52 protein-coding genes and 1 pseudogene (1 of these 53 running past the window's edge) are annotated in these 57,671 nt (G+C 34.9%); 38 read left to right on the top strand and 15 right to left on the bottom strand.

Annotation, left to right across the window (positions count from 1 at the left end; genetic code table 11):
- Window positions 1–152 carry the 3' end of an OsmC family protein gene (locus VFM92_RS01370; protein ID WP_325120398.1) on the top strand. 253 nt of this gene lie to the left of the window's left edge, so only the last 152 of its 405 coding nucleotides appear in the window; the start codon falls outside the window, past its left edge; it ends in the stop codon at window positions 150–152.
- Here VFM92_RS01370 and ytxJ read toward each other — a convergent pair whose 3' ends face one another.
- The 3 genes from ytxJ to VFM92_RS01355 all read right to left on the bottom strand — a co-directional run bounded on the left by ytxJ (window position 153) and on the right by VFM92_RS01355 (window position 4,002).
- Entirely contained in the window at window positions 153–494 is a 342-nt protein-coding gene (gene ytxJ / locus VFM92_RS01365; protein ID WP_325120397.1) for a bacillithiol system redox-active protein YtxJ, read from the bottom strand.
- Between the two features lie 16 nt (window positions 495–510).
- Entirely contained in the window at window positions 511–1,947 is a 1,437-nt protein-coding gene (locus VFM92_RS01360) for a hypothetical protein (protein ID WP_325120396.1), read from the bottom strand.
- A gap of 75 nt (window positions 1,948–2,022) precedes the next feature.
- On the bottom strand, window positions 2,023–4,002 hold the full coding sequence (locus tag VFM92_RS01355; protein WP_325120395.1) for a dehydrogenase E1 component subunit alpha/beta: 1,980 nt from the start codon (window positions 4,000–4,002) through the stop codon (window positions 2,023–2,025).
- Window positions 4,003–4,172: 170 nt separating this feature from the next.
- On the opposite strand from VFM92_RS01355, the gene VFM92_RS01350 reads away from it, so the two are divergent.
- Genes VFM92_RS01350 through mnmD form a run of 3 tightly spaced genes read left to right on the top strand, consistent with a single transcriptional unit; the run spans window position 4,173 to window position 6,594 of the window.
- Entirely contained in the window at window positions 4,173–5,411 is a 1,239-nt protein-coding gene (locus VFM92_RS01350; protein WP_325120394.1) for a pitrilysin family protein, read from the top strand.
- Window positions 5,408–5,908, top strand: coding sequence for a 2-C-methyl-D-erythritol 2,4-cyclodiphosphate synthase (gene ispF, locus VFM92_RS01345; protein ID WP_325120393.1), 501 nt, complete (start codon window positions 5,408–5,410; stop codon window positions 5,906–5,908). Before VFM92_RS01350 ends, ispF begins: the two co-directional genes overlap by 4 nt.
- A 5-nt stretch (window positions 5,909–5,913) precedes the next feature.
- The gene (gene mnmD / locus VFM92_RS01340; protein ID WP_325120392.1) at window positions 5,914–6,594 is read left to right on the top strand and encodes a tRNA (5-methylaminomethyl-2-thiouridine)(34)-methyltransferase MnmD; all 681 of its coding nucleotides are present in this window, start codon (window positions 5,914–5,916) and stop codon (window positions 6,592–6,594) included.
- 123 nt (window positions 6,595–6,717) lie between these two features.
- Here mnmD and VFM92_RS01335 read toward each other — a convergent pair whose 3' ends face one another.
- Window positions 6,718–7,128, bottom strand: a complete 411-nt coding sequence (locus tag VFM92_RS01335; protein WP_325120391.1) for a GxxExxY protein — start codon at window positions 7,126–7,128, stop codon at window positions 6,718–6,720.
- A 364-nt stretch (window positions 7,129–7,492) separates the two neighbouring features.
- Here VFM92_RS01335 and VFM92_RS01330 point away from each other — a divergent pair, with 364 nt between their 5' ends.
- The 4 genes from VFM92_RS01330 to VFM92_RS01315 all read left to right on the top strand — a co-directional run bounded on the left by VFM92_RS01330 (window position 7,493) and on the right by VFM92_RS01315 (window position 11,518).
- Window positions 7,493–8,650 carry a formimidoylglutamase gene (locus tag VFM92_RS01330; protein ID WP_325120390.1) on the top strand — a complete coding sequence of 386 codons (1,158 nt, stop codon included), beginning with the start codon at window positions 7,493–7,495 and terminating at the stop codon, window positions 8,648–8,650.
- A gap of 22 nt (window positions 8,651–8,672) precedes the next feature.
- The gene (locus tag VFM92_RS01325) at window positions 8,673–9,407 is read left to right on the top strand and encodes a DUF6503 family protein (RefSeq protein ID WP_325120389.1); all 735 of its coding nucleotides are present in this window, start codon (window positions 8,673–8,675) and stop codon (window positions 9,405–9,407) included.
- Window positions 9,404–9,847 carry a hypothetical protein gene (locus VFM92_RS01320; protein ID WP_325120388.1) on the top strand — a complete coding sequence of 148 codons (444 nt, stop codon included), beginning with the start codon at window positions 9,404–9,406 and terminating at the stop codon, window positions 9,845–9,847. The genes VFM92_RS01325 and VFM92_RS01320 overlap by 4 nt, the downstream gene beginning before the upstream one ends.
- 168 nt (window positions 9,848–10,015) lie before the next feature.
- Window positions 10,016–11,518 (top strand): sodium-dependent transporter, encoded by a 1,503-nt coding sequence (locus VFM92_RS01315; protein ID WP_325120387.1) that lies wholly within the window; start codon window positions 10,016–10,018, stop codon window positions 11,516–11,518.
- A 163-nt stretch (window positions 11,519–11,681) separates the two neighbouring features.
- Here VFM92_RS01315 and VFM92_RS01310 read toward each other — a convergent pair whose 3' ends face one another.
- The gene (locus VFM92_RS01310) at window positions 11,682–12,227 is read right to left on the bottom strand and encodes a DUF1543 domain-containing protein (protein WP_325120386.1); all 546 of its coding nucleotides are present in this window, start codon (window positions 12,225–12,227) and stop codon (window positions 11,682–11,684) included.
- A gap of 82 nt (window positions 12,228–12,309) precedes the next feature.
- Between VFM92_RS01310 and tpx the strand changes: the two genes are divergently transcribed.
- Window positions 12,310–12,810, top strand: coding sequence for a thiol peroxidase (gene tpx / locus VFM92_RS01305; RefSeq protein ID WP_325120385.1), 501 nt, complete (start codon window positions 12,310–12,312; stop codon window positions 12,808–12,810).
- A 79-nt stretch (window positions 12,811–12,889) separates the two neighbouring features.
- Here the strand turns inward: tpx and VFM92_RS01300 are convergent, their stop codons facing one another.
- Window positions 12,890–13,828 (bottom strand): hypothetical protein, encoded by a 939-nt coding sequence (locus tag VFM92_RS01300; protein ID WP_325120384.1) that lies wholly within the window; start codon window positions 13,826–13,828, stop codon window positions 12,890–12,892.
- A gap of 402 nt (window positions 13,829–14,230) precedes the next feature.
- On the opposite strand from VFM92_RS01300, the gene VFM92_RS01295 reads away from it, so the two are divergent.
- Window positions 14,231–14,995, top strand: a complete 765-nt coding sequence (locus VFM92_RS01295) for a hypothetical protein (RefSeq protein WP_325120383.1) — start codon at window positions 14,231–14,233, stop codon at window positions 14,993–14,995.
- A 56-nt stretch (window positions 14,996–15,051) separates the two neighbouring features.
- Here the strand turns inward: VFM92_RS01295 and VFM92_RS01290 are convergent, their stop codons facing one another.
- Complete coding sequence (locus VFM92_RS01290; RefSeq protein WP_325120382.1) at window positions 15,052–16,491, bottom strand: aldehyde dehydrogenase; 1,440 nt, start codon at window positions 16,489–16,491, stop codon at window positions 15,052–15,054.
- Between the two features lies 1 nt (window position 16,492).
- Window positions 16,493–17,275: an SDR family oxidoreductase gene (locus tag VFM92_RS01285; protein WP_325120381.1), complete on the bottom strand. Its 783-nt coding sequence runs from the start codon at window positions 17,273–17,275 to the stop codon at window positions 16,493–16,495.
- Between the two features lie 145 nt (window positions 17,276–17,420).
- Between VFM92_RS01285 and VFM92_RS01280 the strand changes: the two genes are divergently transcribed.
- The 7 genes from VFM92_RS01280 (at window position 17,421) to VFM92_RS01250 (ending at window position 23,586) form a co-directional block, all read left to right on the top strand.
- Window positions 17,421–17,951 carry a 3-hydroxyanthranilate 3,4-dioxygenase gene (locus VFM92_RS01280; protein WP_325120380.1) on the top strand — a complete coding sequence of 177 codons (531 nt, stop codon included), beginning with the start codon at window positions 17,421–17,423 and terminating at the stop codon, window positions 17,949–17,951.
- Window positions 17,952–19,001 (top strand): amidohydrolase family protein, encoded by a 1,050-nt coding sequence (locus tag VFM92_RS01275; RefSeq protein WP_325120379.1) that lies wholly within the window; start codon window positions 17,952–17,954, stop codon window positions 18,999–19,001. It abuts the gene before it with no gap.
- Complete coding sequence (locus tag VFM92_RS01270) at window positions 18,988–19,473, top strand: methylated-DNA--[protein]-cysteine S-methyltransferase (protein WP_325120378.1); 486 nt, start codon at window positions 18,988–18,990, stop codon at window positions 19,471–19,473. The genes VFM92_RS01275 and VFM92_RS01270 overlap by 14 nt, the downstream gene beginning before the upstream one ends.
- A gap of 18 nt (window positions 19,474–19,491) precedes the next feature.
- A complete protein-coding gene (gene kynU, locus VFM92_RS01265; RefSeq protein ID WP_325120377.1) occupies window positions 19,492–20,808 on the top strand; it encodes a kynureninase in 1,317 nt (438 codons plus the stop codon).
- Window position 20,809: 1 nt separating this feature from the next.
- The gene (locus VFM92_RS01260) at window positions 20,810–22,147 is read left to right on the top strand and encodes an NAD(P)/FAD-dependent oxidoreductase (protein WP_325120376.1); all 1,338 of its coding nucleotides are present in this window, start codon (window positions 20,810–20,812) and stop codon (window positions 22,145–22,147) included.
- 65 nt (window positions 22,148–22,212) lie between these two features.
- Window positions 22,213–22,878 (top strand): FAD-binding oxidoreductase, encoded by a 666-nt coding sequence (locus VFM92_RS01255; RefSeq protein ID WP_325120375.1) that lies wholly within the window; start codon window positions 22,213–22,215, stop codon window positions 22,876–22,878.
- 39 nt (window positions 22,879–22,917) lie between these two features.
- On the top strand, window positions 22,918–23,586 hold the full coding sequence (locus tag VFM92_RS01250; RefSeq protein ID WP_325120374.1) for an SDR family NAD(P)-dependent oxidoreductase: 669 nt from the start codon (window positions 22,918–22,920) through the stop codon (window positions 23,584–23,586).
- A gap of 50 nt (window positions 23,587–23,636) precedes the next feature.
- Here the strand turns inward: VFM92_RS01250 and VFM92_RS01245 are convergent, their stop codons facing one another.
- The gene (locus VFM92_RS01245) at window positions 23,637–23,855 is read right to left on the bottom strand and encodes a hypothetical protein (protein ID WP_325120373.1); all 219 of its coding nucleotides are present in this window, start codon (window positions 23,853–23,855) and stop codon (window positions 23,637–23,639) included.
- A 151-nt stretch (window positions 23,856–24,006) separates the two neighbouring features.
- On the opposite strand from VFM92_RS01245, the gene VFM92_RS01240 reads away from it, so the two are divergent.
- Window positions 24,007–24,720: a Crp/Fnr family transcriptional regulator gene (locus VFM92_RS01240; RefSeq protein WP_325120372.1), complete on the top strand. Its 714-nt coding sequence runs from the start codon at window positions 24,007–24,009 to the stop codon at window positions 24,718–24,720.
- A gap of 78 nt (window positions 24,721–24,798) precedes the next feature.
- Window positions 24,799–25,881: a 23S rRNA (adenine(2503)-C(2))-methyltransferase RlmN gene (gene rlmN / locus VFM92_RS01235; RefSeq protein WP_325120371.1), complete on the top strand. Its 1,083-nt coding sequence runs from the start codon at window positions 24,799–24,801 to the stop codon at window positions 25,879–25,881.
- On the opposite strand, the gene VFM92_RS01230 is transcribed toward rlmN, so the two are convergent.
- Window positions 25,878–26,861 carry a hypothetical protein gene (locus tag VFM92_RS01230; protein WP_325120370.1) on the bottom strand — a complete coding sequence of 328 codons (984 nt, stop codon included), beginning with the start codon at window positions 26,859–26,861 and terminating at the stop codon, window positions 25,878–25,880. The genes rlmN and VFM92_RS01230 overlap by 4 nt on opposite strands.
- A 174-nt stretch (window positions 26,862–27,035) precedes the next feature.
- Between VFM92_RS01230 and VFM92_RS01225 the strand changes: the two genes are divergently transcribed.
- The 10 genes from VFM92_RS01225 to VFM92_RS01180 all read left to right on the top strand — a co-directional run bounded on the left by VFM92_RS01225 (window position 27,036) and on the right by VFM92_RS01180 (window position 36,946).
- Window positions 27,036–27,512 (top strand): hypothetical protein, encoded by a 477-nt coding sequence (locus VFM92_RS01225; RefSeq protein ID WP_325120369.1) that lies wholly within the window; start codon window positions 27,036–27,038, stop codon window positions 27,510–27,512.
- Between the two features lie 9 nt (window positions 27,513–27,521).
- On the top strand, window positions 27,522–27,725 hold the full coding sequence (locus VFM92_RS01220; RefSeq protein WP_325120454.1) for an energy transducer TonB: 204 nt from the start codon (window positions 27,522–27,524) through the stop codon (window positions 27,723–27,725).
- Window positions 27,726–27,933: 208 nt separating this feature from the next.
- Window positions 27,934–28,470 (top strand): hypothetical protein, encoded by a 537-nt coding sequence (locus VFM92_RS01215; RefSeq protein WP_325120368.1) that lies wholly within the window; start codon window positions 27,934–27,936, stop codon window positions 28,468–28,470.
- A gap of 100 nt (window positions 28,471–28,570) precedes the next feature.
- On the top strand, window positions 28,571–30,976 hold the full coding sequence (locus VFM92_RS01210; protein ID WP_325120367.1) for a TonB-dependent receptor: 2,406 nt from the start codon (window positions 28,571–28,573) through the stop codon (window positions 30,974–30,976).
- 123 nt (window positions 30,977–31,099) lie between these two features.
- Window positions 31,100–32,683 carry a peptide chain release factor 3 gene (locus VFM92_RS01205; protein WP_325120366.1) on the top strand — a complete coding sequence of 528 codons (1,584 nt, stop codon included), beginning with the start codon at window positions 31,100–31,102 and terminating at the stop codon, window positions 32,681–32,683.
- Between the two features lie 271 nt (window positions 32,684–32,954).
- Window positions 32,955–33,620 carry an RNA pseudouridine synthase gene (locus tag VFM92_RS01200; protein ID WP_325120365.1) on the top strand — a complete coding sequence of 222 codons (666 nt, stop codon included), beginning with the start codon at window positions 32,955–32,957 and terminating at the stop codon, window positions 33,618–33,620.
- An 86-nt stretch (window positions 33,621–33,706) separates the two neighbouring features.
- Complete coding sequence (locus VFM92_RS01195) at window positions 33,707–34,174, top strand: nuclear transport factor 2 family protein (protein WP_325120364.1); 468 nt, start codon at window positions 33,707–33,709, stop codon at window positions 34,172–34,174.
- Window positions 34,175–34,213: 39 nt separating this feature from the next.
- Entirely contained in the window at window positions 34,214–34,762 is a 549-nt protein-coding gene (locus VFM92_RS01190) for a DUF4199 domain-containing protein (protein ID WP_325120363.1), read from the top strand.
- Between the two features lie 214 nt (window positions 34,763–34,976).
- Window positions 34,977–36,467 (top strand): transglycosylase SLT domain-containing protein, encoded by a 1,491-nt coding sequence (locus VFM92_RS01185; RefSeq protein WP_325120362.1) that lies wholly within the window; start codon window positions 34,977–34,979, stop codon window positions 36,465–36,467.
- 23 nt (window positions 36,468–36,490) lie between these two features.
- Window positions 36,491–36,946, top strand: coding sequence for a hypothetical protein (locus VFM92_RS01180; RefSeq protein ID WP_325120361.1), 456 nt, complete (start codon window positions 36,491–36,493; stop codon window positions 36,944–36,946).
- Between the two features lie 158 nt (window positions 36,947–37,104).
- Here VFM92_RS01180 and VFM92_RS16890 read toward each other — a convergent pair whose 3' ends face one another.
- Both VFM92_RS16890 and VFM92_RS01175 read right to left on the bottom strand, forming a co-directional pair.
- The gene (locus VFM92_RS16890) at window positions 37,105–37,218 is read right to left on the bottom strand and encodes a hypothetical protein (protein ID WP_414675556.1); all 114 of its coding nucleotides are present in this window, start codon (window positions 37,216–37,218) and stop codon (window positions 37,105–37,107) included.
- Window positions 37,219–37,570: 352 nt separating this feature from the next.
- On the bottom strand, window positions 37,571–38,305 hold the full coding sequence (locus VFM92_RS01175) for a phosphatase PAP2 family protein (protein WP_325120360.1): 735 nt from the start codon (window positions 38,303–38,305) through the stop codon (window positions 37,571–37,573).
- Window positions 38,306–38,722: 417 nt separating this feature from the next.
- Between VFM92_RS01175 and VFM92_RS01170 the strand changes: the two genes are divergently transcribed.
- The 3 genes and pseudogenes from VFM92_RS01170 (at window position 38,723) to VFM92_RS01160 (ending at window position 42,402) form a co-directional block, all read left to right on the top strand.
- Window positions 38,723–40,570, top strand: a complete 1,848-nt coding sequence (locus tag VFM92_RS01170; RefSeq protein ID WP_325120359.1) for a cystathionine beta-synthase — start codon at window positions 38,723–38,725, stop codon at window positions 40,568–40,570.
- A 72-nt stretch (window positions 40,571–40,642) separates the two neighbouring features.
- Window positions 40,643–41,182, top strand: a pseudogene (locus tag VFM92_RS01165) (GNAT family N-acetyltransferase).
- An 11-nt stretch (window positions 41,183–41,193) separates the two neighbouring features.
- A complete protein-coding gene (locus VFM92_RS01160; RefSeq protein ID WP_325120358.1) occupies window positions 41,194–42,402 on the top strand; it encodes a DUF4932 domain-containing protein in 1,209 nt (402 codons plus the stop codon).
- Window positions 42,403–42,804: 402 nt separating this feature from the next.
- On the opposite strand, the gene VFM92_RS01155 is transcribed toward VFM92_RS01160, so the two are convergent.
- Window positions 42,805–43,971, bottom strand: coding sequence for an AIR synthase related protein (locus VFM92_RS01155; protein ID WP_325120357.1), 1,167 nt, complete (start codon window positions 43,969–43,971; stop codon window positions 42,805–42,807).
- Between the two features lie 427 nt (window positions 43,972–44,398).
- On the opposite strand from VFM92_RS01155, the gene VFM92_RS01150 reads away from it, so the two are divergent.
- Both VFM92_RS01150 and VFM92_RS01140 read left to right on the top strand, forming a co-directional pair.
- The gene (locus tag VFM92_RS01150; RefSeq protein ID WP_325120356.1) at window positions 44,399–45,436 is read left to right on the top strand and encodes a hypothetical protein; all 1,038 of its coding nucleotides are present in this window, start codon (window positions 44,399–44,401) and stop codon (window positions 45,434–45,436) included.
- A gap of 210 nt (window positions 45,437–45,646) precedes the next feature.
- Window positions 45,647–47,019 (top strand): IS3 family transposase gene (locus tag VFM92_RS01140; protein WP_414675555.1). Its coding sequence is split into 2 segments (ribosomal slippage): window positions 45,647–46,133 and window positions 46,133–47,019, totalling 1,374 coding nucleotides; the frame shifts between segments, so codons are not numbered across the junction.
- Between the two features lie 109 nt (window positions 47,020–47,128).
- On the opposite strand, the gene VFM92_RS01135 is transcribed toward VFM92_RS01140, so the two are convergent.
- Entirely contained in the window at window positions 47,129–48,541 is a 1,413-nt protein-coding gene (locus VFM92_RS01135) for an aldehyde dehydrogenase family protein (protein ID WP_325120355.1), read from the bottom strand.
- A gap of 248 nt (window positions 48,542–48,789) precedes the next feature.
- On the opposite strand from VFM92_RS01135, the gene VFM92_RS01130 reads away from it, so the two are divergent.
- Together VFM92_RS01130 and VFM92_RS01125 are read left to right on the top strand one after the other, a co-directional pair.
- A complete protein-coding gene (locus VFM92_RS01130) occupies window positions 48,790–50,700 on the top strand; it encodes a CocE/NonD family hydrolase (RefSeq protein WP_325120354.1) in 1,911 nt (636 codons plus the stop codon).
- A gap of 207 nt (window positions 50,701–50,907) precedes the next feature.
- A complete protein-coding gene (locus tag VFM92_RS01125; RefSeq protein WP_325120353.1) occupies window positions 50,908–51,783 on the top strand; it encodes a cation diffusion facilitator family transporter in 876 nt (291 codons plus the stop codon).
- A gap of 204 nt (window positions 51,784–51,987) precedes the next feature.
- Here VFM92_RS01125 and VFM92_RS01120 read toward each other — a convergent pair whose 3' ends face one another.
- Window positions 51,988–54,276, bottom strand: a complete 2,289-nt coding sequence (locus VFM92_RS01120) for a M1 family metallopeptidase (protein WP_325120352.1) — start codon at window positions 54,274–54,276, stop codon at window positions 51,988–51,990.
- 167 nt (window positions 54,277–54,443) lie between these two features.
- Here VFM92_RS01120 and VFM92_RS01115 point away from each other — a divergent pair, with 167 nt between their 5' ends.
- Together VFM92_RS01115 and VFM92_RS01110 are read left to right on the top strand one after the other, a co-directional pair.
- Window positions 54,444–56,714, top strand: a complete 2,271-nt coding sequence (locus VFM92_RS01115) for a TonB-dependent receptor (RefSeq protein WP_325120351.1) — start codon at window positions 54,444–54,446, stop codon at window positions 56,712–56,714.
- Between the two features lie 17 nt (window positions 56,715–56,731).
- A complete protein-coding gene (locus VFM92_RS01110) occupies window positions 56,732–57,298 on the top strand; it encodes a hypothetical protein (protein WP_325120350.1) in 567 nt (188 codons plus the stop codon).
- Window positions 57,299–57,671 lie beyond the last annotated feature (373 nt).

The raw sequence follows: 57,671 nt of genomic DNA, 5'->3' as shown, positions 1-57,671 counted from the left end.
GCAGGATTAGTAAAATTACAATCGATGTTAAGTGGAAAAATGATTTATCAAATGTTGATATTCAAAAATTAAAGAATATCGCACTTAACTGTCCCGTTGCTAAAAGTTTACATCCTGATATTGAACAAGTAATAAATTTCAATTTACTGTAATTATAAACCTATTTCAGTCTTTAAATTTTGATAATTTATTCCCATATGGGAATCATCATAAACGCATTCTCCATTTTTTATTAATAATACTTGAGGAGATTGATGCGTAACGCCAAATTTTTCCGCTATAGCATTTGAAATGTTTCGATATGAAATTAAATCGAGGTAATAAGGTTTAACCTCACTCATTTCGCCTTCGTTCCAACTTCTTTCGAGCCTATTTAAGGCCATAGCACTAATTGAACAGCTTGTGCTATGCTTAAATATTATGACAGACTGCTCTTTAGATTCTGTTGAAATTTTATCTAAAGTATCTATGTTATCTAATTTATTCCACTTCATAAGTTCTAGTAATTTTTTATTGTTCTCCTGATTCCGCTTTTTCTTTTTTCCATTCATTAGGATGAACAGAATTATCCCAAATTTGACCTTCGTTTTTGTCTCGCTTTTCTTTAGGTTTTTTGCGTGTCACATAATTTGGCTGTGTATTATCTGTCCAAATATTTGTAAAAAACGAGGCCACGGACTGAAAAGTTCTTGCCAGAAAAGGGACTTTAGTGTTTTCTGCAGCCAATATTTTTGTGCCAGGATGAGATTCGCTACTTATATAGAAGTGTCTTTTATAATCACCTTCTAAATTTGAGATATCCTTACTGTTTTGCTTCATTTCATCAGTTGGATTTTTCTTTTCAAGAACTGTTAATAATCTATCATCATGTAAGTCTTGTTTGCTAGGCTTGAATATGGTGGAAGTCATTAATTTACTGTTATCGAAAGGTTTTCGCTCAGGATTAGCAGGAGTTGCCGTCATAAGTTTGCTATTATCATAAGGCTTTCTCTCACGGTTGGCTGGCTGTGCAATCATCAATTTGTCCTTATCAAAAGGTTTTCTTACATAATTAGCCGGTCGAGCATTCATTAACTTATCATCATCATATGGCTTTATGTTTTTATCCTTGATGTTTATTGTCATTAATTTATCATCATCATAAGGTTTACGTTCCCTATTGGCTGGCTCGGATATCAGCAGCTTATCATTATTGTAAGGATTTGGTTTTTTATCAGCAGCATCAATTATTAGTAACTTATCACCATCGGTTTTATTCGACTTGTAATCAGGTCTCTCTGAAATTCTTAGCTTATCATTGTTCATTTTGGCATAATCATCTTTTTGCTTGTTAAACATGATCTTACTATCACTCATTTTCGGCTCCAAATCAGGCTTAGAAGCAGTTTCTAGCTTATCATTATCGAATGCTTTTCTGTCTTTATCTTTTCTCTCACTGAAAAGTTTTTTACCCCCAACCTTGCTTCCCTCACCCTTTTTTGGATTTGATTTCTTCAGTAATACAGGACCTTTGTCTGCTATTCGACTGTCATATGGAATTAAAGGAGTTTGTAATTCCGATGGATTAGTAATAGCCTCTCTATCAGCTGATTTGTAATTTGGTTTATTGTCGTAAGTTTTTCTTTTGGGTCTTTTATCTGGATTATAATCGTAAGTTTCATAATCGCTTTTTCTTGCCTTGAACCACATCACTTTATCCCAATCCCACTTAAAAGGGTTAATTACGATTACTTTATTCGTTCCTTTATTAGGATTGCCCTTTGCTCTTCTTCTTTTAGAAGTCCTGATTTTTTTATTGTCCATTTTGGATGGACTGTTTTTTTCAGAAACTTCTAGCTTTTTACCTCCAGTTTCTTGTCCATAGGAAGTTGCTGGCATAAAGATGAAGCTCGCTAAAAAAATAGCAATCGCTAATCCAAAGAATTGATATGGTGATTTCTTTATCAAATTTTAATTTCTAAACTTTCAATTTACTGCCAATTTTCCAGAATAAGAATTTTCTATATGTTCTAAGTCTGATTTTCAGTATTCAGCTAGTTTTTTAAGCTTTACTTTAATTCTTTCCTTCGGTAAAAAGTTTTGTTCTAAATCTGCATTAAACGGAACGGGAGTGTCCAAACTTCCTTCTCTTAATATAGGTGCATCCAAAGCTTCAAAACAATTTTCACTAATCCATGCTGCTATTTCACCGCTAATGCTTCCTGTCAGGCAGTCTTCATTGCAAATCAAGACTTTTCCAGTTTTCAAAACACTCTTTTCAACGGTTTCCTTATCCCAAGGCAATAAAGTTCTTAAATCAATCAACTCAACAGATAAATCAGATAAATCATTCATTGCTTCCTTTGCCCAATGCACGCCCATACCGTAAGTAACAATTGTGATGTCTGAACCTTCATTGAGGATTTTAGCTTTCCCTATCTCAACAGTATAATAATCATCTGGAATTTCATCTGTTAAGGAACGGTAAAGTGCTTTATGCTCAAAATACATCACCGGATTTGGGTCTTCTATGGCTGCCGTAAGTAATCCTTTTGCTTCATAAGGATTCGAAGGGAAAACTATTTTCAAACCAGGCGTGTGGAAAAACCAGGCTTCATTAGATTGAGAGTGAAATGGCCCAGCTGCTACCCCTGCGCCAGTTGGCATTCGGACTACCACATCAGCATTTTGCCCCCAGCGATAATGAGATTTCGCCAGATTATTTACGATTTGATTAAATCCACAAGTCACAAAATCAGCAAACTGCATTTCGATTACTGATTTTTGCTTTTTGATGCTCATTCCTAAGCCAATTCCAATGATGGCTGATTCACAAAGCGGTGTATTTCTGATTCTATCTTTCCCGAATTGGTCGACAAATCCTTCCGTGATTTTAAAAACACCTCCATAATCAGCAACATCCTGTCCCATGATTACTAACTCAGGATATTTCTCAAATGACTGTTTTAAACCATCAGAAATGGCATCCACATATCTTTTGCTGCTTTTCTTTTCAGATTTTGGAGCAATAGGTTTTGAGTTGTTAGGCAAAAACAAATCAGCAACTTGCTGTTCTGTACTCACTTCAGGATAAATATCTTCACCCGCAAGTTTTAAGCCTTTATTAATGTTTGATTTTATAGTAGCTCTTAATTCATCTATCTCATCTTGAGAAATGATTTTTTCTTTTAATAAATATTGCTCGTAATTATCTACAGGGTCTTTTTTAGCCCACTTATCAAACAACTCCTGCGGAACATATTTTGTCCCTGAAGCTTCCTCATGCCCCCTCATTCTGAAAGTCATGGCCTCAATTAAGATAGGCTTAGGATTTTTACGGATTTTTTTAGCCGCAGTATCTACCGCGTGGTAAACTTCCAAAATATTATTACCATCTACTTTTATGGCTTCCATTCCATAACCAGGGCCTTTGTCAATGAAGTTTTTGAATTTAAACTGCTCATTACTAGGTGTAGAAAGTCCGTAACCATTATTTTCAATCATAAAAATTACTGGCAAATCCCAAACAGCAGCCACATTTAATGCTTCATGAAAATCTCCTTCCGAACTTCCTCCATCCCCACTAAAAACTAGGGTGGCTTTGTTCGCCCCACTTAATTTATCGGCTAAGGCAATGCCATCAGCCACTCCTAATTGCGGGCCGAGGTGTGATATCATTCCAACAATATGAAATTCATTAGTTCCAAAGTGAAAAGAGCGGTCTCTTCCTTTTGTAAAGCCCTGCATTTTCCCTTGAAATTGCGAGAATAATCTATTCAATGGAATTTCCCTTGTTGTGAAAACACCGAGATTTCTATGCATCGGCAATATATATTCATCTTTTTCCAGAGCTGCTGCAGAACCAACAGAGATTGCCTCTTGTCCGATTCCTGAAAACCATTTGCTGATTTTGTTTTGTCGAAGTAAAATCAACATTTTTTCTTCTATGAGTCGGGGCAACAAAATTTGCTTGTAAAGGTTAATCAGCTTATTGTTGGATAATTTTTTTCTATCGAATTGCATGAAAAAATACCTTGTAGAAAGGCTTTAAAGGTTTAAGTTTAGTTTTTAAATTACTAATTATATCTTTGGGTTTCCTTAAAAAGTTGGAAACTTTTATCCAACAAATTTAAAGTAATGGTCTAATCTGCAAAAGCCATTATATTTTTTATTTTTGATTCACACAATAGCTTATGATAAAGTTCAATTCTTTTACGCTTGATAATGGTCTGAATGTATATGTTCACGAAGACAAAAATACACCTTTAGCCGTTGTTAACCTACTATATGATGTGGGCTCAAGAGATGAGAAACCCGATAAAACAGGTTTCGCTCATTTGTTTGAGCATTTGATGTTTGGAGGGTCAAAAAATATCCCAAATTATGACGAGCCGCTTCAAAAAGTTGGCGGGGAGAATAACGCCTTTACAAGTACTGATGTCACTAATTATTATGTCACACTTCCAGCGCAAAATATTGAAACAGCTTTTTGGTTGGAATCTGACCGAATGTTATCGCTTTCTTTTGACCCAAAAGTATTGGAAGTTCAAAGAAGTGTAGTGATAGAAGAATTTAAGCAGCGTTATCTAAACCAACCTTACGGGGATTTATGGTTGAAAATGAGGCCGCTGACTTATGAAAAACATCCTTATCTATGGGCGACCATTGGAAAAGAAATTTCACACATCGAGAATGCAACGATGGATGATGTAAAGGATTTTTTCTTTACACACTATAGACCTAATAATGCTTATTTAGTAGTGGCAGGAAATGTAGAAACAGAGCAAATAAAGGATTTAGCTGAAAAATGGTTTGGTGAAATCCCATCAGGTGAAAAGCGGGAGAGAAAACTGCCTGTTGAGCCAAAGCAAGAAAAGGCTAAGTTTTTGGAAATTGAAGCGGATGTACCAGTTGATGCCTTGTATAAAGCCTACCATATGCCAGCTAAAACGGATGAGAAATATTACGCAACGGACTTGATGAGTGATATTTTAGGAAGAGGTAAATCCAGTAGATTATATAAGAAATTAGTGAAGGAAACTGGTTTTTTTTCTAGCCTAGCTGCATACGTTACAGGTTCAGTTGACCCTGGATTATTGGTTATAAGTGGTCAGGTTTCATCAGGTATTAGTTTAGAAAATGCGGATAAAGCTGTTCAGCAAATCATTAAAGAATTACAAGCGGAAGAAGTAGCCAATATAGAATTAGAAAAGGTTAAGAATCAGGCCATTTCTACTACAGTTTATGGTGAAGTTGATATTTTGAATCGTGCAATGTCCATCGCTTTCGGTGCTGCAATGGGAAATCCTAATTTGGTAAATGAAGAAATAGATTTAATCAAAGCAGTTAGTAGAAAAGATATTCATGAAGCTTCAAATGAAATTTTAAGAGACCAAAATTGTTCCACCATTTATTATAAAGCAAAGAAATGAATTTCAGAATAGGATATGGTTATGATGTGCATCGCCTGGCAGAAGGTGAAGAATTCTGGTTAGGCGGAATAAAACTGGATTATCATAAAGGCGGAGTAGGACATTCTGATGCCGATGTTTTAATCCATGTGATTTGTGATGCTTTATTGGGTGCTGCTAATTTGAGAGATATTGGTTTTCATTTTTCCGACCAAGACCCACAATATAAAGGAATAGACAGTAAAATCCTCTTGGAAAGAACAGTGGCTTTAATTCGCAAAAAAGGATATGAAATTGGAAATTTAGATGTGACAGTAGGTTTGCAAAAACCAAAAATCAACCCTTTGATTCCTGAGATGGTAACAGTTTTATCTAAGGTGATGAAGATAAGCGAGGATGATTTATCTTTAAAAGCAACCACCACAGAGAAATTAGGATTTGTGGGTAGGGAAGAAGGTATAGATGCGCATGCTGTTGCATTGATTTATAAGGTGGAGCATCGTAATGATTTAGATTAACAATCATGGATAGTATCAAAATTATAACTACTGAAGACGGTTCTCATTCACTTTATCATGAAGGATTAAAGGAAACTTATCACTCTTTTCATGGTGCTTTGCAGGAGTCAGTTCATGTTTTTATTGAAAAAGGTTTACGATTTTGGAGAACCAAATCAGGTTTGCCCAAGCAAGTCAATATTTTTGAAGTAGGTTTTGGAACAGGATTGAACGCCCTTTTAGCCGCTCAGTTTGCCATGGAAAATGAAGTGAAAATCAATTTCACCACTTTAGAGCCTTTTCCATTAGATATGGAAATTATTGATCAATTAAATTATGCCCAATTAATAGGTCAGGAAGATTTAAAAAGTGTTTTTGAGCAAATACACACTAGCGAATGGAATGAAATTGTTGAAATCAATTCTTATTTCTCTATTCATAAAATTCAAAACAAACTGGAGGATTTCCAATCTGAAGATAGATTTGATGTGCTATTTTTTGATGCCTTTGCTCCAAACAAGCAAGCAGAATTGTGGACATCAGATTTATTGCAGAAATGTTTCTCTTTATTGAGAGAAGGAGGGGTTTTTACAACCTACAGCGCTAAAGGGCAATTAAAAAGAGACTTAAAATCTGTAGGCTTTGAAGTAGAAACTTTACCTGGCCCTCCAGGAAAGAAAGAAATGGTGAGGGGAGTGGTGAATTAGAGGATTCTTCTAAAATTTTTGAGCTTTACCTAACTACGGAACTTTATTCTATAATGTCTTCGACATTAATTTTTAACCACAAAGTAACAAAAGAAAACAAAAGGAAAATAATCAAGATTATTTTTAAATCAAATTGGCAAAGTGCTCATTTACAAAGGTTTTTTGTCCTTCGCTGTACAGATTATATACATTAAAATTATAAAGAATACCTTTTGGTATTTTTAATAGCTTCATATAGCTCAATAATTGAGCCTCATGTACTGGTAATAGGTCTTTAACGGCTTTCAATTCAATGCATATGGAATTTTCAACTATTAAATCACATCTTAAATTTGTAATTAAGTCCAATCCCTTAAATTTAATTGGAGTCATTTTTTCGGTTTGAAACTCAATATTTCGGTTATTAAGTTCATGTGCTAAACATTGTTGATATACACTTTCTAGTAAACCAGGACCTAATTCTTTATGAACTTCAATTGCAGCGCCATTTATTTTATAGGTTAGTTCATTAAGATAGGTTTTACTTATATTCATTTGCATTTGGGTTTGGTTGAATTTTTTCTGTGAAACAATCTTAAGATTTTTAATGCTTTTTAGCAATACTTATATTTGATAATCAATATCATTATCTACTCTCCAATCGAACAATATACTTCATTCTTAGAGAATGAATTGCCGAAGGCAATTCAACTTTTGTTTTCTTTTGCCTCTTTGTGGTTAAAATAAAATCACGAAGTGATTAATTAAATGTAGGCTTGTTTCACATTACTCTAATTTGAGTTTTAATCTTTTCAAGAGTCTCTAAGAAAGAAATGGTTGAGTGCTTAGCCGAAACAGATTTTTAAATCATTTCTCTCAAAACTCATGTCCATCTAATTATTGTTATTAAATTCATGCCATGGATTTAAGACTTTTCTTTAGCCCCGTTCCCGAGGAGATTTATTCCGATATTAAAAAGCAAGGGACTTTTTATAAGAATATTAAAGTTTATCAAGAGAAATTCCCTGATTATAAAAGTGCTGATATCGCTTTGATTGGTATTTCGGATAAAGGAATTAATGAAGAAAATGCAGGTACGGTGGGCGGTGCGAATGCCCTAAGAAAAAAACTCTACAGATTATCAAAAGGTTCTGGCGCTTATAATATTGTGGATTTAGGAAATATTTCTGAAGCTATTGACACGGAGCAAACTTTCGGAAGAGTTCAAGAAGTTTGCCATGCTTGTATCGAAAATAATGTGTTGCCTATCTTAATTGGTGGTTCTCAAGATATGGGCTTTGCTCAATATTTGGCTTATGAAGAAATGGAAAAGCTCATCAGCGTTTTAAACGTGGATGCTTTTTTGGATATGGAGGATAAAGAGGCTCCAGCCAATCAACAGCATATACAAAAAATGCTAATGCACCAACCCAATTATTTATTTAATTATAGCCATTTAGCCTATCAAACCTATCTAGTAAATCCACAGGCAATCACCACACTTGAAAAATTATATTTTGAAGCGCATCGAATAGGAGCTTTACGTCATGATATAAAAGAAATGGAGCCTGTTATCCGTCAAGCAGATATGATGAGTTTTGATTTGTCTGCTATAAAATCTTCTGATTTCCCAGCCACTGTTCAAGCTCAGCCTTTCGGATTGACAGGTGAGGAGGCCTGCCAATTATGTTGGTATGCAGGGATTAATGAAAAATTGAGTGCTATCGGGTTTTATGAATTTGATGTCACTAAAGATGATGAATCCAGTAAATCCGCAGCGGTTTTGTCGACCATGATTTGGTATTTTATCGAAGGATTTTATCATAGAAAAGAGTCAAGGGATTTCCGTTCCAATGATTATATGAAATATGTGGTATCCATGCCCATGGAGCCAGAAATATTGACTTTTTATAAAAGTAATTTCATTGATAAATGGTGGATGGAAGTTCCAAATCCATCGGGAAATAACCGCTTTAATCGGAATTCTATTGTTCCATGCAGTTATTCAGATTATCAACAAGCATTAAAAGGGGAGTTACCTGAAAGGTGGATAGTGATGCATTCTAAACTATTTTAAGATTAAGGCGTATTTTTGTTCTATGAGAAATATTTTAGGATCAATAATTTTAATAATAACTATGGTTGCTTGTAGTCCTGCTGAGCAATCGGCTGACCAAACAATTCAAAATGCTATCAAATATTATGGTGGTGATGCTTATGATAAATTAGATGTTGAATTTCAATTTAGAGATAAATTTTACTCGCTTAAACATGATGATGGTAAATTTCAATACAAAAGAATTTTTCAAGATTCCACTGGTAGAGAAATCAATGATGTTTTAGATAATACTGGATTTAAAAGATTAGTTAATGGTAGAGAAGTTGAATTATCGGCTAAAGATTCTGCTGCTTATGCCAATTCCGTTAATTCCGTTCATTATTTTGCATTACTTCCTTATAATCTTAAAGATGACGCAGTTTTGGCTCATAACAGAGAAGATGTTCTGATAAAAGGTAGACCTTATAAAACAATTGAAGTGAGATTTAAACAAGATGGTGGAGGCGCAGACTATCAAGATGTTTTTATTTTTTGGTTTAATGCTACTACATTCGAAATGGATTATTTTGCTTATTCATATCAGACAGATGGTGGAGGCGTTCGCTTCAGGGAATCTGTCAACAAAGAGAAAGTTGATGGAGTTATTTTTCAAGACTACAATAATTTTAAGGCTGATAAAGGGACAGATTTAGCTAGTTTGCCATCTAAGTTTGCAAAGCAAGAATTGGAATTGCTTTCTAAAATTGATTTAGAATTTAATCCTGAGCCTTTATGATTGTTTCAAAACCTCGCTATAATACCATTTTTGCATTAAGTATCTTTTTAGTTCTTATTTTCGGGTCATTTTTTTTGTTATTGGACAGCCTTTTGAATAGTGAATCTTTTTTTATAATCAAGCTCATTTTAACTCCAATTACACTTGTCATTGCCTTATTGGTTTTAGGGAAATTATTGGCTGCTGTGAAAATTATAAAAGCAGGAAATAATAGGCTGAATATATTTTTTCCGATTAGTCGCAGTAGAATTGATTTGCCTCTTGCCGAAATTAAAGGCTGGAGAGAGGATATAGTCAAAACTAAGCAAGGGGAGTTTAGGGAAACAAAAATTCTTTACGGCAAAAAAAAGGTTATTAAACTTTCCAATAAGGAAAATACAGAATACGATAAATTAGTTAAATATCTCAACCAGAAAGCCAAAAAGCAAAAGGCTAGTTGAGAACCGATCGCAAATTCAAATGCTATTTAAAATCACAAAAATTTATCACCGAAGATTTTAAAATATCAGCTATTTCCTTCATAGTCCACAAATGAATCTATCTATAAATTTGACAAAGTAATATGTTTGGCTAAATTCGGCTTGTTTTTAAAACCAAATGAGACGTTTATGGCTGAAAAAGTTGAAGAATTTAGTAGTAGGTGGAGTATAATCCTGGCTTCTTTAGGAATGGCTATTGGTGCAGGGAATCTCTGGCGTTTCCCTCGAATTGCCGGGGAATATGGAGGTACTTTTATTATACTTTGGATGGTGTTTTTATTAGTTTGGTCAATCCCTTTACTGATGGCTGAATTAGCTTTAGGTAAGCATTATCAAAAAGGAACTTTAGGTTCATTAGGAAATTTAGCTGGTAAGAAATTTAATTGGATGGGGGTATTTATCACCATCGTAACGCTGGGAATTGCATTTTACTATTCCGTTGTTACCGGCTGGTCACTCCGATATTTCATTCTGAATACGGAGAGTTTGATAGGATATCTTTTTGGCTCTGGTGAATTGAATACCAAAATTGGTGAGACTGATTTTATGGATACCTTTTGGGCAAGCTTATCTAATTCCAGTTGGGTTGCTGTGGTTTGTTATGTGGTGACTATTTTGGCGGCTATTTGGGTGTTAAGTAAGGGAATTAAAAATGGATTGGAAAAAGTAAATAAAATCCTAATTCCAACCTTATTTATACTTTTAATGGTGGTTTCTGCTTTTGCTTTAAATATGGAAGGTGGATATCAAGGTTTAGAATATTTATTTACAATTGATGTAGACAAATTCTCTAACCCAACCATTTGGATTGAAGCAATTACTGATTCCGCATGGAGCACTGGTGCCGCTTGGGGTTTGATGATTACAATCGGTTCTTTCTCTAATAAAAGAGAAGATGTCACTTTAAACACCTTCCTAGGTGCTTTTGGGAATAATACAGCTGCCTTATTGGCGGCTATGGCTATATTGCCTGCAGTTTTTGCTATGTCTGCCACTCCAGAAGGTGCTATGGCTTATTTGCATGAAGGCAGTCAAGCGCTGACGTTTACGGTCATACCGCAACTTTTTGCAAAAATGCCGGGAGGACCAATTTTATCCTTCATATTTTTCGGAGCATTTTTAATGGCTGCGTTTAGTTCATTGCTGCCCATGATGCAATTGCTCATTAAAAATTTAACAGACTATACTTTAACAAGAAAACAAGCAGCTTTCGTAGCGGGTGCTTCTTGTTTTATAATTGGATTTCCATCCGCTTATTCTTTGGATGTATTTAAAAATCAAGATTGGGTGTGGGGATTAGGATTATTGGTAAGTGGTATTTTCTTAGCATTCTTGATAATTAGATATGGTCCAACTAAGTATAAAAAAGATTTCATAGATGAAAGCTCTGATTTCACAGTTGCGAATTGGTATTTCAAACTCATGATTTATGCCATTTTTATTTTCGGATTATTTCTAGTGTACTGGTGGATGAGTCAAGGTTATAGCGAGTATCCTTGGTTTGATGCAGAGGGCAATTGGAATGTAATGGATGTTTACAGTAATGCGAGTATTGTAACTCAATGGGGAATTGCATTAGTGATCGCAATTGTATTTAATGGATGGTTTTACAAAAAATTTGTTAGAAAATGATGAGTACAGAAGCAATAATCGGAATGGTAGTTTGTTTGACTATCACTTTGGGGGGCTTTATCGGTTTAGTGATTAAAGCCCTTTCAATGGACAAGAAAAAGGAAGAATAAAAATTGAAATATTTAAATATATAGCTAAAAGGGGAATCATTCGATTCCCCTTTTTATTTTTTCTGCTCCAAAAATGCTTTTACCATTTTCTTAGGTACTATATGATACCCATTTACTGGTTTTAAGTTTTCTGGCTTATCAGTTGGGGAAAGATGAACATGATATCCCTCTAGTTCTTCAATGGCTATCATATCATCTACTTCATATAAATCATCCTTGTGAACTTCATCAAAACCATTTAATAACTTTTCTTTTGCTCTTTTTTTAATATCGGTTGCAAGTCTGCCGACTAAAAAAGTTGTAGCGTGATGTTCCATAAAATCACCTTCTTTATAGGCACCTAAATTGATGAAAAATAATTTTTTGTCTTTATTCGTATTTTTTTCTTTAAGTAAACTGATTTTATATCCGTCTACAACATCTAATTCCAGATAGGAATCAATGTGCATTTTCTCCGGAAGTCCGAACCACTTTTCGAGTAATTGGAAATAGCAGTCCTCAATGTTGGGTCCTACTGCAAATACCACATCATGTAGTTCAGTATTTGATTTTTCTGCTGCACCGCCCAAAACGACTGCATATAATTTTAATGAATTCATTTTCTAAATCTTAGTGGAAAAACAATAACTATTCAAACTCATTCAAGTTTAACAAAGGTAAACTAAATTAAAAACATAAATTATGGCGAAAGTAACATTAGGCGGAAATCCGTCCAACACAGTGGCAGATTTACCTGCTAAAGGAGAGAAAGCTCCTGATTTCAAATTGGTAAAAACTGATATGTCAGAAGTTTCTCTTTCAGATTATAAAGGTAAAAATGTGATATTAAATATATTCCCAAGTGTAGACACTAAAGTATGTGCTATGTCAGTAAGGGAATTTAATGAAAAGGCGGCAGCTTTAGACAATACAGTGGTGTTATGCGTTTCAAAAGATTTGCCTTTTGCACAAGCAAGATTTTGTGCTGCTCAGGATATTGAAAATGCAATTCCAGTTTCGAATTTTAGAAACGATAGTTTTGGAAAAGATTATGGAGTAGAACTTGTTGATGGTGGATTTAAAGGACTAAATGCTAGAGCTGTTGTAGTCGTAAATCCAAAAGGAAAAATAGTTTATAATCAGTTAGTTCCTGAAATTGGAAATGAACCTGATTACGAAAAGGCATTAGCTGCAGTAAAATAACAAAATTTAAAGTTTATTGATAAAAAAGAAGGCTCGGAAACAATTTTCCGAGCCTTCTTTATATGTGAAAGTTTTAGTTTTATTCTTGAACTAAAACTTCTATTTCGATATAGTCATTAGAATTATCACCTGCTTCAATAGTTGCTACTCTGAACAAACCATATAAGCCATCTTTGTTATTTGTGTCTAATTGGAAAGCAACAACATCACCAACTGCTAGGTTGCTAATTGTTTGTCCTTCATTAATATTATCTTCTCTTTCCCAAACTGCTGCTAAATCTTCAGAGGTAGTTATATTTAAATATTCCTCACTAGATATTGTAGTAAGTCTAAATTCAGTAGCGTTTCTAGTAGTCCAATCACTGATGTCAATACCGTCTAAGTTGTAAGCGTTTGGCGAAGCAATAGTGGCCTCATCAGTAACACCATAATAATAACCAAAATCAACATCTGAGGAGTTAGGTGCAGCACTTGCATTTACCTCATCTTCTGTAACAGTCTCACCTAAATTAGTAGAAAACCAAGTATTAGTAGTTCCATCAGCTGCTGGAGCATAAACTAAAATATCTGTATATGATCTTAATGGAGTCGACCCTTCAGTCACTTCAAAACTTGCTTCGCTGTTAACAGCCGATTGATTTTCTCTATCAATGATAGTAACATCTATTTCAACTGTAGATCCAGCAGTTCCTACAGGAGCAGTTAATGTGAAGCTTAAATTACCAACTGAATCTTCGTTATTGAATCCTAAGTCAAAGTTTGTGTATGTAGTATCAATTACAATATCGCCATCAAGAAAAACTTCATATTTAACTTGACCTAAATTACCTGGAGCTACCCACTCATATTCCAATTCTACTTCCTCTCCTTCAGCATAACTAAGTTCTAATTCACTTGTTAATGTAATTGTTGGACCATTTATAAGTGATCCCTCTTCATCTGCTGCCGGATCACAAGCCGTAAAAAAAAGCATTCCTGCTGCAGCTAACAATAATCCGTTGTTCAAAAATTTTTTCATAGTTCTTTGTCTTTTGTTGTAAAAATTTAATTCAAGTGTCTGGAATCGTTTCCAGATACACTAAAGACCCATTTTATAGACGAAAGGTTGTACACATTTATTAAAAATAATTATTTGTTTGAAATTATTAAATATTAAATTTTAATTATCCTATATTTAGTATAATAATAAAAATGTAATCCTTTGTTTAAGAGGTATTTAATGTTGGTTAGTTTGAGTAAAAGCTTAAGCCGATGTAATAAAAAAAATATTTTTTAGGTATTTCAATTAATTTATATAACTTTATTGATAGAATTTTAAAGAATTAATTTTAACTTGCTTGAAGTTTTGTTGTACTTTTACAATGAATAATTAATATTTCGAATTAGAAAACTAAATTTACCATCACTAAAAAACTGAATTATGGCAGAGAATAACCAAAGCATCTTTGACATGATAAACCAATTCGGACCTTACGTAGGTATGGTCACCATTGGGGTAGCCGTCTTACTTGTCTTGTTATACTACTTAAGGTTAGGAACCTTAAAAGAGTTTAAACAAAAGTATGAATACATTAACAAAAATGAAATAGATGTTTTATGGCGGTCTGCTGTAATAATCTTGGTTGGTGCTGTAATATGGGTTAATGCCCTATTTGGAGAATCAGAATTATTATGGTTGTCCGTAAAATTATTTGTTTCAGCAATGTTAGCCCTAATAATTGGTGTTATCATTCAAAACGTATTAAGATTTTACTTTCCTTTCTACATTGAAAAAAGATTGAAAAAGTTAAGATACACTCCAAGGGTATCTCCTAAAACCGGAAAGCCAATGAAGCTTTTGAGTGAAGAAGAAGAGGATGTTTATTTGGACGAGGGTATGCAAGCAGAGGAAGATATCTTCTCAATTGATTATGATGTTTGGGTGGATGAAGAAACTGGCTACACCAAAATTGAAAAATATTCTGGTCATCTGCACGCATTGCAATGTTCTGAATGTAATTACCAAACATTAAAAGTTGTGAAAGAAGAAATTATTAAATCACCAACGGTAACAGAAGATGGTGAATTAATGAAATATTTCAAATGCTCATATTGTGGTCATAAAGCGAGAAAAACGTTCCACATTGCAAGATTGAAAGAGCCAAGTCCTGAAGCAGCTCCAGATAGCACTTCAGCTTCAGCTTAATCATTAAAAAATTAACCTAAAGCCATTCATACTTCTGAATGGCTTTTTTATTGCTTTTAAAATTGAATACATATATTCTTGGTTTCGGTAAAAAATCTCAAAGCTTCCAAACCACCTTCTCTTCCTAGACCACTATTCTTCATTCCTCCAAAAGGAGTTCTTAAATCACGATTCATCCAACAATTTATCCAAACAATACCTGTTTCAATCTTACTTCCAATTCTATGGGCTCTTGATAAATCATTAGTCCAAATGCTAGAAGCTAATCCATAGTCACTTTCATTTGCAAATCTTATAGCTTCATTCTCATTTCGAAATGAATTTAAACTAACTAAAGGCCCAAATATTTCCTCTTGGTTAACCTTGCAATGATTCGGTAGATTTTCAAAAACATGAGGTCTTAGAAAATAACCTTTGCTGTTTTCCTTTTCTAATTCTAATTTCTCATCTCCACATAACAAATGGCCGCCTTCTTCCTTGGCTAAACGGATATAGCTTTTTACTTTTTCTAAATGTTGTGCGGAAATCAATGCTCCCATATTGTTTGCAGCATTTGTAGGGTTTCCTATTTTCAAGTTTTTGACTTTTTCTACGAATAATGATTTAAATTCTTCGTAAATGGATTTTTCAATGTAAAGCCGTGAAGAACAAAGACAGATTTCTCCTTGATTTGAAAAAGATGCTCGAACCAATTCTTCTACTGTTTTATTTAAGTCACAATCTGCAAAAACTAAAGCAGGATTTTTACCTCCTAATTCTAATGATATTTTTCTGAACATAGGTGCTGAAATCTCTGCGATCTTTTTCCCTGTATCAGTTCCACCAGTAAATGAAATGGCTTTAATTCTTTTATTTTGCACAATAGCATTACCTATCTCTGGTCCAGTGCCATGAAGAATGTTTAGCACTCCTTTTGGGAGACCTGCTTCAATGCAGATTTTGCTCAGTAAAAAAGCAGTATAGGGTGTGATTTCTGAAGGCTTAGCAATAACACAATTGCCGGTTACAAGTGCGGGAGCAATTTTCCAGGTAAATAAATAAAGCGGTAAGTTCCATGGGGAGATACACCCAACCACACCAAGTGGTTTTCTTAACGTATAATTAATCGATTTTTCATTTGCATGCGATTCACTACTAAATTGAGTAATAGCGTGAGCAAAGAACTCCATATTTGAAATAGCTCGTGGAATGTCAACAGTTTTTGCTAATTGAATTGGTTTTCCAGTATCAATACTTTCAGCAAGTGCCAATTCTTCTAAGTTGTCATTAATGAGCGCAGATATTTTAATTAAATAAGCTGCTCTTTCTTTTGCTGGTAAACCGCTCCATTGTGGAAATGCCTTCTCAGCAGAATCTATAGCGAATTTTAAATCGATCTCATCAGAAAGTGGAATTTTAGCGAATACCTTAGTCGTAGCTGGATTTTGGTCATCTATATAGTTATTGGATTGAGGTTTGCTTAATTCACCATTGATATAGTTTGCTAAAATTTCCATTTCAAATACAATCTAATCTTCCGCCATCGACAGGTAAATTTACTCCATTGATATAAGATGCTTTCTCTGAAGCTAAAAATAGTACTGCATCGGCTACCTCCTGAGGTTCTGCAAATCTACCAACAGGGATTTTCGATTGCATTTCCTTACTGACCTCATCCAGACTGTTTCCACTTGATTTACTTTTACTTTGAATCAAGCCTTCTAATCTGCCAGTCATCGTAGCTCCTGGTAGAATATTATTCACCGTAATACCAAATGGACCCAATTCATTGGATATGGTTTTTGACCAACTTGCGACTGCACCTCTTATGGTGTTTGATATCCCTAAATTTGGAATCGGCTGACGTACGGAGGTTGAAATAATATTGATAATTCTACCATACTTTTTTGATTTCATGTTAGGGATTACTGCCTGAGCTAAATATTGATTACAAATCAGATGCTGCTGAAAGGCCGTCATATAACCTGTACCCAAAGCTTCATGAGCCTGTCCTGGACTTGGTCCGCCTGTGTTATTGATTAAAATGTCTGCTTGATGTTGGGTACAATATTCTAAAGCGATCTCTCTCAAATATTCAGGGTTATTATAATCTGCAACTAAAATATGATGATCTTGATTATGATTTGACAACTCATTTTTAGTGGATTCTAACTTAGTTTTATCTCTTGCGATTAGCGTGACATGTGCACCCTCCTTAGCAAAGGCGTGAGCAATTGCTTTCCCTATACCAGCGGTGCTTCCACCCACTAAAACTCTTTTTCCATTTAAATTTAAATTCATTTTGCTAATTTTTATTAATGAATATTAACATCTGTTAATATTGTATGTCTGATTTTAAACTCCGTCTTAATTTCACTAAATTTAAAAGATTAACAAAATCAATTCGAAGATAAGACCGTTTCAAGCTTTATAAAATTGAGAAAAGATGGCAATAAGAGAACCTTTTAATTTAACAAAGTGGGTAGAAGAAAATAGAGATTTGTTGAAACCCCCCGTTGGGAATAAAAATCTATATAAAGAAGCTGGAGATTATATCGTTATGATTGTAGCTGGCCCAAATGCGCGTAAAGACTACCATTTCAATCAAACAGAAGAACTTTTTTATCAGCTTGAAGGAGAAATATCTGTAAAAGTTCAGGATGAAGGTCAAGCGGTTACTATGAATTTAGGACCTGGCGATATGTTTCTTTGTCCTGCAAATACTCCTCACAGCCCAGTTCGTAAAGAAGGCTCAATTGGGTTGGTCGTGGAAAGGGTTAGAAAAGGAACTGACATGAAAGACGGTTTGCTTTGGTATTGTGATAATTGCAACCATAAGTTGCATGAAACTTACTTTCCTTTAGAGGATATTGAAAAGGATTTTTTACCTCGGTTTAAAGAATTTTACTCTTCAGAAGAATTGCGTACCTGTAATAATTGTGGACACGTAATGGAAACAGACCCTAGATTTGTCTAAATGGAAAAAGTAGCTGATATAGCGACTAAACGACCTTTGAAAGTAGATATCCACACGCATATTTTGCCTCAAAATTGGCCCGATTTGCGGGATAGATATGGATATGGAGGCTTTATTCGATTAGAGCACCACAGGCCATGTTGTGCCCGTATGATGATGGATGATAAATTTTTCAGGGAAGTTGAAGATAATTGTTGGGATCCAAAAACAAGGATGCACGAATGCGACCATCATAATGTGGATGTTCAGGTTTTGTCAACAGTTCCTGTTATGTTTAGTTATTGGGCGAAAGCCAATGATGCTCTTGACCTATCTAAAATGCTTAATGATCATATAGCAGGAGTAGTCGAAAAGTATCCTGATCGATTTATTGGTTTAGGTACATTACCCATGCAGGCACCTGATTTAGCAATTAAAGAATTAGAGCGCTGCATTAATGACTTAGGATTAGCAGGTGTTCAGATAGGAACTCATATCAATGAATGGAATTTGGAAGCACCTGAGGTATTCTCGGTGTTCGAAGCTGCACAAGATTTAGGGGCTTCCATATTTGTACATCCATGGGATATGATGGGAAAAGATCAAATGCCCAAATATTGGTTACCATGGCTTGTTGGAATGCCAGCAGAAACTTCAAGAGCAATTTGTTCTATGATTTTCGGAGGGGTATTTGAAAAACTTCCTGATTTAAAAGTTGCGTTTGCACATGGAGGAGGCTCATTTCCTGCCACCATTGGTAGAATAGGACATGGTTTTGATGTCCGTCCAGATTTGTGTGCTATTGATAATCCGCATCATCCAAGAAAGTATTTAAACAAATTCTATGTAGATTCTTTGGTTCATGATCCTTCGACCTTGGAATATTTGATAAAAACCATGGGAGAGGATTTTATTGCCTTGGGGACCGATTATCCTTTTCCATTAGGGGAACTGGAGCCTGGAAAGATTATTGAAGGGAGTAGATTTTCTAATGAATTGAAAGCCAAATTGCTAGGACAGAATGCTTTAAAATGGTTGGGTTTACATCAAGAAGCATATGCAGGACGTTGAGCAAGAATTTTTCATTGAAACTAAAATTGGGAAACTCTTAATTGGTGTATCTCAAAATAGAATAGCTCGGATTTCATTTAACCAACCGAATAATACATTAAAAGGTATAAAGCCAAAAGTAGTTACCAATTTAGAAAATCAGCTTTTAGAGTATTTTAATGGGCATCGAAAAACATTTCAGTTAGAATACTCTTTAAGTGGAACTGATTTTCAGAAAGAGGTCTGGAAAAAATTGCTTGACATACCTTACGGAAAAACAATAAGCTATGGTAAATTAGCGGCTCAGTTAGGAGACGTCAAAAAAATCAGAGCAGTCGCTAATGCTGTAGGTAAAAATCCTGTCCCGATTGTTATTCCTTGTCATAGAGTTGTTGGCATGCATGGGAATTTGACTGGCTACATTGGCGGGTTAACAAACAAAAGATTTTTAATAGAATTAGAATCAAATAGGCAGCTGGGCTTATTTAATTGACTTTACATTAATCAAAAAATGGAAGAAAATTATCAGAATACACTTCAATATGCTCAAAAAATGGATCAAGAAGATCCTTTGAAAAAATATAGAGATGAATTTTATATCCCCAAAATTGATGGACAACAAGTAATTTATTATACTGGTAATTCATTGGGGCTGCAACCGAAAAGAACTAGATCTTTTATTGAAAGAGAAATGAAAGACTGGGAGCTATTTGGAGTAGAGGGGCACTTCAATAAGCAAAAAGAGAATATTTGGTATAAATACCATGAATATGGAAAGAAAACTTTAGCTGAAATTGTGGGGGCAAAGCCAATTGAAGTTGTTCCTATGAATAATTTAACAGTAAATCTTCACCTTCTCTTAGTATCTTTTTATAAACCAACTGCGCAGAAATTCAAAATAATTGTTGAAAAAGGGGCTTTTCCATCGGATCAATATGTTTTTGAATCACAATTAAATTTTCATGCTAACCATGGCGGAAAAAACTTATTTGATCCAAAAGAAGCTTTAGTAGAAATTGGACCAAGAGAAGGTGAAGATATTTTACGTACAGAAGATATAATTTCGATTATTGAAAAACATCAAAACGAACTTTGTTTGGTAATGATGGGTGGTTTGCAGTATTACACAGGCCAATTTTTTGATTTAGAAAGTATCACCAAAGCAGCGCATAAAGTAGGAGCTTATGCAGGTTTTGACTTGGCGCATGCAGCAGGAAATATAGAATTGAAACTTCATGACTGGGATGTGGATTTTGCATCTTGGTGCACCTACAAATATTTAAACTCCGGACCAGGGAATGTTTCGGGTATTTATGTCCACGAACGCTTTGCAAATGATAAGAGCTTAGATCGTTTTGCCGGTTGGTGGGGACATGACGAGGCTGAGCGTTTTAAAATGAAAAAGGGATTTATCCCAATGGCAGGTGCTGATGGTTGGCAATTGAGCAATACTAATGTATTAGGTCATGCAGCACATTATGCTTCTTTAGAAATTTTTAAAGAAGTAGGGATGAAAGCCTTGAGAAAGAAGAGTGTTTTACTTACAGGCTACCTTGAATTTTTAATTAATGAATTCAACCAGAAGGAGAAGATTTTTGAAATTATCACGCCTAAAGAACCTGAAAATCGAGGTTGTCAACTGTCTCTTTATTTATTGAAATATGGGAAACCATTATTTAATGAGTTAATGAAAAGAGGTGTTTTAGGCGATTGGAGAGAACCTGATGTGATTAGGTTGGCACCTGTGCCTCTTTATAATACTTTTGAAGAGCAATATCAATTTATAGTAAAACTAAAAGAAGCGGTAGAAGCCGTTAAAAAAGCTTAATTTGAAGAAAGAGATTAAACATATCGGAGTGTTGGGTGCGGGTTTAGTGGGTGCACTTTTAAGTATTTACTTAAAGAAAAGAGGATATCAAGTGAGCCTTTACGAAAAGAGAGAAGATATGAGAAAAATCTCTACTGATTTTGGGCGTTCGATCAATTTAGCTTTAAGTAGAAGAGGAATTAAAGCCTTAGAAGATGTAGGGATAATTGAAAAAGTGAAGAAAATAATGCTCCCGATGGAAGGCAGGATGATGCATAGCCAGAGCGGTGAACTCACTTTTCAGCCCTACGGTAAAGATGGACAATTCATAAATTCGATTTCAAGAGGCAATCTTAACAGAATTTTGCTTGATGAAGCGGAGGCAAATGGTGTTGAAATCAAATTTGGTTACACTTGCAAAAATGTAGATGTTAAAAACACTAGCGTTACATTCGAAACGCCCGAAACTGAAAAAACGCTGCAGTTTGATTTGCTATTTGGGTCTGATGGCGGTTATTCGCAGGTGCGTCAGGCCATGGCCAAAACAGATAGGTTTAATTTTGAGCAATATTATATTCCACATGGATATAAAGAATTATCAATTCCTGCCACCGAGGAAGGTGATTTTGCGATAGCTCCAAATGCATTACATATTTGGCCAAGAGGGCAGTATATGTTAATTGCACTGCCCAATTTAGATAGAAGCTTTACATGTACATTGTTCTTTCCTTTTGAAGGACATCCGTCATTCGAGAGTCTACAAACACCACAGCAGGTTTTAAATTTCTTTAAGAATACATTCCCAGATAGTTTACCTCATTTAAAGAATATTCAGGATGAGTATTTCAAAAATCCTACTGCCTCTTTGGTTACCATTAAATGCGAGCCATGGGTAAAAAATAATTGTGTTTTAATTGGAGATGCTGCGCATGCAATAGTTCCTTTTTACGGACAAGGAATGAACGCTGGATTTGAGGATTGTTGGGAGCTTAATTTGTTATTAGATAAATACGATGATGACTGGGAAGATGCATTAAAAGAGTATCAGAAATTACGGAAAAAGGATGGAGATGCGATCGCAAATTTAGCATTACACAACTTTGTGGAAATGCGAGACTTAGTTGCAGACGACAAATTTTTGGTTCAAAAGAAGATTGAAGCTAAGTTACATGAGCAGTTTCCAGAGAAATGGATACCACTTTATTCTATGGTTACATTCAGTGATTTGCGCTATTCTGAAGCCTATGAAATTGGGAAAAAGCAGCAAGTTATTATGGATGAAGTCATGCAAAAACCTGATATTTTAGAAAATTGGGAAAGTGTTGATTTAGAGCAAATTGTAAGAAAATTGGAGAGTTAGTCTACGGTTAATTTAAACATTATTTATTTATTCCGTTTCTATTAGTGAACAAAACAATAATAAAAATGGCATATACTGTTAAGATTACCAAAGTATTTTCCTTAACACATAACGTAAAACAAATCACAACTGAAAAGCCCAAAAATTACAAGTTTCAACCTGGTCAAGCAACAGAGGTGGCGATCAATAAAAAAGGCTGGGAAGAAGAAAAAAGACCTTTCACATTTACTTCTTTACCGGAAGATGATCACCTAGAATTTGTAATAAAGACCTATCACGACCACGAAGGTGTAACTCATAAAATAGATAGCCTTAACGAAGGAGATGAATTAATTATTGATGATGCATGGGGTGCCATTGAATATAAAGGTACAGGTACTTTTATTGCTGGTGGAGCTGGAATAACCCCCTTTATTGCTATTTTCAGAAATTTAGAACAGAAGAATGAAATCGGAGAAAATAAACTTATTTTTTCTAATAAAACAGGTGATGACGTAATTCTGGAATCCTATTTTAATGATATTTTAGGAGATAATTTTATTTCTACATTAACACATCAGAATATCGAGGGTCATGAAAATAAGATCGTAGATATGGATTTCTTAAAAAAACATTTGGAAAATTTCACTCAACATTTTTATGTATGTGGACCAGATGCCATGATTAAAGATGTGAGTAAACATCTAGAAATGTTGGGTGCAAGTCCTGATGCTATAACTTTTGAAAAATAAACAGTTTACGACTGTTTTATAATTTAAATAGACAATAAGATGAATATATTAGTAAGCGGAGCGGATGGAAATTTAGGAAGTGCGGTTGTCGAACAATTAAGATCTGAAGGACATAAAATTTATGGACTTTTCGGCAAAAAAGAAAATATCAAAAATTCAGATAGCGGTTTGAAGCAGGAATTGGTTGATTTGACAAATCCTAAAGCTGCACTTGAGGCAGTGGAAAACTCGAACAAAGGTTTTGGTGAAATAAACGGAGCAGTTTTAACAGTGGGTGGTTATGCAGGTGGTGGTATTAAAGATGTTACTATCGATGATATTCATAGTCAAATCAAGCTTAATTTCGATACTGCTTTTAATTTAGTTAAACCATTATTAGAAAAAATGCCGAAGGGTAGTCAGTTATTTTTGATTGGGGCAAAACCAGTATTATCATCAAATGATTTAAAGAATGTTGTTTCATACGGCTTGGCTAAGCAGCTGATCTTCAGCTTAGCTGATATAATTAATGCGGATTATTCTGAACATCAAATCAGTGCGCATGTTGTGGTGCCTAGCATAATTGATACGCCTCCAAATCGAGAAGCAATGTCTGACATGAATTTTGACGATTGGGTAAAACCTGAACAAATTGCAGCTACTATTTCACACTATTTGCAGCACCCTGAATTAAGAGAAGGGATTATTAAAGTTTATGGAAATATGTGAAAGAATTGTCTCAAAAGTCATCAATCAATTGACTTTTGAGACAATCTTATTTATGATTTCAAAAGGTTTCTCAATCCCAAAAGAGCGATAATACTACCAGCCACTAAAGAGGTATAATACCAAGCCTCACTCATTCGATAGGCATTTTCATCTAATAAATCATTCACTTTTTCACCTACTGAGGCATTTGGACTATGGTCAATGGCCCAGTAAATTGTAAATGCGCCAATTGCAATTAAAATTATTCCTCTTAAAAGTCCTTTTTTCATAGTTAAAAAATTTTGGTTTACGCAATTTACTTAATTTTCATACAATACTAAAAAGCGGACATATACCTATTTTTTTAAGATTTAAAATTAACCTATCTTTATATAAATAGACCGCAACTAATTTTTTGAGCTTACGATAAGCATAATAGAGATGTCTAAAAAACTTAAAAATATTCCCTGTGATTTATGCCTGAGCAGGCGTAAATCAATGTTTAATGAACTCCCGTCTGAAGCACTCTGCGCATTAAGTGAGCATAAAAGTACCTTATCACATAATAAAGGTCAAGTATTATTTTTAGAAGGTACTCAACCCATGGGATTGTTCTGTATTAGTGAAGGCAAAGTGAAAATTTTCAAAACAGATGACTCTGGTAGAGAGCAAATAGTTCGTTTAGCACAAGAAGGAGATTTTTTAGGTTATAGGGCGCTACTTTCTGGAGAAAATTACAATTCCTCCGCTACTATTCTAGAAAATGCAAAGGTGTGTTTCGTTCCAAAAAGTAGTTTCACTGAGCTTGTTTCTAAAGATCAGAAATTCCAGAATAAATTAATGCAAGCTGTTTGTCATGATTTAGGCATAATGGAACAAAAAATGGCAGATATGGCCAATAAAACTGTAAGACAAAGGCTGGCTACAACCTTATTGATGCTAAAAAGCTCTTATGGTGTAGATGGAGATCAAAAAACAGAAATCGATATAGCTTTAACCAGAGAAGATTTAGCCAAAATTGTTGGTACCGCTGCAGAAACGGTAATTCGATTGTTATCAGATTTTAAAAAAGATGGATTAATTGACTTAAATGGTAAAAAAATTACCGTTTTGAACGATAAAGCATTGGCTAAAGAAATCGACTTATTTGCTTAATCTTTTAATATTCCCTTAATTTTCGAACTAATATCACATCATTAGGCTTATGTCTGCTGATTATCGTAATTTTGTATTATGCAAGAGAAAGCAGTCCATATTCAGAAAGAATTAATAGAGGTAAATCTTAGCAAAAAGGATATCCGAAAAATGTCCGTGGAGGCCATAGCAGAAGATTTAACCAAATCTGGCGAAAAAGCCTTTAGGGCCAAGCAGATTTATGAATGGCTTTGGATGAAATCTGCTTCCTCATTTGAACAGATGACCAATCTTTCGAAAAATTTGCGTGAATGGTTAGATGAAAATTATTGCATCAATAGAATTACTATTGCCTCTAAGCAATTGAGCTCCGATAGAACCATTAAAGTTGCTTTCCGATTGCATGACGGAAATGAAGTGGAAGGGGTATTAATACCTACTGAAAATAGAATGACTGCTTGTGTTTCTTCTCAAGTTGGTTGTTCTTTAAGTTGTAAGTTCTGCGCAACAGGTTACTTGAAAAGAATGCGTAACTTAGAAGCAGCTGAGATTTATGATCAGGTGGTGATGATTAAAGAATTGGCAGAAACGCATTACGATATGCCACTTTCCAATATTGTGTATATGGGAATGGGTGAACCGCTCTTGAACTATAAAAATATGATGGAATCCATTGAACACATCACTTCTGAAAAGGGATTGTTCATGTCTCCAAAAAGAATTACGGTTTCCACAGCAGGTATTTCCAAGATGATTAAGAAATTAGCTGATGACGATGCTAAATTTAATCTAGCACTTTCTCTGCATGCCGCTAATGATGAAAAGAGAAGCCAAATCATGTCAATTAATGACAGTAATAACCTCCCCGTTCTGAGAGAAGCTTTAGAATATTATCATTCCAAAACCAAAAACAGGGTAACTTTTGAATATTGCGTTTTCAATAATTTCAATGATAGTCTGGAAGATGCAAAGGAACTATGGCAATTCACCAAATATGTTCCAGCCAAGGTCAATCTTATCGAATATAATCCGATAGACCAAGCGGACTTCACAAACACAGATGAAGACAAGCTCGATAAATTTGCAGCCTTCCTTGAAGAAAGGGGAGTGATTGTGAATGTAAGAAGAAGCCGTGGTAAAGATATCGATGCTGCTTGCGGGCAATTAGCGAATAAACATTAATCACTTATTCCAAATATGTTATTTTTAGTATCTATTAATAATACTTTGTTTAAAAACATTTGGTTACCAGTGACTCCCATCATTACCCAATTCGGAAAATACGAATAAGGATTCATACTGCTAGCAGCATATATATCAGGCTGGTTTTCTATTATTTTCCCAATTTTAATATCGGAATTAAGTTTTCTTCTATAAAATTCCAACGATTTTCCCCATGCCGATATACAACACAATGTATCAATAGTTTGTGAATTGTCCATATTTGACAATTTATTAGGGGGTAGTATTAACGAAAACATACTTGAACCTGTGTCATAGAAAAGGTTTACATTTTCATCATCCACTTGGGCTGGCAGCAAAATTGGGAAGCGCTTTAGACTAACTCCATTTACCAAATCAAAAGAATAATTTAAGTCCTTCACATCCTGGTTGGTGATGGTAATTTTATCATTTCTGAAATCCAATATGAGCTTTCTATCTAAAATGGCATCAAAACCAATCGTACCAATGATGTTGAAAGCAGAATCTATTTCAGCGCTTCCCATCTCAGGTAGTATTCTTAGATAATCTGTTTCCAAAATAATATCACCAATTTTTAATTGCGCATCCTTAAAATATTCTTTTCCAGAGTCGTTTGTTGCAGGTGATAAGTTCGGGTATTTTTCTTTTAGCTTATTTAATTTTCTTCCATATAGTACAGTCTGGGGGGCGCCAGTATCAAATTGCATGTAAAAAGAATCATTCACCCCATTAAGCTCTACTTTTACAAAAAAGGAACCTATTTCCGTTTTGATGTTTCCAAAATTTCCTTCACGCCAAATAATTTCAGAAAAACTTAATGAGTCAGGCTCAGTAAAATTTGAAAATGTACTTACTGTTGATTTTGTTCTCCAATAGTAATTGAACGTGTGCCATCCAGCAAAAGATAAAATCAGGAAAGTTATAAATAGGGTAATAAAAATTTTAAAGAGTTTGCTCACAGTCCGTTTTATTAATAATTCATTTCAAAAATAGAAAGTTTATTAAGAATGCTATCGAAAAAATTATTCTCAATTGAAAAAAATTTTCAAGATTCTCTAGAATTAATGCAAATTATTTGCGTTATTAAGATAGGTGTATGAATAATCATGTTCAACTTAAAATGATTATTCACTATGGAACATTTCAAAAATGCTACTCGAGAATTGTATGCTAAGCGTCCATTATTCCTCAATATTGGATTAGTTATAGCCATCAGCTTATGTTTTATTGCCTTTGAATTTAAGGTTTTTATCCCTGAAAAAGATAAAGTCAATTTTGAAGAAGATGAGGTAGTTTTCTTTCTAAATGAAGATATTCTTCGAACCATACAACCACCAAAACCAATGCCTAAAAAATTATTGGAACCCAAAGGTGATATCAATATTGTGGAAGTAATGGAACTCCCAAAACTTGTAGAGAAACCAGAGAAAATCGATATCGAAGAGGAAATTGATTCATGGAATAAAGATTTTGGAATTCCAGAAGAAAAAGTGGAGGATTATAATATTTATAATTCAACTACATTAGAAGTAGCACCTCAATTTAATGGAGGATTAGATGCTTTTTATAAATTTATAGCAGAGGCAATTGAATACCCTTCTTTTGAGTAGAAGAGAAATATTGAAGGACGGGTAATTTTATCTTTTGTGATTGAAAAAGATGGTTCCTTATCACAAGTGGAAATTTTAAAAGGTGTTTCTGTAGGCATTAATGCAGAGGCAGTTCGTGTCATTGAAAATACACCGAAATGGGAAGCTGGCAGACAGCGTGGAAAACCGGTTAGGGTCAGAATGAATATTCCTATTTATTTTAAATTGAAATAAAAATCATAAGTAGAATGAAAGCCAATGAAACTTTCATTCTACTTTCAAAAACCATCCTAATATAAATCCCTAGTTTACAACTTACTAAAATCTATTCTACCCTAATTTGGGAATATTATCATTCCCATTGACCATTTATGGAAGTCATATTCACAAATCTTTAGAACTAATCAAAAAGCTGTAAATTTACATATCTAGATTTAGTGATTTGAAAAAACAATTTATCCTCATAGCCTTCCTTTTTTGTCTAGTGGCTCCTGCCATGGTGACTTATCTATGGCTAAAGCATCAAAAGAAGCAAGTGAAGCATGAGGTGAAATGGAAAATTATTGAAGGCAAAGATAAATCTGAGCTGGTTTTAATTCAATTAACCAAAGTTGAAGCTGCGGAAAAACTAGAATGGGAACATTCCAAAGAATTTGAATTTGAGGGCGAAATGTATGATGTGGTGGAATTCGAAGAGACGGCTGATAGCATAAAATATTGGTGTTGGTGGGATTATGAAGAGACTAAACTGAATAAAAATTTGGCTGAGGTGGTGAATAATTTATTAGGAAACCATCCTGAAAAACAAGAAAAAGAACAAAAGTTGATTTCATTTTATCAGTCCTTATTTTTAGAAAAAGTCTTTCAATGGGAATTTCTTAGCTGTACTACAGTTTCAAATCCGATAATTCATTATAAATTTATTCATACAGATTTTATCAATTCTATACCCTCTCCACCTCCCCAATTAGCAGTTTAATTTTTTCATTTTGCTTAGTTACCTTTTGAATGAAATTTCAATTCATTTGGTATGGAGCAAAGCCATTCATTTTTTTAAATTTATAAACTGAAAATTTATAATGAGGAATATTTTATTGCTCTGTTTGTTTTTAGGCTGTTCTTTTATAGCCTATTCTCAAACTGTTACGGTTAAAGATGCCGAAACTTCTGAGCCTATTGAAATGGTAACTTTCATTAGTGAAGAAAGAAGTGAATTTATTGGAACTGATGAACAAGGGAAAGCTGATATTTCATCTTTAGCGGGAACTCAAAAAATTCAAATTCAAAGGTTAGGCTATCAATTAAAAACCTTAAGTTTTGAAGAAATCCGATCCAAAGATTTTGTCATTGAACTAAAAGCCAATAATTTCAATTTGAATGAGGTGATCGTTTCTGCAACTCGATGGCGACAAAATTCTGGGGACATACCCTCAAAAGTAATCTCCATTTCGCCTAAAGAAGTAGAACTTCAAAATCCACAAACAGCGGCTGATTTACTGGGCATTTCTGGTAAGGTGTATATTCAAAAAAGCCAACAAGGAGGAGGCAGCCCAATGATTAGAGGCTTTGCCACCAATCGTTTACTTTATACTGTTGATGGTGTGAGAATGAATAATGCGATTTTCCGAGGAGGCAATATTCAGAATGTTATTAGCTTAGATCCATTTGCAACTGAAAGTACGGAAGTTTTATTTGGTCCTGGTTCTGTCATTTACGGAAGTGATGCTATAGGTGGCGTGATGAGTTTTCAAACTTTAAGCCCTGAATTATCTGGTTCAGATGAAGCCTTGATTTCTGGGAAAGTGAATACTAGATTTTCTTCTGCAAATAATGAAAAAACTCTTCATGCCGATATAAAATATGGTTGGAAAAAATGGGCTTTTGTGACCAGTGCCAGTCGGTGGGATTATGACCATTTGAGACAAGGTAAAAATGGTCCTGACGATTATCTGAAAATTTATCATGTAGAAAGAATTGAAGGTGAGGATAGAATAGTGAAACAGGAAAATCCTTTAATTCAAAATCCTACCGCATATTCTCAAAAGAATTTGATGCAGAAAATCAGATTCCAGCCCAATGAAAACTGGGATTTTCAATATGGTTTTCATTTTTCGGAGACGTCAGAATATGGGCGCTATGACCGACTTAACCGAGTTTTGAATGGGAAACCTCGCTATGCCGAATGGAATTACGGGCCTCAGAAATGGATGATGAATAATTTGAATATCACCCATTCCAAAGAGACCAAATCCTTTGATCAATTGTCTATTCGCTTGGCACATCAGCAATTCGAAGAAAGCAGGATTGACCGTAATTTTCAGGATGAGATAAGAAGAATTAGAGCTGAAAAAGTGGATGCTTATTCGACAAATATTGATTTCATTAAAAAAATTGGAAAGAAAAGTACGGTTTTTTATGGTGTTGAATATATCCTAAATGATGTAGAATCAGATGGGTTGCAAGAAAACATTATAACTGGCTATTTTTCTAATTCACCTTCCAGATACCCACAAGCTATCTGGAATTCGATGGCAGTTTATACGAATTATGAATTTAAACCTTCTGATAAATTCACCCTTCAAGGCGGGCTTCGATACAACCACTTTCTGTTGGATGCGGAATTTGATACCACCTTTTATTCCTTTCCCTTTACGGAAGCAAATATAAACAATGGAGCACTTACGGGAAGTTTGGGAATGGTGTATCATCCGGGAGAATCATGGTCTGTTAATGCGAATTTTGGAACAGCTTTCAGAGCACCCAATGTTGATGATGTTGGTAAAATATTTGATTCAGAGCCGGGAGCTGTAGTAATTCCCAATCCAAATTTGTCTGCAGAGTATGCGTATAATTGGGATATTGGAATCGCTAAAGTATTCAATAACTTTATAAAAGTTGATTTCACTACTTATTACACTATCCTTAATAATGCCATGGTCCGAAGGAATTCTCAATTAAATGGAATGGATAGTATTATTTTTGATGGGGAAATGAGTCAGGTTCAATCTATTCAGAATGCAGCGATAGCATATGTATATGGACTTCAAGCGGGTTTAGAAATGAAATTTCCAGGGGGAATTAATTTATCTTCAGATCTAAATTATCAAATGGGAGAAGAGGAGTTGGATAATGGTTCAGTAAGTCCTTCAAGGCATGCCCCACCTTTATTCGGGACAACTCGTTTAAATTTCAAATCAGATGATTGGGTAGTTCAAATCTATGCGAATTATCAGGCGGAAAGAGAGCATTCTCGATTAGCGGTTGAAGAAAGAGCAAAAACCGAAATCTACGCTTTAGATGAAAATGGGAATACTTATGCACCTGCCTGGTATACCTTAAATTTTAAAATGAGCTATCAACTTTGGGGAGATTTCGGTTTAAACATTGGTGTCGAAAATATTACAGACCAGCGATATAGGCCTTATAGTTCTGGAATGTCTGCACCTGGCAGGAATTATATCATGTCCTTAAATTTTAAGTTTTAAAATGTATTATGATTTCAAGAGCGGAATAGTATTTCGTCTCTTGAATCTTTTCTTTTGATTTGAACTTTCAATTCCTATTGCCAATCATTCTTTGTAATTTTGCAACTTCATTGAGGAATTGATATGAATAAGTTAGAACAAGAGATTAGTAAGCGAAGAACTTTTGGCATCATTGCCCACCCTGATGCTGGTAAAACCACATTAACGGAAAAGCTTTTGCTTTTTGGAGGTGCCATCAATAAAGCTGGAGCTGTAAAGTCAAATAAAATAGATACTGCTACCAAATCCGATTGGATGGAAATTGAAAAGCAGAGAGGTATTTCTGTGGCTACTTCCGTTATGGGATTTGAATATAAAAATATAAAAATCAACTTGCTGGATACTCCAGGTCACCAGGATTTCGCAGAGGATACCTATAGAACTTTAACAGCTGTAGATAGTGTGGTCATGGTAATTGATTGCGTGAAAGGGGTTGAGCAGCAAACTGAGAAGTTGATGGAAGTTTGTCGTATGCGAAATACTCCTGTGATTTGTTTTATAAATAAACTCGATAGGGAAGGAAGAGATCCTTATGATCTGCTCGATGAAATAGAGGAAAAATTGGACATACAAGTTCGTCCGCTGACTTGGCCGATTGGCATGGGAAAAACCTTCAAAGGAGTTTACAATTTATTCACCAAAAATTTATTGCTTTATAAGCCTAGCAAACAACAATTGACTGCAGAAGGACTTGAAATCAAGGATTTGACAGATGAAAGATTAAATGCAACCGTTGGGAATACTTTAGCCAACCAACTAAGAGAAGATGTAGAGTTAATAGAAGGAGTTTATCCTGAATTAGATACAGAAGAATACCTATCAGGAAAAGTGGCTCCTGTATTTTTTGGTTCTGCCATCAATAGCTTTGGAGTAAAGGAAATGCTTGATACCTTCATTAATATTTCTCCTCAGCCCAAGGAAAGAGCAACGGAAGAAAGAATCATTAAGCCTAATGAAGATAAATTTACAGGCTTTGTATTTAAGATTCACGCCAATATGGATCCGAAGCATAGAAACAGAATTGCTTTCGTTCGTATTTGCTCTGGTAAATTCGAAAGAGGCAGCAGTTATTTGAATGTGAGACATGATAAAAAATTCCGATTCTCCAATGCTACAGCCTTTATGGCACAAGATAAGGAGACGGTAGATGAAGCATATCCTGGTGATATAGTAGGGCTATTTGATACGGGAAACCTGAAAATCGGAGATACTTTATCGGAAGGTGAAAAAGGCATTTACAAAGGAATTCCATCTTTCTCTCCTGAAATTTTCAAGGAAGTAATCAATAAAGACGCTATGAAAACTAAGCAATTGGATAAAGGCCTAACCCAATTAATGGATGAAGGAGTGGCTCAATTGTTTACGTTCGAAATGGGTGCAAGGAAAGTTGTAGGTGTTGTGGGTAATCTTCAATTTGAAGTAATTCAGCACCGTTTGAAAAACGAGTATGGAGCTTCTTGTGAATTTGCTCCTTTGAATCTATACAAAGCTTGCTGGTTCAGTAGTAAGGATAAAAAGAAGTTGGATGAATTTGTGAAATCAAAATACCGCCATATCGCAAAGGATAAAGATGGAAAAATGGTTTTTATGGCAGAAACTAAATCTTGGCTTCAAATGGTGGAGGATAATTTCCCTGAAATCGATTTCCACTTTCAATCGGAATTTTAAGGTAGAGTCTATAATCAAGAATTAAGATGGGATGAAGCTTTTCCAAGGTTCAAGACTTTGGGAAAACATTTATATTATATTTTAGCACAGACCATAAGCCGATCTCTTCTCGAAAGCTGGCCTAATTTCCCAATCGAAGATAAGGGCTTATAATCCATCACCCAACTTTAGCACCTATTCACCTCAAAACTTCGACACTTTAAAATATGTTATATACCCAAATTTTACGACTTTTGTCCCTATGAATTATCAGGAGTTTTTACAAATAGTAATGTACGAGGACAATCACCTATTAGTGGTAAATAAGCCTTCAGGCATGTTAGTACAGGGGGATCAAACAGGTGATACCCCAATTTCAGAGCATGCTAAAGAATACATTGCTAAAAAATATAGTAAGCAAGGGAAAGTATTTTGTGGAACCCCACATAGAATTGACCGACCTGTAAGCGGAACGCTTGTTTTGGCTCGTACCTCCAAAGCTTTGGAGCGGATGTCTAAAATATTTCAAGACCGTGAAGTGGACAAAACTTACTGGGCAATAACGGAAAAAAGACCTCCAAAAACGGAAGATACCATCACCCATTGGCTGAAAAAAGACACTACAAAAAATCTCACTCATGCCCATATGAGTGATAAGAAAGGTGGGTTAAAGTCAACGCTTTCATACAAATTAATTAGAGCTTTAGGGGATAGAAATTTGATAGAAGTAAAGCCTTTAACCGGAAGACCACATCAAATTAGAGTGCAATTGGCCCGAATTGGATGTCCTATTATCGGGGATGTAAAATATGGTTTTGCTAGACCTACAAAAGACGGCTCAATCGCCTTGCACGCAAGAGCAATCAGTTTTGAGCATCCTGTTAAAAAAGAACCTTTCAATGTTATCAGTCCAATACCAAAAGCATTTGTATGGTCATTTTTTGAAGATGTTATTTAACGTAAAACGCGGCTATTTTTACCATTTGTGTAAATACTATTGTATTCATCTGATGTTTTTCTGATTTTTCATTCGAATTCACTGTCATGAAAAAAATCTTATTAATATTTATTTTTGTTTTATCTATTTCGTTTTCCGCAAGCTCGCAAGATTACGAGTCAGATTCTCTCAAAATAGCTCAAATTATCCATACTATTTTTGATGGTATGCGTGAATCCGATACCACTAAAATGGCTCCGTACATGCACCCTTCTGTAAAGATGCAAAGCTTAAAGGTTGATAAAAATGGAAATAAAGTCAGCCCATTAAATGGAGCTCAAGGTTGGCTTAATGCAGTGGCAACTAATAATGGGGAAATTTGGAATGAGCAAGTCAACAATTTTAGGATCCAATCCGATGGAGCAATAGCAACAGCCTGGATGGATTATGAATTTTATTTAGGTGATAAATTTAGCCATTGCGGTGTAAATTCTTTTCAATTCATCAAAATTGATAATAAGTGGAAAATAATTTATATTATTGATTCAAGAAAAACAGAAAATTGCGAAAAGTGATTATTCAATTATTAAACCATAACCTAAACTATTAAAAATATGGAAAACGAAGAACAAGAAAACATCAGTCAGCATGCAATAAAGTGGGGTGCTATTTTAGGATTAATAGCGATTATAATTATGTTGACTATCTACTTAATTGATATTACATTGATTGCTAAACAAGCAACGGTCATAGGGATTGTCACTTTTGTGGTTTATTTGTTTATTTTGATTTATTCAGGTAGAGATTATCGTTCAAAGTTAGGTGGTTATATGTCATTTGGTAAAGCATTCACACATGCTTTCGTTGTTTTGGCAATAGCTAGCTTTATAGTAGCGGTATTTAACTATTTGCTTTATAATGTAATTGACCCTGAAATAGTGCCTATTTTGGTGGAAGCTCAAATGACCAATATTATGCAAACCATGGAAGCACTTGGAGGAGGAACATCCGATATTATGGACGAAACTGCTAAAGGAATTAAAGACAGTTATACTTTAGCTGGGCAGGCGAAGGGCTTTTTGTTTTCCTTAATAGGAGCTGTAATAGGGGCATTAATTATTGGTGCTATTAATAAAAAGAAAAACAAAGAAGAAGAGTTTTGATTACTAAAAATTAGTAGGATTAAAAGCCATTCAATGCCAATTGAATGGCTTTTTTCATTATAAGGAAAATGAGTAAATAAACCCTTTCTCATTTTTTCAGTATTTAGAAGGGGAGGTGTATGTTATCCAATGAAATGATAGTTCAGTCGAAAAAGTACTTTTTATTGATTCACTAAAATTTTTATTGGCTATATTAACCTTCTTAAAATAAGATATGATGACATTATTCCAAAAGTCTTTTTATATCATTTTTTTTACAGCGCTTAGTTTTTTATTAGCCTGTTCACCAAAAACTGATACTAAATCGCGAGATTTATCTTATGCGATAGAACCAGTAGATTTTGATTTTGCTAAAATTCAAGAAAGAGGTTATTTAATTGCTGTGGTGGATAATAGTGCGACAAGTTACTTTATTTATAAAGGTCAACCAATGGGCTATGAATATGAAATGCTTACTTGGCTAACGGATGACTTAGGAGTTGAATTAAAAATAATAAAAGATAATAGCATTTCAAATGCGTTGGAGAAAGTAAATAGAGGTGAAGCAGATATCGCTGCATTCAATTTAACAGTTACGAAAGATAGAAAGCAGTTCGTAGATTTTACTAATCCACTATATTTTGCTCGACAAGTATTGGTGCAGAGAAAGCCTGAAAACTGGAGACAAATGAAAATCCATGAAATAGAAAATGAACTCATCAGAGATCCTATTCAATTAAGTGGAAAAGAAGTGCATGTTCGAAAAAGTTCATCTTTTGCCACGCGTTTAGCAAATCTTTCAGATGAAATAGGGGGCGATATCATCATAATAGAAGATAGCAGTAGTCTAGAAGTGGAAACTTTAATAAAAATGGTAGCAGAGGGTGAAATAGAATATACTGTTTCTGATGAAGATGTTGCGTTGCTGAATGCTACTTATTACCCAAATATAGATGTTAAAACACCAATAAGTTTTTCCCAAAAAATAGCTTGGGCACTAAGGTCTAATGCGGACACTTTAGAAAATAAAATTAATAACTGGATTGAGAAAAGACAGAAAGAAACAGATTACTACGTAATTTATAACAAGTATTTTAAAAACCTTAAACGTTCTGTAAATCGTTCGTTTTCGGAATTTTCTTCTGTAGGTGGTGATAAGCTTTCACCCTATGATGAAGAAATAAAGGCTACTGCTGCCGATATAGGCTGGGATTGGAAATTATTAGCGGCATTAATTTATCAAGAAAGTAAATTTGATCCCAAAGCGGAATCCTGGGCTGGTGCTAAAGGTTTAATGCAAATGATGGAACCCACAGCTCGTGAATTTGGGACAAGTAATTTATTTGACCCTTATCAAAGTTTAAAAGCGGGAGGTGATTATATTAAGTGGCTCCAAAAAGCTTTTAAAAAACATGTTAAAGATAGCGTTGAAAGACAGAGATTTGTTTTGGCTGCTTATAATGTTGGTATTGGTCACATGCAAGATGCTATTCGGTTAACCAAAAAATATGGTGGAGATCCTTCAAAATGGGATGATAATGTCGAAAAATACCTTTTATTAAAGTCGAGGAGAAAATATTATACAGATCCGGTAGTGAAATACGGTTATTGTAGGGGTGAAGAACCAGTAAATTATGTAAAAGAAATATTGGAAAGGTATCAACAATATGTGGTGTTATTAAACCCTCCAAAAATTGATGATGATTCTAAAGCTCCAATTATTTAAAATATGAATTCCATTCAAAAAAAATGTCAAAAATAGATCAACTGTATAAAGAATATACTCAAGACCGCTTTATTAAATTAAATAAGGAGCAGTTTGTATATATTGTTAATCTTTTTCCTGCTTTACGAGTAGTCATGAGTGATGGAATAGTCGATCAGGAAGAATGGATAACTGTTAAGCGTCTGGCCAAAATATTAGGAGATGAATTTGCTTCAGAAGATTTAGGAGACGAAAAAGAAGAGAATCTTATGCTTATTTACAAGGCAGAATTTCGCCATTTGGTTAAAAATCTGGATAAATGGCAGGATAAATTTTTAGCTGCTCTGAAAGATTATTTTAACGAAAACGATACATCAAAAGAATTTGTGGTGGAAACGATGTATCTTTTCGCCAGTGCTTCAGATGGTGTTTCTGAAGAAGAAAATGATGTGATTGAATTTTTGACCAAAGAACTTGGCTTGGAAGATATTGAGCTGTAGTTTTATATTTTTGGAAAATTAGTATGGTATTTACTGCTAAAAGTCGTCCTGACATAATAGAAGATGCGGTCAAAATAAAGTTTTACTGGTCAAAGGTTAGCTACATAGAATTTGGGTATGATAAATTAGAATACCTGCAAAATTTGGGGCCAAAATAATTAGGTCGCTTTGTTTAAATTTCCTCTTATTTTGATTTTCATTTCTAGGAGGGAAATATAACCCAGTGCGGAATGTATTCTTTTAGTATGGTACCAATTGATATAGTCATGAATTGATGCGAATTATTGATTTAAAGCCTAAGACTTATAACACAGTTTAACCATTCATATTTGATAGTCTTAAAAAAGTTTTCAGCCACGGCATATTATAACAATTTCCTTTTCATTCTCTAGGTCATTTTGCTGTTGAAGAAAAAAAGATTCTTTATGCTCCTTGAGGAGTACTGACCCCTCAATTGGAATGAAATATAAAACCACAAATAAAATACTCCTTTTTCCAAGCCTTAAGTACCGAGTTGTCAGAGGCTATATCATATTGGAGAGTTGACATTTATTGTGACCAGAAACGTGAAGAATTTTTATTAATTGCTCTCAGTTTGGATAATTTAATTATGTTATATAGTACTCAGAAAGTATAAGAAAAATAAAATCCTTTACTGTTCTGGTCTATCATAGGTAAAAAATTGATATTATCATTCTTCTTAAAAGGGTTAAAATTCTTAAGAGGTTCTAAATAGTAAACCAGTTCAGTAACTAGTATGCCTATACCTGCCCCTACTAAAACATCCGATATCCAGTGCCGATTATTTATCATTCTGAAAGCACCCGTGGTAGTGGAAAAGAAAAAGCCGCTATAAGCTAAAACGGGGGCACTGTCTTTGAATTCATGCATTAAAACACTCGCATTAGTAAATGAAAATGAGGTATGCCCTGAAGGAAATGAAAGGTTAGAGGAAAAATCTGGTCTTGTTTTTAAGGTGGCTCTTTTTAATCCTTTTGTGATAACGGATGTAATAAGATTTGAAATGAGTAAGTATTTAGTCTGGTCAAACCAGTGGTTTTTAGCTTTGATATTTAGCGCATCAGCAAAGTACATTTCTACAATAGGTGCGAATTGAAAATAATCATCAATTCTAAATTGAAAATCATTTCCCACTTTTGCTCTTATATCATCTCTCAAATCTTTTTCAAACTGACTATTGTTTGCAATAATTCCTACCGTAATCATCGACAAGGGCACAATCGAGCTTTTTAAAAAGGTATTCTTTGTTTTTAGAGAATCTGAATTATGGTCAATAAAGCGCTGAGCCTCAAGACTGAAGATATTTATGGAGAAAATGAGTAAAAAGATATATTTCATATTGTTATTTAGATAAAACTAATCAGTAAGTTCATTATTGATTTCTAAGATTTGATTGCATTGGTGGCTAGGCTCGCTTTAATCACTGTTGTCTGGAAATTAAATCATCTTTTATGTTCTTCCTATATTCAGCCGAATCTAAACAAAATATAATATAGGACATTCCCTACTCTTTAAAAATAAGTGAATGTACTTAACTGAAGTCTAGCTCAAATAACGAAATTTTCTTTAAAAGTTGTTTGGGAAAGGAATTTCTAAGCCAACAGTTATTATAGTCAATAACTCAATTTGATAAAATTATTATAAAGTAAACATTGTTTTATAAGATTCGTCAAAGTCTATCCAACAAAACCTAACTTGCAATTATATAATAAATCTAATTAATTTATATTGCCAACCTATTTAAAAATCGGGATTATGGAAGACAAAAAAGTGCTAAATTATATAGAAGATGTAGTGAAAAACATGCCAACTGATTGGTTGAAACTCACCACTCATCGGTTAGATATTTATAACGAAAAGTTGGCTAAAACTGAATTCTTAGAGCAGTTCGAGCATTTATTTAATGACAATAATTCTTCAATATCAGCACTTAGTCAATTACCCACAGCTTTTGATTATATCCGATTAGGACATCCATTATCCTCCATACTAGAATGGGCAATTGCTCAACTCCATAATCTCAAACCAGAAAGTGTTATCAGTTTTTCATCCCGAACAATGCCTATTTTAGCTGTTCTCAGGAAAAATTTATTCGAGCACAAAAAAACTGAGATAATATATATTAATGATTTACCTGATTTTTTTGATGTTGAAGCCAGCAGGCGTGTTTATGGTTATAATTTTGACTTAAAAAAGGTTAAGAATGTAGAGGATGTTCCAAAATTTGACGGCAGCACCATTTTTATTTCAGAACAAGATGAAATTGGTGAAGTTGATTTAAATCCAAATATTGACTTTTTCATTAGTCTACATGCTCGTTTAGGAAGTATATTATTGGTGAATGGTGAAAAAAATAAAGATTATATTTCAGAAATTCAGCATGTAAGAAGAAGAGAAAGCATTGCAATGACGCCTGATGATTCTTTTTCAGCTTTAAAACAACTAATTGGAAAGTCTCCTACAGGGTATGATAAAAAGGTTTATGAAAGCAACAAAGCCAGTGTTGTAGATTCAATAAAGAAAGTTACGGGTACTAATACAGAAGCCCTCTTAGGTTCGTCCGGCCTGTCTGTTCAATATGCGATTATGATGGGGCTAATTGACGATGCACTTGAAAAACATAAAGGGAAAGCTATTAAAATAATTGTTCCTCCCAATTGCTATGGTGGAACAAACGACCAGGCAAGACGAGTTGCAGCCTGTCTTGATAATGTTGATATAGTGGATTTACCTGTGGATGGTGATAATGATATGGTCCAAAGTACTGATATTGTTTTAAATCAGGTGGCTCAGGAAGGTGCTGTGCCTTATATTATTGCTGAAATCCCAACTAATCCAAGAGTTGAAGTTCCAGATTTAGAAAAACTAAGAGCAGTTTTAAGCAAGTCACGCAAAACGCCAACTGGTGAAGCTGCTATTGATCCTGTCTTTATTTTGGATCAAACATTTTGTCCTAATGTCCAATTTTTGGCGAACGATGGCATTCTCTCTGATATTCGAACCATTTCGTATGTCAGTGGATCGAAATTTCCAAGTGGAGGGAAATGTACTGCTGGCTACTGTGTAACAAATGTAAAAGCGGAAGCTCTATTGGGAAAAATTGAAAAGCATTTGATGCTTTGCGATAACGAGGCCACAAGTCTTCAAGTTGAAATACTAGCACAGCAAATTCCTTCTATGAATCAACGAATTAAAGATGCGTATAAAAACACGCGAGAGTTTGTAAATCACATTAAAGAAACCTTACCAAAGGCAAAAATCAATTTCGTTTCAGAAGAGTTGGCAGAAAATGATTTTACGCCATCTGTATTTTCATTAGATCTTCCTTCCAAAGGAAATAATGATGAAGAAAGAGAAGCCTACAAAAGAGCGTTAAATCAAAAGCTGATTGATATGATGATCGGTGAAATCCCTAATGAAAGTAAATACTGCGTGAGTTACGGGCAGTTAAAAGGATGCTATTGGACAATTCCTGCAACCTCTACTCAAGGAACCACCAAAGAAGCCGATAAGGATTATATTGCGCGTGTATCAGTTTCTCCGCATCTGGATTTAGAACTTCATAAAAAAGTTTTTTCACAGTTCGTAAAGCAAATAAGATAATTAATCCGTAAGTTCTTTAATTAGAGTGCTTTTAACGCATATGTCTTTCCTGTTATTGCTAATCATTAAAAAATGCGTAGTCTAATAGTCAAAAAGGTGCTGTCGAAAGATATTAGTCACCTACAAAAAATCAGTATAGAGACTTTTCTACAAACTTATGCCGCTGGAAATACGGAAGAGGATATGCAGCAGTATTTGAAAGAGGAATTTGAATTCAAGAAATTAATCTCAGAATTGAATGACCCGAATTCAGCATTTTATTTTGCACTTCTTGAAGATGAAATAATTGGTTACCTTAAAATAAATTTTGGTCAGGCGCAAACGGATATAAAAGATGAAAAGTCTATTGAAATACAGCGAATCTATGTACGAGAGGAATATCAAGGTAAGAAAATAGGTAAAGCACTTTATTTATAGACTATAGAAATCGCCAGGCAGAAAGGCTTAGATTATATTTGGTTGGGCGTATGGGAAGAAAATCCTAAGGCCATTCAGTTTTATGAAAAAGTTGGATTCACAGCTTTTGGAAAACATACTTTTAAGTTGGGAGATGACCTACAAACTGATATTATGATGAAGCAATATTTAAATGAAATAAGTCATATAGGTTAAAATTAATTGATGTGAAAAGGAAATTAGTAAGATTCATTGGCTGGCTGTTTTTAGGGCTTTTATCCATATTGGCTATTGTCGGTTTTACCTATCTGGTAAACCCAAAATATGTCGAAACAAAGGTAATGAATACCTTTTATCCCACTGTGAATATCAGTGACGAATACAAGGATAAAATTGTGGTGGAAGTTCCTGAGGTTTATGAGCTCATGCAAATTGCGAGCAGTCTGACGGAAACTTTCCAAAATGATGATAATTTACTTAAAAGTAGTAGTAGCTACTATCAAGATTTTAGAAACCATTTCCAAGAGTTTGAAAATCATGAATTGGTACTGAAGTTAAATGCTGCTTTTGAAAAGAATCCCTATGGAAATAACCAACATGCCATAAGGATGCTTTCATTAAATTACGACCTTGATGAATATAATGAGCTGATTGATAAAGACCTTTTCAATATAAATCCGGCAACGAGGTCGTTTCTTAGCTTTTTTGTGTTCTTTCCATCCTCAAATGCTGATTTAATCGAAGACTTTGCTAAAAAATCAAACTTCAAAGCGTTCTATAAAAAGCATAGGGGTTATTATACTAAATTAATTGAAAATTATGCGGAGCTCTGCGATTTTAAAGGAATGCAAACGTGGCTAGAAAGTAAGTTTACATCAAAGTACCAATCATATCGCATTGTTTTTTCGCCCTTGACATTCGGATTCCACAGTACAACCAGCCTTAAAAATGCGGATAGAAGCATGAGTCAAACATTTATGTTTGTGAGCGCACCCAGAGAAAATATTGATGGTATGACTCCTCAGGATTTTGAAATTGCCTCGAGCCGTTCTTCAAGAGTTGTTTTTACGGAAATAGATCATAATTATGTAAATCCGGTTACGGACCAATATTTGAAGGAGTTGGATGATGCTATGAGCGATTATAAAAAGTGGAACGGTCAAAATGGAGGGTCGTATCAGTCAAAATACAGCACATTTAATGAATACATGACCTGGGGTGTTTTTAATCTATACGCATTGGAAACATACAGTAAAGAAAATATTGATTCAATCATTAAACGTGAAACAGATTTTATTACTGACAGAAGAAAATTTATTCGATTCAGAGAATTCAACAAAGAATTAATCAGGCTGTATATCAGCATGGGTAAACCTAACATAGAAGAGCTTTATGCTCCAATTTTTGACTGGATGAAAAAGGAGTCTAAGCTTTAAGTAGAAAAATGTGAGCCATAGATTAATTAATCGAAAAATATTTCTAATCGATGGTTTGGGCGCATTGCTCACAGCTTTCCTTGTTGGAATAGTGCTGACTAATTTTCAGGAGTACGTTGGAATGGCATTAGAAATTTTAATTTCATTAGCCTTAGTTGCTCTGGTATTTTGTACCTACTCTTTAAGTTGTTTTTTATTGCTAAAAAGTGGCTGGAAGCCATTTCTGATCGCAATTGCAACGGCCAATTTGTTGTATTGTGTTACTACAACAACGCTCTTAATATTATTTTTTAATCAGCTAACCACTTTGGGGATAATGTACTTTTTAGGTGAAATAATTGTGATCGGAATATTGGTATATTTTGAGTTTTCAATTTTGATTAAAAAATAGTGAGTAGTTTTTTAATTATAAACAAACTCCCCATGCTCACTCCTGATAGTTACCTGCTTCTCTTCTGAAGCTTCTACTTTTCCGATAATCTGGGCATCAATATTGAATGATTTAGAAATATCAATAATCTTTTGCGCATCCTTTTCATTAACATAAAGCTCCATTCTGTGGCCCATATTAAAGACTTTGTACATTTCCTTCCAATCTGTTCTAGATTCTTTCTGAATCATTTTGAACAGAGGAGGAGTTGGAAATAAATTATCTTTAGTAATATGAAGTTTTTCTACGAAATGTAGCACTTTTGTTTGCGCACCGCCACTGCAATGCACCATACCAGCTACTTTTCCAGGCATTTCTTCCAATACTTTTTTAATCACTGGCGCATAAGTTCGAGTTGGGGATAAAACTAGTTTTCCTGCATTTAAATCAACCCCATCAACTTTTTCTGTCAATTTTCTGGAACCTGTATAAATTAAAGTACTTGGAACGGCAGGGTCAAAACTTTCAGGATATTTCGCCATCAATTCTTTACTGAATACATCATGTCGCGCAGAGGTTAATCCGTTGCTGCCCATGCCTCCATTATATTCAGTTTCGTAAGTGGCTTGTCCGTAAGAAGCCAAACCTACTATTACCTGTCCGGCTTTTATGTTGTCATTTGAAATCACATCCGCTCTTTTCATGCGAGCCGTCACAGTGCTGTCTACAATGATAGTTCTAACCAAATCTCCCACATCAGCAGTTTCACCACCAGTGCTAATAATGTTTATGTCATTATCTCTTAGCATTTGCAAAACTTCCTCTGTGCCATTAATAATAGCAGAGATTACTTCACCTGGAATTAAATTTTTGTTTCTGCCGATAGTGGAAGAAAGCAATATTTTATCAGTGCAGCCCACACAGAGCAAATCATCAATATTCATGATAATCGCGTCTTGAGCAATACCTTTCCATACGGAAATATCGCCAGTTTCTTTCCAATACATATAAGCCAATGAAGATTTTGTTCCAGCCCCATCTGCGTGCATGATGGTGCAATATTCTTCATCACCTGTTAAATGATCAGGTACAATTTTACAGAATGCCTGAGGGAAAAGACCTTTGTCCAGGTTTTTGATGGCATTGTGAACATCTTCTTTGGAGGCAGAAACTCCGCGTTGGTTATATCTATCGGACATGATTCTTTATTTTATACAAAAATACGGGGATTGGCGAAAGTAAACTAATTCAAAGCATGATTTTATGAATGGACCCTTACGTAATGTCATATATAACGAATAAAACAAAAAAAGGCTGGAAATTAACTTCCAAGCTCCTATTTGAAGCCTAAGATTGACTTGTTTTAAAGTCAGGCATTGTTGTATCTATATTGTCACAACATAATTGATATTAACTTGTGTATGCATAGGTTAGATATTATTTCGTAATGTATGTTTTTTTGGAAAAGGAATATATTATAATTTTATAAATACTTTTAAATTCTTTAAAACAATAAAATACTAATCTAAGAATAAGATAATAAATATTTTTCTCTATATTGTAAATGTAATTTTTGACTAAAAAAGTCAATTTTATTAACCTATTTTTCAATAAACTAAAAGAACCATGAAAAAAATCATTCAAACTATCCGACCGCTGCAAGGCTCCTTAAATCAGGTATTGCCATTGGCTTTAAGTATCTTAATCAGTCCATTCCTATTTACATCATGCACCGATGAGATGGAATATGATAAAATTGCTAATGAACCCTTAAACCAAAATCAAGTTTTAGAGCTGGTTCCCGCACCTAATAAATGGATCGAAATCACAGGAGAATCCTCTAATTCACTAAGAACTACCGAAGCTCCCGGTTTTGATGGAGGGCGCTATAATATCAGTTTAAAATATGTAGTCCCGGTTACTGAAAGGCAAGAAGAAGTCTTTGAGGCTGCCGTAGCCCGATGGGAAAGAATCATAATCAAAGATGTACCATCTTTTACTGGAACGATTCCTTCTGCTTTTACAGGATTTCCACCTGCTATTGATGGTACTATTGATGATATTGTAATTGAAGTAGCATTAGCCCCAATTGATGGTCCTGGAGGCATTCTTGGTCAAGCAGGACCTCGATTTGTAAGAACATCAGATAATTTGACCTTAACTGGCATAATGTTTTTTGATGTGGACGACCTCGATTTTTTAGAACAAATTGATTTGTTTGAGGAAGTGATTGTGCATGAGATGGGTCATGTATTGGGCGTTGGTACTCTCTGGAACTTTAACAGAACTCTACGTCAAGGGGGTGTAAATCCTTATTTTACAGGTGTAGGAGCCAATGTACATTGGAATGCTGAAGGTGGTGATGGAGAATTGCCTATTGAAAATATAGGCGGGCCTGGCACTGCATTTAGTCATTGGAGAGAATCCGTGTTAAATAATGAACTGATGACTGGATTTTTGAATTTTGGCGAAAACCCATTAAGTAGAATTACAGCTGGTTCTATGAGAGATTTAGGTTATGGGACTGCAATAGTGGGAGATAAATATAACCTGCTAAAAGGTGCGCAAGGGGTTGATATTCAAAATCCTTTTGGAAATGAGGGGATACATATCGCTGAAATGGAGGTTATCCTAATGCCTATTGGTTCAGTAACCACAAAGTAGAATTATGACAATGGCCTTATGGATTTGAGTCACAGTAAGCATTTGCAAACAATATCCTTAGGCTGAAATTTATTATTAATTTTAAAGGGTGAGCTGAAATACTTAGCTCATCCTTTTTTTAGTGGTGCACATACTGATTTAGTTTTCCATAAAAAAGCCCGAGAGATTGAAGTGAACCCCAAAAGTTAGACATAACCTTTGGGGTTTTTTATGAAAAAGAGAAAAAGGAACAAATTCAGTATTGATCAAAAAGAACAGATTGTTAGATCAGTTTTAGAAGAAGGGTTGAACACCTGTCAATCAGTTGCCAGAGCGTATAACACCAGTCACAGATTAATTTCTTTATGGGTGAAAAGTTATAAAGTTCATGGCAGAGCTGGTTTGTCATTCAAAAACAGCATGCGCTATTCAGGATCCTTTAAATTAGGTATATTACAGGAGATGTATTCAAAAGGGGTATCTTTACATCAATTATCAGTGAAGTATCTAATTTCGCCTTCAGTGCTTTCAAATTGGAAACGTGAATATGAAGCGGGCGGTGTCAAGACATTATGTATGAAAAAAGGCAGAGGAAGACCTTTAAAGGCTAATAGCAAAGAAAAGGTCTCAAATAAGATCTCTCTTAGCAAAGAAGAGAAATTGCTTAAAGAGAATGAGTTGCTTCGTGCTGAAAACGATTACCTAAAAAAGTTACAAGCCTTAATTCAACATCAAAAATAGCCAGACAACGATTTAAGGCTATAGCCATTCATGATTTAAGGCCAGGACACTCGCTTTCAGTACTATTGAAGGTGGCAGGAATGGCAAGAAGTTCGTTTTATTATCACCTAAAACGACTAAGGGCAAACGATAAATATTCAAGTGAAAAAGAAGTAATTTTTTCTATTTTTCATCAGCACAAAGGACGATACGGATATAGGCGTATCACTCTTGAGCTCTACAACAGAGGTATTCCATTAAACCATAAGACAGTCTACAGATTAATGGGCGATATTGGCTTGAAATGCAAAGTAAGGATGAAAAAATATCGCTCTTATAAAGGTGAAGTGGGAAGGATAGCCCCCAATATTTTAGAGAGAGATTTTAAAACTAGTAAACCTAATCAGAAGTGGGCTACAGATGTAACCGAGTTCTCCCTTTTTGGAAAGAAATGTTACCTTTCACCTATTATAGACTTGTATAATGGTGAAATAATAGCTTACAATATGACCCATAGACCAACTCTTGATTTGGTTATAAAGATGCTAGACAAGGCTTTGGAAAAGCTTGATGATCAATGTACTTTGATCCTGCATTCGGATCAGGGCTGGCATTATCAACATCCTAATTATAGGAATCGACTAAAAAAGAAAGGGATCCAGCAAAGTATGTCACGAAAAGGAAACTGCTTAGATAATGCAGTAATAGAAAACTTCTTTGGAGTATTAAAATCTGAGCTATTATATTTACAGAAATTTAATTCATTGGAACACTTTCTCAAGGAAGTGACAGCCTATATCGACTATTACAACAATTATCGAATAAAAAGTAAACTAAAAGGAATGAGTCCTGTGAAATACAGAACTCATTCACAAATAAATTAATTTTTAATCCGTCCAACTTTTTGGGGGCAGATCAGAGACTGGGTGGTTTTTTTGTGTCTAAAAATTAAAAGTCTCACTCCTTAAAATGACCCCTCATTTTGCACAGCAATCATTTCATCAAAAACTTAATCATCTTCATACTCGCCTGGTCAAAGGGCGGATATTTTTTCCTTAAATCGAACCAGGTACCCGATTTCAGGATTGATTTTTCGTGTGAGAAAGCCATGAAGCCTGACTTACCGTGGTAATTACCACTTCCACTATTTCCTATTCCGCCAAAAGGCAATTCAGGATTGGCTAAATGAACAATGGTATTGTTCACAGCTCCTCCACCAAACCTGATGCGCTCCGTAAAATATTCTTCCGTTTTTGTATTTGATGTGAAAATATAAAATGCCAGTGGATCAGGTTTTTTTTGGATAAACTCTATTGCTTCTTCATTTTCCGAATAAGTAAATATGGGTAAAATAGGACCGAAGATTTCCTCTTGAAATAGTTGATCTTTTTCTGAAATATCTTCTACCAGAGTAGGTTCAATTTTTCTGTTATCATCATCAAAAGCACCACCGAAAATAATATTCCCTTCTTTCAAATATGATTTTAAAGTATCGTATCGCTTTTGATTGACAATACTGGCGAGGTCTTTACTTTCAGTAGGTGAAATACCATAAAACTCCATGATGCATGCTTTTAGCTCATCCAAAAATTCAGCTTTTATTTTTTGGTGCACGAGAAGATAATCTGGAGCAACGCAGGTCTGTCCCGCATTAATTAATTTCCCAAAGGCTATTCGTCTGGCTGCAATTTTTAAATTGGCTTTTTCATCAATTATAGCGGGAGATTTTCCTCCTAATTCTAAAGTAACAGGCACTAACTTTGGTGCAGCCATTTGGGCAATAATTCGACCCACTGGAACGCTGCCTGTGAAAAATACATGGTCGAAACGGTTGTTCTCCATCAACTGTGGTACTACTTTTCTTCCTTCTCCCATTATCACGGCCAGAAAATTTTCTTCAAAATATTGGGGAATAAGTTCAGCTATCAAATTTGAAATATGAGGCGTTTCTTCTGGAGGCTTAATCATGCAGGTATTCCCTGCCGCAATCGCAGCTACGGCTGGTGCAAGTAGTAGCTGAAAGGGGTAATTCCATGGCCCAATAATAAGCGTTACCCCTTTAGGCTGATATAAAATCTTGCTTTTAGAAGGAAAATGAAGAAGAGAAGTTCCCACCTTTTTGGGTCGCATCCATTTACTAAGGTGCTTTGATGTATAGTTGATTTCATCATACAAAAAGCCAATTTCAGTGACATAACTTTCGAAAGGTGGCTTGCCAAAATCTTTTGCCAAAGCATCCATAATGGCTTCTTCATTGGCCTTTATCATCTTCTTAAGATTCAATAATTGCGCTTTTCTGAAATCATAAGATTTCGTTTGCTGACTATTGAAAAAATCTTTTTGCGCTTTAAAAATTCTGCTTTGTATTTCTAGCGAAGAATTTTCAATTGTTGATGTATTTGCCATTAGTAGAGTATAGAGGTGTAATTATTTTCTGTTAAATTAAGTAATAGTAACGTTCCTGAACAATAACACAATTTAGAGAATTAAGGTTGAAAAGGAATCCAAAATGGCTAATATTAAGTTTAGCATTTCACCTTACTTTTTTTGACTACCTGCGTAAAAACTGAGACCACCCATAAAATTTCGACTTTAAAATATCTATCACAATAAGTTATTTACTAACTTATCTTTTTAAAATAAATTTATTCAACATGAAAAAACATATCATACTACTATTTAGCTTTTGTTTGCTACTGAGTCCTTCTCTTTGGGCGCAAGAAGAAGAAAGCAGTTATGTAAAGGAGCATTACGACAAGGAGGAAGTTTATATTCCTATGCGAGATGGAACGCGATTATATACTGCTATTTACACTCCAAAAGAGAAAGGCAAACACCCGATTATGATGCAGAGAACTTGCTATAGCATTGCGCCATACGGAGCAGATGCTTATAAGCGTTCTTTAGGACCTTCAAAGTATCTAATGGAAGACAAGTTCATTTTTGTTTATCAAGATGTAAGAGGAAGATGGATGTCGGAAGGAGAGTTCACCAATATGACTCCAAACATTCCCGGTAACAAACATAAAAAAGAAACTGATGAAAGTTCAGATACTTTTGACACCATAGAATGGTTATTAAAACATTTAAAGGGTAAAACAAATGGAAATGTTGGTCAGTGGGGAATTAGTTACCCTGGTTTCTATACCGCAGCTGCTTTACCTGATGCACACCCAGCTTTAAAAGCCAGCTCTCCCCAGGCACCAATCGGAGATTTTTTCTTTGATGATTTCCATCATAATGGTGCTTATTTACAAAGTTATACAGCTGCTTATCCTGTTTTTGGCTACCAAACAGACGAGCCGACAACAGAATCATGGTATAGTGAGGCTTTAACCAGAATGAGAACAGCAAATGCCGTAGATGGGTATGATTATCATTTGGATATGGGTCCTTTGAAAAATATAACGGAAAAGATTCATTTCGACAATGAGTTCTGGGAACAAACCGTTGAACATCCAAATTATGATGAGTTCTGGCAGAAAAGAAGCATTATTCCGCATTTGGATGATATAGATAATGCCGTGATGACTGTAGGAGGATGGTATGATGCGGAAGATTTGTACGGTCCGTTGAATATTTACAAAACAATTGAAAAAACTAGTCCAGAGACATATAATACGATCGTTTTTGGACCTTGGAGCCATGGAGATTGGGCAAGAGAAAGAGGGATTCAGGTGGTGAATCATATCTACTTTGGCGACAGTATTTCCACTTTCTATCAAAAGGAAATTGAACGACCATTCTTCAATCATTTTTTAAGAGATGGAAAAGGAAAGCCAAATCTACCAGAAGCTTATATGTTTGATACTGGCTTGAAAGAGTGGCAAAAATTCGATGTATGGCCTCCACAAATTCCAAAAACTACCTTAGGCTTTGCTCAAAACGGAAAACTTTTAATCAATGAAGAAGGTAGTAATGATGACGAATTTAGTTATGTATCTGACCCTGCAAATCCTGTTCCATATACTTCATTTACGGAAAGTGTAACTTTTACTCCTCGCGCATATATGACCGATGATCAGCGTCATGCTTCACGCAGACCCGATGTCTTGGTTTGGGAATCAGATGTATTAGAAGATAACTTGACGTTGGCAGGTGAAATTGTCGCAAAATTAAAGGTAGCCATTTCTTCTACTGATGCAGATTTCATAGTGAAAATCATAGATGTTTACCCACCTGACCATGAAAGCTATGAGCATAACCCAGATAATATTGTGATGGGAAATTATCAGCAACTAGTAAGAGCCGAAGTATTCAGAGGAAGATTCAGAGATAGTTTTGCAGATCCAAAGCCATTTATTCCTAATGAAGAAGATGAAGTAGAAATCACATTGCAAGATATTTTACATACCTTCAAAAAGGGACACAAAGTAATGGTTCAAATCCAAAGTACTTGGTTTCCTTATATTGATAGAAATCCGCAGAAATATGTAGACAATATTTACAAAGCTGATAAAGAGGATTTCATTAAAGCTACGATTACCGTAAAAGGTGATTCTAAAATTGAGATTGGTGAGTTACAAACTACACCACAGTCCTTACAATTAGAGTTAGATAAGTAAACTGATTTTGATTTTCTGGCATAGCCTGCCCCGTTTTGCTGGGACGCTAACATTAATTATCAAAATCAATTAATAATTACATACATTATTCATAAGCCACTTGACAGCAAATCAAGTGGCTTTTTTTATTGCAAAATTATCAACTATTGGATTTAAAATCAATCTGGTGTTAGTACTTCAAAAAGCGATTTCCTATTTTTGATTTCTATGAAGAAAGAAAGCAGGCTTAGGTGGGTCATATTACTCAACATCATTATCACGGTTTCTCAAGTCGTTGGTGGAATTGTAGGTAATTCCATGGCTCTGATTTCAGACGCTATGCACAATTTTAGTGATGTAGCTGCTCTTTTTATAAGTTTAATAGCCATTATTTTAGCAAAGAAAGAAGCTACCTATAGCAAATCCTTTGGATACAAAAGAGCTGAAGTTTTAGCTGCTTTTATTAATTCAGCAGCGATTATTGCAGTTGCCGTTTATATCATTATTGCAAGTATTGAAAGGTTGCAAATCACTCAGACATTAGAAATTAATAATGATATTGTGATATGGCTTGCTGCTGTGGCGATAGTGGCCAATGGTTTGAGCGTTTGGTTTTTAGCAAAAGATGCAAAAGATAGCATGAATATGAAATCTGCCTTTTTGCATCTGCTTTCCGATACTTTATTCTCAGTTGCGGTACTAGGTGGTGGATTAGCTATGAAATATTATGGTGTAACCTGGGTAGATGGTGTATTGTCCATTTTGATTGGCTTTTATTTAATAGCTACTTCCTGGCAATTACTGTGGGGATCCACAAAAATTCTACTTCAGTTTGTGCCAGAAGGCATTGATATTCAGCGATTGGTAAAAGAAGTAGAACAGTTGGAGGAAGTTAAAAACATTCATCATATCCATGTTTGGCAATTGGATGAATACACCATTCACTTAGAAGCACATGTTGACTTAAGAGATGATTTGCATGTAAGCCGCACGCATGCAATTCAAAAGAAAATTCAGGATTTATTGCATACCAACTTTTCTATTGGTCACATCACCCTACAATTCGAACATGGATTAGAGGAAAATAAGAAGCTGATTCAGTAAAAAATTTTTGTGTTTTTATTGAATATTGAAGGTTTTCAACCAAAACTCAAAAGAGAAATCGTTTGAAAGGAATATTAAAATCTTTTTCCTTTTAAAACGCACTGGTTCAAGTGGAAGCTTGGGCCTTTGGTAATTTTACAGGATGGCATTAGAAATTATCCACCCTATGAGTCAAATCATAGAGTGGATAATGAATTTTAACTGTTACTTTCCTTTTTCTTTAAATTCATCCAATTTAGTTTTTGCTTCCTCTTTTGGGAAAACATTATTGGATAGATTCGTATCTGCAGTTGCTCCATCAGGATCCAAAACGATTTTTGAGACTTCCTTATCCAGGATTAACATTTTACGTGTTCTCCCTTCATTTTTTCTCCATATTTCAGCTGGAATATATTTTTGCTCTGTCTCTCCATCTTTATATTCTATTGTAAATAAAAGAGGGGAAACCAATCCGCCTTTATTACTTAAAGTAACTTCATAAAAATGCTTATCGATATATCTTGCTTTTATGGCTTCATCATCTACAGTAGAACGATATTCTCCATACCAAAAGCTTGGAGTTTCAGTAATTGAAATATATTCAGGACCGTCACTGAAATCGGTATTCATTTCTCTTTCTTCAGTTTCCCCTAAATCTCCTTCAGGAGCTTTGGTATTTTTCTCCATATCAGATTCATCTTGCGCAATTCTAAAATACTTTACTTCATCGACACTGATATCTACATGGTCAGTAGTGTAGAACCAACCTCTCCAGAACCAATCTAAATCTACTGCAGAGGCATCTTCCATAGTTCTGAAAAAATCTGCTGGAGTTGGGTGTTTGAATTTCCATCTTTGTGCATAAGCTTTAAATGACTCATCAAAAAGCTCTGGACCCATGATAGTATTTCTTAATAAATTTAATGCCGCTGCAGGTTTTGCATAAGCATTTGGCCCTAACCTCAACACTTGCTCAGGATTAGTCATGATTGGTCTTTGAGCATCTTTGCTGCTTTTCATATAACCAGTAATTGCTTGAGGGGAATTATCGGTATAAGGTAAATCAGGATAATATTTCCACATCACATTTGACTCTAAGAAAGAATTCAAGCCTTCGTCCATCCAAGCCCATTGGCGCTCATCAGAATTTACAATCATTGGAAAATAATTATGACCAATTTCATGCACAATTACATAGGTCATTCCTAGCTGAGTTCTCACTGAATACTCTCCGTTTTCATCTGGTCTGCCAAAGTTGAAGCAAATCATAGGATACTCCATACCGATTGAAGCTGCATGAACTGAGGTTGCTTGCGGATAAGGATAATCAAAGGTTCTTTCAGAATACAATTCTAACGTGTTTTTGATAGCTTTAGTAGATTCTTTTTCCCACAATGGATTTCCTTCTTTAGGATAGAAAGATTGTGCAAAAGGCTGTGTAGATTCTAATTGCACCATTTGCCCATCCCAGATGAATTTTCTTGAAGCTGCAAAACCAAAATCTCTTACATTTTCAGCCTTAAATTTCCAAGTTTCATACTTATTGGACTTCTCTTTTTCATTCTCTATGGCTTCTTTCTCCGTTACAATAATAGTTTGTTTGGTAGATTTTAACGCTTTTTCATATCTTCTTGCTTGTTCTTTTGTCAAAACCTCTTTTGCGTTTTGTACCATGCCAGTAGCACCTACAATAAAATCATCTGGAACTGTGATTTCAACATCATAGTCACCAAAAGTTAATGCAAACTCACCAGAACCTAAGAATTGCTTATTTTGCCATCCTTCCACATCATTATAAACCGCCATTCTAGGGAAAAACTGCGCGATGGTATAAAGTGCATTCCCATCTTTCTCAAAGTATTCGTAACCACTTCTTCCTCCACCTTGCATTCTGTCATTTACAAAATAATTCCAGTCAATGGAAAAAGAAATACTCTCTCCAGGAGTCAACGGGTGTGGCAAACGAATTTTCATCATCGTTTTCTGAACCAAATAATCCATCCCCTCACCTTTATCATTTTTTACAGATTCGATATTGAATCCACCCGGGAAATCGTAAGAACTCCCGCCATTGGCAATATATTGCTCTAAATATTTACCAGGAATAGTGTCATTGAAAAAGGAATTAGTACTTACTAATTCTGTATCAGACCCCTCTGCTCTCATATTTTGATCAAGTTGTAACCATAAATAATTTAAGGGATGTGGAGACTGATTGTAATACGTTATGGTTTCCGAACCTGTTATTTTGTTTGATGACTCATCCAATTTTACTTTGATAGAATAATCCGCTTTTTGCTGCCAGTAATTTTCTCCTGGAGCTCCGGATGCTGTTCTATAAGTATTTGGCGTTGGCAACATACTGCCTAATTGCTCAAAGCGCTCTTTGTATTCTTGCTCTTGCGCCATTGATAAAAATGGAGCTGCGATAAGAATCATGATCAATAATTTCTTCATAGTAGTCATATTAGTAGCTAAAATATCTCTCAATACTACTAAAAAATAGCTTGGCATCCATTTTTCGGATTTTAAAATTACACTAAAGGAGAAAAGAATTTTTTAAAGGGTCTTTTTATTAACGCAACTTTTCTATATTTGCAACAATGTTGCGTTTAGGAAAAATAATATTTATTAGCTGCTTTATATTGGCATCAAACAGTATGGTCGCCCAAGAGGATTGTATGGTATCGTTCTCAGGTCAGGTGCTGTCGGAGGAAGAACATCAGCCCGTTTCTTTTGCTAGTGTTTATTTACCAGCACTTGAAAATGGGGTTCAAACTGATGAAAACGGTTATTTCTCTATCAATATTCCTTGTCATGGAAAATATGAAGTGGTGGTTAGTCAAGTAGAATATCAATCGAGCAGCGTATTTATCAATGCAGAAATTAAAAAGCTTGAGAAGAACTTTTACCTCAAGGCAAAAGACAATGTGCTTTCTGCGGTAAGCGTGCATTCGCATAAAAGAGAAGAAGTTTTGCTAAGCAATGTGGAAAACATACTCTCCATTCGGGATTTACGGAAATTGAAAGGAAAATCGCTTTCCGAATCTGTGAGCACTTTACCTGGGGTTTATAATATTAAAACAGGCCCTGGAATTAATAAACCGATGATTCAAGGGCTTTACGGAAGTAGAATTCAAGTTGTAAATAATGAAGTTGCCCAAATGGGACAGCAGTGGGGAGTTGACCATGCACCAGAAATTGATCCTTTTGTAGCCTCGCGAATAACTATTGTAAAAGGAGCCGCATCCATAAAATATGGGCCTAGAGCATTAGGCGGGGCACTATTGTTAGAGCCCGAGCCTTTATTGCCAGACTCTGCTTTGCATGGTAGTTTAGACTTAGTAGGTTTTACAAATGGTAGAGGAGGAATTGGTTCCGCTATGTTATCAGGAAGTTTTATATTAAATGAGGAAGAATCTATTAACTGGCGTGTTCAGTCATCTGCTAAGAAATCGGGAGATCACCAAACCGCAAATTATAATTTGACCAACACTGGCAGCGAGGAATTAAACTTTTCAGTAGCCACTAATTATCTAAAAGATGATCTGCAAGCCGACCTTTTCTACAGCAGGTTTTCCACAGAAATTGGCATTTTGAGAGGTGCTCATATCGGAAATGTAGACAATTTCTTTGAAGCTCTGGATAAACGACCTCCTTTTTTTACAGAGAATTTTTCTTATGAGATTAATAATCCTAAGCAGCAGGTTGTGCATCAGCTCCTGAAAGCAAAAGTCCATTTGGACAGGTCAGATTACGGAGATTTCGATTTTATCTATGCTTATCAGCAAAATGCACGAAAAGAGTTTGATATCAGAAGAGGCGGAAGAAGTGAGCAAGCTTCCGTGGATTTGCAACTCGATAGTCATGTTGCCAAATTGCTGTTTCACCACGAACCCATTTGGACTCATTTAAGTGGCGAAATTGGACTAGATTATGAATATCAAAACAATAAAAATGTACCAGGAACAGGCACAACACCTTTAATTCCAAATTATTCAAGCTTCCAAGCAGGGGCTTTTTTGAATGAAGCATGGGCCGAAGATAATTGGAGTCTGGAAGCTGGTTTGAGGTTTGATGCCATTGCAATTGATGTTATGAAATTTAATGCAGATGACGAACTCATCAACCCCAAACACCAGTATAATATGTTTGCAGGAATTTTAGGTGGTAATTACAATTTCAGCGATAATTTGAATTACAAATCTAATATCAGTTGGAGTCAAAGACCTCCTAGCATAAATGAACTGTACAGTCAGGGTTTACATCATAGCGTTGCTGCAATTGAAGAAGGAGATGATCAGCTTTTACCGGAAACTTCTTTAAAGTGGTTGCATAGTGTACAATTTAACCCCAATGAAAAGTTAAGATTGAAAGTTGATGCTTATGCCAGCAGAATACAAAATTATATCTATTTGCAACCAGGTGAACCACGATTAACTATACGAGGAGCTTTCCCTGTTTATCGCTACCAACAAACTTTAGCAGATATAATGGGAACAGATATCATCGGAAGCTATGAGTTTTTCCATCATTTCACCTTAAACAGCAAAGCTTCAATTATAAGAGGAAATGATATTTCAAATGAATTACCGTTAATCTTTATGCCAGCTGACCGCTGGGAAAACACATTAAACTGGAGAATTTCCGATAAATGGGGTTTTGAAGAGTTAGATTTTAGTCTGAGCGGTCTAAAAGTTTTTGAACAGCACAGAGCCCCTATTACAGAAACAGAAGCTTATGAACGAGAAACAGTTCCCGTTCCGGAAGGCTATTTTATAACCAATTTTTCACTGGATACCACGAAAAAACTGGAAAATGCACAGCTCAATATTGGTTTCAGTATTTACAATGTACTCAACACCAACTATACTGACTACCTCAATAGATTAAGATTTTATGCAGCCGAAACTGGCCGAAATTTTGAATTACGAATAAATTACATCTTTTAACTTTAAATAAATCAACAATGAAAACCCTAACCATGAGTGCCCTTAAAAGTATGCTACTGTTAGTAGCCGTATTACTATTTTCACAATGTGACACTGCAGAACCCGAAGCAGAAAATGAAGAAGAATTGATTACCACCTTAGAAATGACGTTTACACCAGTTAATGGTGGAGATGAAGTTGTATTCTCTGTTTATGATGAAGATGGAGATGGACCAATGGCCCCAGTTTACACTAATGGAACGTTAGCTGCAAACACAGCATACACTGCTTCTATTGAAGTAAGAAATGATGTGGAAAATGAAAACATAACGCTTGAAGTTATAGAAGAAGCAAATGAACATCAATTCTTTTTTCAAATCAGCAATGGATTGAATATTGAATTCGGGTATAATGATGCAGATACAGATGGCTATCCGATCGGATTATCCACAACATTTACCACAGGTGCGGCTAGCACTGGTTCATTAGTTGTAATTTTGAGACATGAGGCAGATAAACTAGCAGAAGGTGTAGAAAATGGTGACCCAACCAATGCAGGTGGGGAAACAGATATTCAAGCTACCTTTGATGTAGTGATTGAATAATAAGAAAGTAAATTTAGGTTAGAATAGCAGTAATTCGAGAGCGTTACTGCTATTTTTTTGTTCATATATAATAAAACGACCATGCAAAGCATGGCGGGAACGGAGTCTATTGTTTTGGCGGATGGTTTTGTGGATGTTTTTCTTAGTGCCTCTATAGCTATTATATTGTTTGTTTAATTTAATAATATACTCTTCAGAAATAGTTTCATCAAAGAATAATTGTGACTGGCTATTAATTAGTCGACCCTTAAAAACTATTTAATACATTGATTATCAATTATTTAATTAATAAAAAGCTTTGATTTTTTTGCAAGTTTTCGTATTTTCCTGACAGAAACCTTGCAAATATTGATGCATGAAACCCATTAAAAAA

The sequence above is a fragment of the Marivirga sp. genome (assembly GCF_035704835.1).
Taxonomy (GTDB): Bacteria; Bacteroidota; Bacteroidia; order Cytophagales; family Cyclobacteriaceae; genus Marivirga.
This window is presented reverse-complemented; position numbering and strand designations above follow the sequence as displayed.

What these genes read in the sequence shown, in the direction of transcription:
- ytxJ (WP_325120397.1), bottom strand. Translation starts at nt 494, where the DNA reads ATGAAGTGGAATAAATTAGATAACATAGATACTTTAGATAAAATTTCA.
- VFM92_RS01355 (WP_325120395.1), bottom strand. Translation starts at nt 4,002, where the DNA reads ATGCAATTCGATAGAAAAAAATTATCCAACAATAAGCTGATTAACCTT.
- VFM92_RS01350 (WP_325120394.1), top strand. Translation starts at nt 4,173, where the DNA reads ATGATAAAGTTCAATTCTTTTACGCTTGATAATGGTCTGAATGTATAT.
- ispF (WP_325120393.1), top strand. Translation starts at nt 5,408, where the DNA reads ATGAATTTCAGAATAGGATATGGTTATGATGTGCATCGCCTGGCAGAA.
- mnmD (WP_325120392.1), top strand. Translation starts at nt 5,914, where the DNA reads ATGGATAGTATCAAAATTATAACTACTGAAGACGGTTCTCATTCACTT.
- VFM92_RS01335 (WP_325120391.1), bottom strand. Translation starts at nt 7,128, where the DNA reads ATGAATATAAGTAAAACCTATCTTAATGAACTAACCTATAAAATAAAT.
- VFM92_RS01330 (WP_325120390.1), top strand. Translation starts at nt 7,493, where the DNA reads ATGGATTTAAGACTTTTCTTTAGCCCCGTTCCCGAGGAGATTTATTCC.
- VFM92_RS01325 (WP_325120389.1), top strand. Translation starts at nt 8,673, where the DNA reads ATGAGAAATATTTTAGGATCAATAATTTTAATAATAACTATGGTTGCT.
- VFM92_RS01320 (WP_325120388.1), top strand. Translation starts at nt 9,404, where the DNA reads ATGATTGTTTCAAAACCTCGCTATAATACCATTTTTGCATTAAGTATC.
- VFM92_RS01315 (WP_325120387.1), top strand. Translation starts at nt 10,016, where the DNA reads ATGGCTGAAAAAGTTGAAGAATTTAGTAGTAGGTGGAGTATAATCCTG.
- VFM92_RS01310 (WP_325120386.1), bottom strand. Translation starts at nt 12,227, where the DNA reads ATGAATTCATTAAAATTATATGCAGTCGTTTTGGGCGGTGCAGCAGAA.
- tpx (WP_325120385.1), top strand. Translation starts at nt 12,310, where the DNA reads ATGGCGAAAGTAACATTAGGCGGAAATCCGTCCAACACAGTGGCAGAT.
- VFM92_RS01300 (WP_325120384.1), bottom strand. Translation starts at nt 13,828, where the DNA reads ATGAAAAAATTTTTGAACAACGGATTATTGTTAGCTGCAGCAGGAATG.
- VFM92_RS01295 (WP_325120383.1), top strand. Translation starts at nt 14,231, where the DNA reads ATGGCAGAGAATAACCAAAGCATCTTTGACATGATAAACCAATTCGGA.
- VFM92_RS01290 (WP_325120382.1), bottom strand. Translation starts at nt 16,491, where the DNA reads ATGGAAATTTTAGCAAACTATATCAATGGTGAATTAAGCAAACCTCAA.
- VFM92_RS01285 (WP_325120381.1), bottom strand. Translation starts at nt 17,275, where the DNA reads ATGAATTTAAATTTAAATGGAAAAAGAGTTTTAGTGGGTGGAAGCACC.
- VFM92_RS01280 (WP_325120380.1), top strand. Translation starts at nt 17,421, where the DNA reads ATGGCAATAAGAGAACCTTTTAATTTAACAAAGTGGGTAGAAGAAAAT.
- VFM92_RS01275 (WP_325120379.1), top strand. Translation starts at nt 17,952, where the DNA reads ATGGAAAAAGTAGCTGATATAGCGACTAAACGACCTTTGAAAGTAGAT.
- VFM92_RS01270 (WP_325120378.1), top strand. Translation starts at nt 18,988, where the DNA reads ATGCAGGACGTTGAGCAAGAATTTTTCATTGAAACTAAAATTGGGAAA.
- kynU (WP_325120377.1), top strand. Translation starts at nt 19,492, where the DNA reads ATGGAAGAAAATTATCAGAATACACTTCAATATGCTCAAAAAATGGAT.
- VFM92_RS01255 (WP_325120375.1), top strand. Translation starts at nt 22,213, where the DNA reads ATGGCATATACTGTTAAGATTACCAAAGTATTTTCCTTAACACATAAC.
- VFM92_RS01250 (WP_325120374.1), top strand. Translation starts at nt 22,918, where the DNA reads ATGAATATATTAGTAAGCGGAGCGGATGGAAATTTAGGAAGTGCGGTT.
- VFM92_RS01245 (WP_325120373.1), bottom strand. Translation starts at nt 23,855, where the DNA reads ATGAAAAAAGGACTTTTAAGAGGAATAATTTTAATTGCAATTGGCGCA.
- VFM92_RS01240 (WP_325120372.1), top strand. Translation starts at nt 24,007, where the DNA reads ATGTCTAAAAAACTTAAAAATATTCCCTGTGATTTATGCCTGAGCAGG.
- rlmN (WP_325120371.1), top strand. Translation starts at nt 24,799, where the DNA reads ATGCAAGAGAAAGCAGTCCATATTCAGAAAGAATTAATAGAGGTAAAT.
- VFM92_RS01225 (WP_325120369.1), top strand. Translation starts at nt 27,036, where the DNA reads ATGGAACATTTCAAAAATGCTACTCGAGAATTGTATGCTAAGCGTCCA.
- VFM92_RS01210 (WP_325120367.1), top strand. Translation starts at nt 28,571, where the DNA reads ATGAGGAATATTTTATTGCTCTGTTTGTTTTTAGGCTGTTCTTTTATA.
- VFM92_RS01205 (WP_325120366.1), top strand. Translation starts at nt 31,100, where the DNA reads ATGAATAAGTTAGAACAAGAGATTAGTAAGCGAAGAACTTTTGGCATC.
- VFM92_RS01200 (WP_325120365.1), top strand. Translation starts at nt 32,955, where the DNA reads ATGTACGAGGACAATCACCTATTAGTGGTAAATAAGCCTTCAGGCATG.
- VFM92_RS01195 (WP_325120364.1), top strand. Translation starts at nt 33,707, where the DNA reads ATGAAAAAAATCTTATTAATATTTATTTTTGTTTTATCTATTTCGTTT.
- VFM92_RS01190 (WP_325120363.1), top strand. Translation starts at nt 34,214, where the DNA reads ATGGAAAACGAAGAACAAGAAAACATCAGTCAGCATGCAATAAAGTGG.
- VFM92_RS01185 (WP_325120362.1), top strand. Translation starts at nt 34,977, where the DNA reads ATGATGACATTATTCCAAAAGTCTTTTTATATCATTTTTTTTACAGCG.
- VFM92_RS01180 (WP_325120361.1), top strand. Translation starts at nt 36,491, where the DNA reads ATGTCAAAAATAGATCAACTGTATAAAGAATATACTCAAGACCGCTTT.
- VFM92_RS01175 (WP_325120360.1), bottom strand. Translation starts at nt 38,305, where the DNA reads ATGAAATATATCTTTTTACTCATTTTCTCCATAAATATCTTCAGTCTT.
- VFM92_RS01170 (WP_325120359.1), top strand. Translation starts at nt 38,723, where the DNA reads ATGGAAGACAAAAAAGTGCTAAATTATATAGAAGATGTAGTGAAAAAC.
- VFM92_RS01155 (WP_325120357.1), bottom strand. Translation starts at nt 43,971, where the DNA reads ATGTCCGATAGATATAACCAACGCGGAGTTTCTGCCTCCAAAGAAGAT.
- VFM92_RS01150 (WP_325120356.1), top strand. Translation starts at nt 44,399, where the DNA reads ATGAAAAAAATCATTCAAACTATCCGACCGCTGCAAGGCTCCTTAAAT.
- VFM92_RS01135 (WP_325120355.1), bottom strand. Translation starts at nt 48,541, where the DNA reads ATGGCAAATACATCAACAATTGAAAATTCTTCGCTAGAAATACAAAGC.
- VFM92_RS01130 (WP_325120354.1), top strand. Translation starts at nt 48,790, where the DNA reads ATGAAAAAACATATCATACTACTATTTAGCTTTTGTTTGCTACTGAGT.
- VFM92_RS01125 (WP_325120353.1), top strand. Translation starts at nt 50,908, where the DNA reads ATGAAGAAAGAAAGCAGGCTTAGGTGGGTCATATTACTCAACATCATT.
- VFM92_RS01120 (WP_325120352.1), bottom strand. Translation starts at nt 54,276, where the DNA reads ATGCCAAGCTATTTTTTAGTAGTATTGAGAGATATTTTAGCTACTAAT.
- VFM92_RS01115 (WP_325120351.1), top strand. Translation starts at nt 54,444, where the DNA reads ATGGTATCGTTCTCAGGTCAGGTGCTGTCGGAGGAAGAACATCAGCCC.
- VFM92_RS01110 (WP_325120350.1), top strand. Translation starts at nt 56,732, where the DNA reads ATGAAAACCCTAACCATGAGTGCCCTTAAAAGTATGCTACTGTTAGTA.